The organism is Idiomarina sp. 28-8 (assembly GCF_000320945.2).
Taxonomy (GTDB): domain Bacteria; phylum Pseudomonadota; class Gammaproteobacteria; order Enterobacterales; family Alteromonadaceae; genus Idiomarina; species Idiomarina loihiensis.
Genome location: NZ_DF266790.1, coordinates 77109 through 134246, shown reverse-complemented (window position 1 = coordinate 134246; position 57138 = coordinate 77109). Strand labels below are relative to the sequence as shown.

Below are 57138 nucleotides of genomic sequence, written 5' to 3'. Positions count from 1 at the left end.
CAAAGTCCAGTTTAATGATGTCAGCGCAATACGCGAAGCCATAAAAGAGTGTGAGATACACAAAGACTATGTCAGCCGTAACGCATTACGCGATATTCTCGACTCGCAGGAAGAGCATCTCGACTGGATTGAAACTCAAATTGATTTGATATCGCGCCTGGGTAACGAGGTCTATTTGCAAACAAAAATTCAAGGAGCTGAATAATGCGCAGAGATAACAATGTCGTTGAGCAACTAAATCGCCTGCTGGCCTTTGAACTCACGTCAATTGACCAGTACACCTCACATTCGCGTCAGTACGAAGACATGGGTTTAATGAAGCTTTATCAGCGCATTAACCATGAAATTGACGACGAGCGCGGTCATGCAGACTTGCTCATTCGCAGAATTTTATTTCTGGAAGGCAAACCCAACATGAGCAATCGCGAACCTCATACCATAGGTTCGGATGTCCGGGAGATGCTGGAAAACGATCTACAGCTTGAGCACAACAACGCCAAAACGCTGCGTGAAGTCATTGAATACTGCGAAGAAGTAGATGATTACGTTACCCGCGAAATGCTGGTCGGTATTTTAAAAGATACCGAAGAAGACCACGCGTACTGGCTACAGATACAACTGAACTTAATGGACCGACTGGGTGAGCAGCTGTATTTACAAAGCATGATGTAATCCAGTCCCCTCTTTCTGCAGACACAAAAAAACCGCCTCAAGGGCGGTTTCTTTTGTATCTGGCGGAGAGAGAGGGATTAACTCGGGCCCTCCCTGGCCCTCGCCCTTCGGGCAGCGCTGAAGCGCTGTTCAAAACGGCTTTCCTGCCGTTTTGTCGAACCGGTAGGGTTCTCATCTAGTCCTCCCTTTCTGCAGACACAAAAAAACCGCCTCAAGGGCGGTTTCTTTTGTATCTGGCGGAGAGAGAGGGATTCGAACCCTCGATACGTTGCCGTATACACACTTTCCAGGCGTGCTCCTTCAGCCACTCGGACACCTCTCCAGAACGGCCGCTATGGTAGGGGTTTTAGCCGTTCTAATCAAGGGGTTTAAGCAATTTTAAAGCGTTTCATGCCATTATTTAACCGTTTTGCCAGTTCGTTAAGCTCGCGACTGGCTTCACTAATTTGCTCTGAGCCCGCTGCCGTTTGCTCAGCGGCCTGAGTAATGGATGTGAAGTTTTGGTTTATCTCTTCTGCTACGGCGGTTTGTTCTTCCGCTGCAGTCGCAATTTGCGCGTTCATGTCGCTCATTTTTGCAACCGAGCTATTCACCGCATGTAGAGACTTACCGGCGGAGCGCGCCTGTTCAACACTTTCTGCAGCCTTTTCTCTGCCTTTTTCCATAACGGTAACAGCGTCGTTGGCACTCACTCGCATGGTTTCAATTAAGCTTTGAATATTACGGGTAGAGTCCTGAGTTCGGTTCGCTAACGCACGCACTTCATCAGCAACCACAGAGAAGCCACGGCCATGCTCGCCGGCACGGGCAGCCTCAATTGCGGCATTCAACGCCAGTAAATTAGTCTGGTCAGCAATGCCTTCTATTACTTCCAGTACTTTATGAATTTCTGCGGTGTTATCAGATAACTGACCAATAACTTTTGATGCACCTTCAACCTGATTTGCCAGCTCTTCAATAGAACGTATGGTCGCTTCAACTTCACGGCTACCATCAACTGTCTCTTTATCAGTGTCGTCCGCCAGCTGAGCCGCCTGCTCTGTATGCTGAGCCACTTCCCGCACCGTCTGAGCCATCTGATGAATTGCCGTTGCACCCTGAGTGGTCTGCTCTTGCTGCTGAACCACTAATTGCTGGTTATCATTCGCTGTTTCAGAAAGCTCATTTGATGAGTTCAGAATCGTATCTGCCGAATCATTAACGTCTTGTAGAATCTCTCTAAGTTGACGAGCCATGCGGTTAACGTCCGCCATCATGCTATCTTCATAGCGTGTTCGGGTTGAAACCGTTAAGTCACCATCAGCAATGCGCTGCAATACTTCAGCCGCCTCTTCGGGCTCGCCGCCTATGGTGTGAGTCAGCTTAACCACTATCCGCCAGGCAGCTATACCACCCGTAATAATAGCGAAAGCAGTCACCCACCACATTAAAGTGGCAAAGTTTTCACTACGATCCATAACGCCTTCGGTACCTGACGCTATATTCTGCTCCTGATAATCGATGAAGGTATTAATGCGATTCAGCCACTCCGCATAAACCGGAGACAGTTCATTCAGTACGTATTCCTGCGCCTGTTGTCGTTGATCTGAACTCAGTAAACGCTCAGTTTCCTCGGCGGCGGCCAGTCCTCGCGCCTGCACGTCTTCAATAGCTGCCAATAATTCACGTTCTTTACTGCTAACCAAAGTGCTGTCAGAAAAAATAGCACTCATGCCCTTATCTGCTGTATTGTAATTCGCCTTTAAATCATCAATTAGCTCACGCAGCGGAGGACGATCAGCGGCATCATCCACAAGTACTAAATCGCGAAGAGCAATAGCCCGGTCATGGACACTGCCACGATAATTAATAGCAAAGCGTTGTTTTTCACTTCCTACTTCATTCACTCTAGTTAGTGTTTTATCTATTTCGCCAACCTGGTACGTACCGACAATTGTCGTTATAACAAGTAACAGTAGAATAAAGGCAAACCCCGCGTACAATCGATTTGCTATAGTCATTTAATGCTCCAGAATGCGATGAACTATTCATCTATGTAATTGAACGATTATACTAATTAGGCTTAAAGATGGATCAAAAAAATTGATATATTGATGACGGTATAATCGGAATGTTCAATTATTGTTTGATAAGCCAACGGAAGATTCTGAGCTGGCTGGGTACGTAGAAAAGGTACTCAGGATGCCACTGCACGCCAATAATGGTTTGTTCGGTCTGCCCTTCAGAAGCTTGTAGAAAACCATCGAGATCCCACCCCACAGCATGCATACCAACGCCGGTTTGCTTTACAATTTGCGAATGCAGGCTGTTAACTCGCAGTTTTTGTTTTTTACAAATTTTCGCCAACTGACTCCGGGGTTCAATAAACACTTGTTTGGTTGGCAATAACCCGGGTCTGTTATAGGTTAGCTGTCGTAGCTCCCGAATATTCTGATTCAGTTCACCGCCCAGTACCACATTAATCAATTGCGAGCCACGACAAATACCTAATAGAGGCTTTTTTTCTTCCAGAGCCCAACGTATCCAGGCAATTTCAAGCTCATCTCTGTCGGGGTCGTATTCGCCGTCACGTTCCGGTGGTTGATTGTACTCAGATGGGCTAATGTCATCGCCGCCGCCAATAATAACGGCGTCAATGCCTTCGTGATCACAGCGGTGTCTGACACTTGCACGAACAGGGGTTGCCCCAAGACACTTAAGAATAAGCCAGGTACACCACCAGGAAGGCGACCACCGTCTGGCGCTTCCGGTTACAACCACTCGCGGTCTTTGAGCCATTGCTGCAACCTTTCCTTCCAGTCTTTTTCTGAAACCCCTATTAGCGGGCGTTCAGCATCAGTGAACGCTTGCTTCCAGTACTCTAAAGCCTGTTCGTCGTTCGCCAGAGCATCCACTATCCACCAAATTTTCCATGGTTCGGTTAAATCCCAGTCTGGGTGTTCAAGCTGACAATTCGGTAAACGATAATGAAATGTCGGGCGGGCTTTAATCTTATTATCTTCCACCGCTTTCATAATTTTTTCTTCATTCAGAAAAGCAAACAGCGGCAACATATCCAGCGCCCGGTTACGGGTGGCATTATGTTCCAGATAATCATTAATTAGTTGCTCCCGGCTTACCTCCTGCTGAGAAACCAGCAAGCGAATGTAGGTTTCAGGATATTTATCAATATAAGGACTCAGCTTTCGTGTTGTATCAACCCGGTGAGCCTCTACCAGCCACCATTGCAACAAAGAAAATGCCTGCAAATAACGCAGCAGGGCATTTGGCTCTAACGACGGTACCTCGGGGTTAATGTGCACACCATAAGCCGCAATCCAGGACTCATCAGTGCCCTTCGCACCGGCTTCCCGTAAAGCATCGGTCACAGGAATTAACCGCTCACACTGCTCAAGAGTCAATGGCGGGCAAACAATTTCGATAGGTACCAGGTTCTCAGCTATGCTGCCTAACTCGCGCACCCAGGCAGAATTGTCTCCGCCTTCTGCTTTCGCTTTTCGCTTTAAATAGTCCCAGTCTATCTCAACTGTAAATGAACCTAGTTCATCCACTTCAACTTTTTGTTCCGCTTTAGAGACCGCAACCCGTTTCCCCGACAACTGTTGTTGCAGAACTTCGACAGTTCTCTCCAGGGTTAAACCGCTAAACTCCAGTTCGAAACCAACTCTTCGGTCTTCCCCTTCATAATTTAGCGGCTCGGTTAATGCTTTGAACAACGTTTTACTCAATAGAAAATGTCCCCGCTGGTCCCGGAAATACAACTGGGCTTTCAAAGCCATCGTTACTGACACTAGCTACACCGAAAATGTAATTATCGATCACCACATTCTCCAGTGTGTATTCGTTTACGTTAGCCACATAGCGACTGAACTGCCACTGAGGAGCACTGGTTAAACGCCAGTAAACTTTATAACCCGCAATATTTTCTTTATCTTCCTCTTGCGCCGCCCAGCGCAAGGTTGTATCCGGTTTTACTGCACCTTCTATTTCGACATTAGCCGGCGGCCTTGGTGCCCACGACATGCTAGCCATGGAAACCGCGTTCAGCGCTGTTAGTTTAGCGGCGTAGTCAAAGTCTACGCCATCGATGGTATCGCCATATTCAATGCCATCTTCCACACGAAGGTCCTGGTGCTGACGGTTATAATTTTCGTTGGTTTCCATAATGCGGATACCGGCATAGCCTAAATCATTAAAAGGTCTATGATGCCCACCACGACCAAAGCGATCTAAGCGATAAACAATCATAGTGTCTAAATTATTGATGTAACGATCAGCCACTGTATCAATGTAGCGGGCTAAGTTGCGTGAAGGAGAATCCACTTCGCCACCATAAAAACGGCGCATGGTTGCTTCGCGATCCGATTCATTCATACGGGTGCCTTCAGCAAAAATACGTGCAGTGCTGTTATCAATAACCCCGTTAATACCTTCAATATTACCAATCATGTCATTATTAAGCACAGCGGTCAGATGCCAGTCTTCTTTTTTGGCTTTTTCGGCCAGAATTTTGCCGCCAAACAGACCTTGTTCCTCGCCTGCCAGTGCCGCATAAACAATAGAACCATCAAATTCGTACTGGGTCAGCACTCGTGCCGCTTCTAACGCGCCAGCGACACCAGAGGCATTATCGTTTGCGCCCGGGGCGTCCGAGGTATAATCCATGACATCACTAACTCGCGAGTCGATGTCCCCGGACATCATCACATAACGATTAGGGTCTGTTTTGCCACGCTGAACCGCAATCACACTTTTCACTTCCACAGGGTCAGGTATGCGCTCTTCTCCCGAAATCGTGTCGCTGACGTACATCACTTCAAGGCAACCACCACAGGCTTCGGATATGCGCTCAAATTCAGCATAAATCCAGCGCCGCGCAGCACCAATGCCTCGCGTATCAGATTCCGTTTCAGATAAGGTATGGCGCGTGCCGAAATCCACCAGCGTCTGAATATCGCTTTCAATGCGATCAGCCTGCATGGCACCGGCTATTTCATGTAACTTTTCCTGCTCTTTATAGTCAATGCTATCCTGAGCGATAGCACTCAGCGGAGTGGCTAAACCAACACTTACCGCCAGTAATGAACTTGTCCACGATTTGAACATAATTGAATACCTGTTAATTAATGAGCTTGTTTCGATTATGAGGTATACAGCGGAGGATGGAAAGCCGCGCACAGGAGCAGCAGACAACAACCTTTATGGCTGCTCCGTTAGTTGTGCAAGCCCACTTAGAGTCTGAGTCACGTCTGTCAGGGTTATGACGCCGCGCAGTTGTTTAAAACTGGATTCCAGCTCTTTAGCCCGATGCGGTAAGTAGCGTTGAATATAAGACAAGTCTGTCATCAACTCGGCTGATATTTGATTCTGACAGGGCTGCCCTGCTACCAGCAGCGCAAGAAAGTTATCATCCTCGTCAAGAAAACGAATGTATTCTGCCGCCTCTTCAAAGCTGTCGTACTCGCTGATTTCTCGCCCCATAACGCCGTCTTTCTGAGTGGCCTGAGTAACTCTTAACAGTAATATACGCGGCGACAAACTGCTGTTCTCCGACACCCGACGCAATGACTTTCTTAGTTCTGAGCTCAGGCGCCGTCCGCCAAGTAAGCGTGCGTTGTTTGCTAACCAAAATTCAGTGTCATCAAACAATTTCGGTAAACCTTCAGAAATAGACATTAATGCGGCCAGTTGAGGCTCCCAGTCAACGCCGTTTTTATACAAAAACAAGGCGCTGGATAAAGCGTAACGAAACATATTCTGCTCTGCTGACGCTTCAGGACTAAGCAGTTTACAACTCAGTGCTTTAGCTCCTTTGGTCTGGTAGTCCTGTAGTACCGATAATTTCAGCTTCTCATTGGAATGTTCGCGCCAAAGAGGTGTTTTTATCGCATTCAATTCGCCGTAGCTTAACTCATCGTCTTTGCTGTAAGTGAGCGTCAGTTGATAACACCTTGCCCCGTAACCCGCCGCACGCAATGCGTTTAGCGTAGCAATTAAGCTTTTTTCTTTTTGTATAGCCTGCAGCGGCAGTAAGTACTCACGCCAGACTTTATTTATGGGCAAGCTAATACGAAACAAGGTAACTTGTCGGCGTGTTGGTTTTCTGGATTCTTGCAACTCATTTACCACAGATTGAACCCATGGTTGCTCAATAAGCTCCGCAATAAGATCTCTCTGGTGTTGCTGCCAGCTGTTCAACAGGGTTTGATTTGAGTTTGTCTGAACTAAAGCGCAGCTCGCTGAGCCAGCTTTTAGAATAATAGGCACAGCCTGAACGGCATCAAACCAGTAGCTTTCATGCCCCCGGGCTGTAACCCTCTGGGCTAAATGCTCAACATTAACTTTATAGCGACGCCGGGACTTGCTCAACATAGCCGCTAAAAACCGGCCTAGTTCGTCATCGCCAGCTTCATCCATGCGCCTTAAGCGTAAGTAAAGACAAAAGTCTTTTTCTTTGAGCCCAACTACCCGGTATTCATATTCCTGGGTTGCGTCAAACACAAAGTCGTCGCTAAGTCCTGAAAAGTAAACCTTTACGCGTGCATACTTCAAGCCGGTTAGCTGGGGATCAAAACCTAGCTTTAACTGCAGTCCATTATTAGAGATGTCCACAGTCATAGCGCTGAATTCCTGGCCATCGGCCAGCTCCATGGTCACAGCGCTGACCAGGTTAATCCGTTGCTCACAACGTTGGTACTCACGCCCGGCCACGAAACTGGCAAGCGCCTTCTCTTGTTCCTGCTGGGCTAAGGCTTTGTCTTCCGCTAACTGCTGATGCTGTGTTTTTAACGCTAATATTTGCTGTTTCGTGTCGTTTGTAAAAACGCCCTTATACAGTCGTAAGCCGTCTTCAAATAATCGTTTCGCAGCTAAATCAAAATAATGTACGCGCCCCTGAAAAGGGTAGGGTTCAATTTCGGACTGGATTTTCTTTCGAAGATCTATAACACCCAAAGCTGGTTTCGCTAACTCGGTAATGCGCATCCGCGCCTGCAGCCTCTCGGGCCCGCTAAGATGTTTTGTTTTACGTTTAAACAGAGACTCAAATTGAGAGCGGTGATAATCTGTTTTAAGCTCATCAATCAGACTTTCTATTGAAGGGTCACTGCTCATAATGGGCTATTGTTCAGTATCTATATTAAGTTCAACATTTCTTTTACATTAACGCCAAGAGGATCTTCATGCAAACGCTTTTACTCGGTTACGGCGATATTGCAGACCGCGTTGCGCAACGGCTGAGCGGGCAAAACGAGCAAGTCACCGGAGTTTGCAGAACCCCGGAGAGCAAGCCGGTACGCCAGGGGGTCAATTTAGTTGCAGCAGACTTAAACAGTGAACAAGAGCTTTACCAACTGTTCCAGAATAAATGGGATAATGTTGTCATTACCCTGACTCCTGCAAAAGGCGCAGAAGATAGCTATCATCAGGGCTATGTCGTTCCCTGTCGTCACCTGCAACAGGTACTGTCGCAGCAAAGGCATCAGCCTAATATTATTTACGTTTCCAGCACCGGCGTTTACGCACAACGCGACGGCGAGTGGATTGATGAAAACAGTGCAACCGAGCCTACGTCAGACTCCGGTAAAGCTCTATTACAGGCTGAATCCATTATCAATGCCTTACCGGGGCAAACCTCAATTCTTCGTTGCAGTGGTATTTACGGCGAGGGACGTGATTTTTTATTGCGTCAATTAACTCAGGGCAATGTCCAGCTTCGTGACAGCTGGACTAACCGCATACATCAGGACGATGTCGCTGGCTTTATTGTGCATTTACTTACCCAGGTTAATCAGCCCAAACCTGTTTATTTAGTTAATGACGATGAACCGGTCAAACAATACCAAGTTTACCAGTGGCTGGCTGAGCAGCTTGGAATTGAGCTGGCAGGAAACATTAATAAGAAAGTTGGTCCCAGAGGCTCTAAACGCTGTATGAACAAGGGTTTGAAAGACAGTGGTTACCAACTTCAGTATGCGAATTTTCGCGAAGGTTATGCGCCGGTTATTAAACAATGGCAGCGCTGATTGCGCTGCTCATAACTTATACGGCGTCGAAATAATCCATCATTCCCTCGGCGGCGTTGCGTCCTTCTGCTATCGCCGTCACGACCAGATCGGCGCCGCGCACCATATCGCCACCGGCAAATATTTTCGGGTTGCTGGTTTGCATCGCAAACTCCGTGTCGCCAGTGGCCAGCACAGTGCCCCAGTTGCTTAGCTCCACTTTATGTTGTTGTAACCATTCTGGCGGGCTGGGCTGATAGCCAAAAGCAATAATCACCGCCGTTGCAGGCATTATGAATTCTGAATCCGGCACAGGTTGTGGACGTCTGCGGCCATCCGCGTCCGCCGGGCCAAGTTCAGTACGCATCATTTTCACGCCGCTGACCTTACCCGAATTGTCTGTGACTACTTCCAGCGGCTGCAGGTTAAACTCAAAAGACACGCCCTCTTCGCGAGCATTCTGCACTTCTTTGCGCGACCCTGGCATATTACCTTCGTCGCGGCGATAAGCGCAGACAACCGAACTCGCTCCCTGCCTGATTGAGGTTCTGACGCAGTCCATCGCAGTATCGCCACCACCAAGCACAACCACGGTCTCGTCTTTCACATCAATAAGTGGATACTGAGACATAGGCTCATGAGCCATAAGCTTTTGTGTATTGCCAATGAGAAACGGCAAGGCAGGATAAACTCCATCTGCATCCAGGCCTTTTAGTTTTCCATCCAGCGCTTTATAAGTCCCCAGAGCTAAGAATACCGCATCATAATTGGCTTCCAGCTCAGCAAAACTGATGTCTTTACCCACTTCGACACCCAGCTTAAACTCAATACCCATGTCGGTGAATATTTCACGACGCAACGTCATGACCGCTTTATCCAGCTTAAATGGCGGAATGCCGTAGGTTAGCAGGCCTCCAATTTCCGGGTAACGATCGTAAACGACAGCTTTGACACCATTACGCGTCAATACGTCGGCACAGGCAAGACCTGCAGGCCCGGCTCCAATGACAGCAACCCGTTCCTGACGCTGAGTCACACCGCTTAAATCTGGCCGCCACCCCTGTTTAAAGGCTTCGTCGACCATTTGCTTTTCAATACTGCCAATAGTTACTGCGCCGAAACCGTCATTCAGCGTACAGGCTCCTTCACACAAACGATCCTGCGGACAGACCCGGCCACAAACCTCAGGCAGACTGTTGGTTTTATGCATCAGTTCAGCGGCTTCAATAACCCGCCCTTCATTGGCCAGCTCCAGCCACTGAGGAATATAGTTGTGAACCGGGCATTGCCACTCACAATAAGGGTTTCCGCAGTCCAGGCAACGATCTGCCTGGCCTTTTAGCTGCACGTCAGGCATTGGATCATAAACTTCTTTAAACTCAATGCGGCGCTCTTCAACCGGACGTTTCGGCGGATCAATGCGCTGCACGTCCAAAAACTGATAAATATTCTTGTTCATTACATCACCTGCACACGTAATTCTGCGGTTGACCGCGCCCGATGCCCTAAAAGCTCTTTCACATCTGCCGCTTTTGGTTTGACGATATAAAAGCTGTCCACTATTTGCTCGAAGTTGTTTAGCAACTCGCGCGAATAGTGACTTCCCGTTGCTTCGTGATGCTCATGAATTAAACCGCGCAAGTGCTCCTGAATAATCGGGGTATCCACTGCTACCGCTTCAACCAACTCGTGGTTAAGCCGACGGTGCAAATCACCGTCGCTGTCTCTTAAATAAGCAAAACCACCGGTCATGCCCGCACCAAAATTGATGCCGCACTCCCCCAGTACCACCACAATTCCACCGGTCATATATTCACAGCCATGGTCACCAATACCCTCTACCACAGCTGTCGCGCCGGAGTTACGCACCGCGAAACGTTCGCCGGTACAACCGGCAGCATAAAGTTTTCCGCCAGTCGCGCCATACAGACAGGTATTGCCCATAATGACTGCTTCGTGCGTGTTATAACGAAAGCCTGCTGGCGGCTTAATAGTAATTTCACCACCGGCCATACCTTTCCCAACGTAGTCGTTGGCGTCTCCGGTCAGATGAAGCTTTAAGCCTCCGGCATTCCATGCACCAAAGCTTTGTCCGGCGGTACCGATGAAACCTAAAGTAATTGGCGCAACCGCCATTCCCTGATTTCCATGCTGGCTGGCAATGTAACCCGATACACTTGCAGCAACCGAACGGTCGTAATTACGGATAGTCAAAGACCAATGACCTCCGCTCCGCTTATCGATAGACTCCTTGCACAACTCCAGCAATCGCTGGTTCAGCTTGCCCTGATCAAACGGCGGGTTCTTCTCGGTGCAATATAAAGAATGCTCTGAACGTACCTCGGCTGACTGCAACAAGGCATTTAACTGCAACTGCTGCTGGCGTTTGGTTTCACCTGTCAGCCGTTCCAGTAGGTCAACCCGGCCAATAGCGTCGGTTAACTTTTCCAGCCCCAATTGAGCGAGAATGTCACGCACCTCTTCCGCCATAAACTCAAACAGTTTCACCACGCGTTCCGGCAAGCCGGAGAAATGTTCCCGCCGCAGGGTTTCATCCTGAGTGGCTACGCCTGTTGCACAGTTGTTCAAATGACAAATGCGTAAATACTTACAGCCCAGAGCAATCATAGGGGCGGTGCCAAAACCAAAGCTCTCAGCGCCCAAAATAGCCGCCTTCACAATATCCATACCGGTTTTTAAGCCGCCATCAACCTGCAACCGAATTTTATGGCGCAGATTATTAGCAACCAATGCTTCGTGCACCTCAACCAGACCAAGCTCCCACGGCGAGCCCGCGTATTTTACCGAGGTCATGGGGCTGGCACCGGTTCCGCCATCGTAGCCGGACACAGTAATTAAATCGGCGTACGCTTTAGCAACCCCCGTAGCAATGGTGCCAATGCCAGGCGTAGAAACCAGCTTGACTGAAACCAAGGCTTTAGGGTTCACCTGCTTTAAGTCAAAAATCAGCTGAGCTAAGTCTTCAATGGAATAAATGTCGTGATGCGGCGGCGGCGATATCAGGGTAGTACCAGCAACTGCATAGCGCAGTTGGGCAATTTCCGCTGTGACTTTTTCGCCGGGCAACTGGCCGCCCTCACCGGGTTTGGCTCCTTGCGCAACTTTTATCTGTATAATATCTGCATTAACCAGATAATGAGGCGTGACGCCAAAACGTCCCGAGGCCACTTGCTTAATTCGCGAGTTTTTTGCGTTGTTAAAGCGTTTCGGATCTTCTCCGCCCTCACCTGAGTTTGAATGCCCGCCAATAGTATTCATAGCAATAGCTAAGGCTTCGTGAGCTTCGGCACTTAACGCGCCTATCGACATAGCTGCGGTATCAAAACGCTGAAACAGAAGCTCTTTAGCTTCTACTTTTTCTTTTTTAATTTTTGCCTTTTCAGGCAATTTGATGCTGAGCAAGTCACGCAGGTGAGTCACCGGCCTCTCGTTAACAAACTTAGCGTAAACGTCGTAATCTCGCTGCTCGCCTGTTGCCACCGCGCGTTGTAGCGACGTCACAACATCCGGGTTATAAGCGTGATACTCCCCTCCATGCACATATTTCAGTAAGCCGCCCTGAGCCAGTTTTTTTCGTGTTAGCCAGGCGCGGTGAAAGCTCTGCTGAAGATCCTGCTGTATATCATCAAATCCGGTACCATCAATGCGTGCTGGTACGTTCTCAAAGCATAGACGGCGCACATCTTCGTTCAGCCCAACCGCCTCAAACAAGGAGGAGCCCCGGTAACCTGCTACGGTCGCAATACCCATTTTCGAGAGTATTTTCAGTAAACCTTTATTCAGACCTTTACGATAATTAAGCAACGCTTCTTTTATATCCAGTGTGACTTTGCCCCGGGCCACCAGTTGTTCCACAGTTTCATACGCAAGGTAGGGATAAACAGCTGTAGCACCTAAGCCTATTAAGACTGCCATATGGTGTGGATCACGTGCGGAAGCGGTTTCAATAATAATGTTTGAATCACAGCGAAGATCATTTGCAACCAACGCTTGCTGCACTGCACCAACGGCCATGGCTGCCGGTACCGTCAGTTGTTCCCGCTGTAAATCCCGGTCACTAAGAACCAGAATAACCGTTTGTTCATCCTTAACCGCGTGTTTTGCCTGCTCAACCAGACTCTCAATGGCTTGTTCCAGGTTTTGCTGCTTCGGTTCAAAACCCAGCGATAAAGTGGTTGCCCGGTAATGCTGTTCATCAAGTTCCCGTAGCTGTTTTAAATCGGTGTACATCAGGATAGGTGATTCAAATACTACCCGGTCGGCATCGCCCGATGCCTCGTTAAATACATTATGCTCACGGCCTATGATAGTGGAAAGCGACATAACATGACGTTCACGAATCGGGTCAATAGCCGGGTTAGTCACCTGCGCAAACTGCTGGCGGAAATAGTCGTAAAGCAAACGCGGCTGCTTTGAAAGCACGGCGGTCGGTGTATCGTCCCCCATAGAACCCACAGCTTCCTGACCATCTTTCGCCAGAACACTGATAATTTGCTGTATTTCTTCTTCGGAATACAAATACGCTTTGTGAAAAACCAGCATGGTCTCGTCGTCATACAAACGTTTACCCAGCTTGTCGGCGTGGCTGCGTTCAAACGGTATCAAGTGGCGACGATGTTGTTCCAGCCATTGTTTATAAGGGTGACGCTGCTTGAGTTCTTCTTCAATTTGGTCGTTATACCAAATTTTGCCGGTATAAGTATCCACCGCCATCATTTGTCCCGGCCCTAAGCGGCCTTTTTCAATCACTTCCTGCTCGTCGTAATCCCAGATACCCACTTCGGAGGCAATGGTCAGAATACCCGAACGGGTCAAAACATACCGCGCCGGACGCAGACCATTTCTATCCAGACTACAGGCCACATGCCGACCGTTACTCATAACCACGCCGGCAGGTCCATCCCAGGGCTCCATATGCAGGGAGTTAAACTCGTAAAAGGCCCGCATTTCGTCCGACATGGTGGCATCGCCCTGCCATGCCGGCGGGATAAGCAAGCGCATGGCCCGGAATAAATCCATGCCACCGGCCAGTAACAGCTCCAGCATATTGTCTAACGACGCAGAATCGGAGCCTGACAGTCCCACCAGTGGCTTTGCGTCCTGTAAGTCAGGCAGTAAGGGCGTCTGGAATTTATAAGCTCTTGCCTGCGTCCACTGACGATTCCCACGTATAGTATTAATTTCACCGTTGTGGGCAAGGAACCGGAACGGCTGAGCCAGCGGCCAGCGCGGTTCTGTATTGGTAGAGAAGCGTTGATGGAAAACACAAATCGAGGTTTTCATTTCTGCATCGGCTAAATCGGAGTAATAAGCCGGCAGGTCAGCTGCCATCATCAGGCCTTTATAAACTAAAACCAGACTCGACAACGAGGAAATATAAAGCTCATCCTGATTAGGCATCAACTTTTCGATGCGTCTCCGCGCCATATACAAGCGTCTTTCTAAATCTTTTTTACGCCAGCCCGGAGGCGCCGACACCAGAACCTGCTCAATAACCGGCTCAGAGGTTTTAGCGCCTTCACCCAGTACTTGGTTGTTGACCGGAACTTTACGCCAGCCAGTGACCGCTAAAGTCTCTCGTTGAAGCTCTTGCTCAATAAGGTGGCGGGCGGACTCGCGCTTATCCTTATCCCGACTAAAAAATACCATACCGACAGCGAATTTCTTACTGAGCTGCCAACCTTGAGTTTCTGCGTACTGGCGGAAAAACTGCTCGGGCATTTGCAGTAGCAGTCCGCAGCCATCTCCGGTTTTACCGTCGGCGCCAATACCACCACGATGTTGCATACGGTCCAGCGCTTTTACTGCGGTAGAAATTAAACCTTGCTGAGCTTCGCCATTAATATCAGCGATAAGGCCGAAGCCGCAGTTATCACGGACATCAGCTGGATCATAAAGTCCCATGCTTATACCACTCGAATAATTATTCAATAAAGCTAGATTACCATGCAGGCATCAGCTTCGGTAGGCACTGGGGCTATTATTGTTACAAATATGTTGTATAGACAAAAAGTAAAAAGGCTCCCGAAGGAGCCTTTTAAATCACTTTAAAGTCGCTGCAAATTCCAGCATTCGGTCTAGCGGCACCATGGCTTTTTTGCCCAGAGCTTCATCGACATGAATCTCATGTGTCTCACCACCGTTCTTCAGTGCTTCTTCTATCGCTTGTAAGCCGTTCATTGCCATCCAGGGACAATGCGCACAACTGCGACACGTTGCACCATTACCAGCAGTGGGGGCTTCAATAAAGGTCTTATTCGGTTGCAACTGTTGCATTTTATAAAAAATGCCTTTGTCGGTTGCCACTATAAAGGTTTCATTTGGCAATTCCTGACTCGCCTTAATAAGCTGCGAGGTAGAACCGACAGCATCAGCCATCGCGACAATATTCTCCGGTGACTCAGGGTGCACAAGAATAGCCGCCTCAGGATGAAGTTTTTTCATATCCTGAAGGGCTTTCGCTTTAAACTCATCATGCACGACACAAGCGCCCTGCCACAGCAGCATATCAGCTCCGGTTTCCCGTGCAATATAGCCGCCTAAATGCTTATCTGGTGCCCAAAGAATTTTTTCCCCTTTGGCATCCAGATGATCAACAAGCTCAAGCGCCATACTGGACGTTACTACCCAGTCCGCACGAGCTTTTACCGCTGCCGAAGTATTCGCATAGACGACAACGGTCCGGTCAGGATGTTGATCACAAAACTCAGCAAATTTTTCTGGTGGACAACCAAGATCAAGAGAGCACTCGGCTTTCAATGTTGGCATCAGTACTTGCTTATGAGGCGTAAGAATTTTAGCTGTCTCGCCCATAAAGCGAACACCTGCAACAATCAGTTTCTTTGCCGGATGGTCGCGACCAAATCGAGCCATTTCTAAAGAATCGGCCACGCAGCCACCGGTTGCTTCGGCTAACGCCTGAATATCCGGGTCTGTGTAGTAGTGAGCCACCAATACAGCGTCTTCATCAAGCAGAAGCTGCTTAATACGATTAATAGTTTCAGCCTTTTCTTCCGCACTTAACGGTTTAGGCTTTGGCGGAAAAGTATAATCAAGGCTATCCAGAGTTTGAATCTCGGTCATGATACTACGGCTTGTTTTCCAAGTGTTCTTAATAAGTGAGGACTATTATAGCGGAATTCAAGGGACGCTAATAGCTAAGTCAGTATCACCCTTAGGTCATCTGTATGGCTACGTGGTTTTCGTAATGAGTTTTCAGGGAAGTGGTGGGTTGTGCAGGATTCGAACCTGCGACCAATTGATTAAAAGTCAACTGCTCTACCAACTGAGCTAACAACCCAAATTCTGGTAAATATTTTTATCGGCGACGTGGTGGGTTGTGCAGGATTCGAACCTGCGACCAATTGATTAAAAGTCAACTGCTCTACCAACTGAGCTAACAACCCAACGCCAATAATATTGCCCGTTTCTGCTTGGCAACGGCGGCATAGTTTACTGAAATAGTGCGCGTATGCAACTGAAAATTGAAAAAAACTGTGCGACTGCTTAATTCACGAACACATGTTGCCCAGTTGTTACTGATTTAGGCGTTGTTTTGCCAAATTAGCTTCGGTACTTTCCGGGTATTCTTCAATCACTTGATCGTAATATGCTTTTGCATCTGCCGATTTATCTTGCTCACTGGCAATAGCACCAAGCTTTAATAAACAGTCACCACGTTTATTACTATCCGGGTAGTCATTAACAACAGTTTCAAATTGCTGTTTTGCTTCGTCGTATTGACGTTTAGCAAAAAACAACTGACCTAACCAGTAGTGAGCGTTAGGAGAGTAAGTTGAGTTTGGAAAGTTCTTAAGAAAGGACTCAAATGCAGGTATAGCTTCATCGTAACGCTTATCTTCAAGGACCAAAGCTATCGCCTTGTCATAAGCATCATTCTCGCTAAGATTTGGAGAATAGCTGCTATTGCCTGTTTGTGTCGGTACCTGTTCCAGGTCATTGTAATCATCGCCCGTACTTCCACTCTGGCTATTGCTCGACTTCAAATTACTGAAGCGACGATCAATTTCCTGATACAGCTCGCGCTGGCGTTCCAACAATTGCTCCAGACGATATTCATGCTCTTCGGTTATACCTCTTAATTCAGCAACATCTTGCTGCAAAGAGCCTAACTGATTAAGCATTTCAAGCTGAGCGCCGGAACGAGCTTCGAGCATGCGCTCGATTTGTTCCAGTCGTTGCTCAACGTCACCTGAAGACGACAGCCCGGAAACAGGTGCCTGGGCCATAACAACCCCAGGCACACACAAACATACAGCTAACAGCGTTTTTCTCATTACTATCCGTTACTTTTAAATTAGTAAACTAAAACAGCGCGACGGTTTTTCGAGTATGCGCGTTCGTTTGATTCATTTACCATTGGCTTCTCTTCGCCGTATGAAACAGTCGAGGTTTGAGAATCCTGAACACCTAAGTTGTGCAAGTAGCTCTCAACCGCTTTAGCACGACGCTCACCTAACGCGATGTTGTATTCAGGTGTACCGCGCTCGTCGGTATGACCTTCAATAACAACTTTCACAGATGGGTTCTTAACTAAGTAATCAGCGTGTGCTGATAACAAGTCTGTGTATTCTGACTGAACGTTAGATTTATCAAAAGCGAAGTAAACGATGTGTTCTTTACGTAACGCTTCCATTTTCTCTTTACGTTGTTCTTCAGCCGATTTTTGGCGTTCTGCTGCACCGACTTCAACGCCTGAGTCTTGCTCAGCTTGTTGATTGGTTTCCTGACCTGCGCCCATACCTGAATCAGTTTCCTGGTTTGAGCTACAAGCGGCCAGAGTTGCCATTGGTACAACGATTGCCAGAGCTTTTAAAAGTTTATTAAGCTGCATCCTTTTCGTCCTTATCGTTTTTATCGAACAATTCAACCATTCAGGCTTTTGTTTTACATAAATGGCGACCAAGCCGGTGACTTAACTTCACCATCGGTTGCCGGTAATCGTGCTTTAAAACGTCCATCAATAGAAACCAAAGCCAGCACTTGCTTATTATTGTGCGTGGTACTGTAAATAATCATACTGCCATTTGGCGCCACGCTAGGCGACTCATCTAATGCCGTTTTCGTTAAAACTTGCATATTTCCACGTGGAAACTCTTGCTTAGCTATATGATAGTTACCCCGTGTACGGTTCACTAAAATCATATCTTCGCCAGACGGTAATAAGGTACCACCTAAATTCTGTTCACCATCAAAGGTTAACCGACGAACCTGACCTGATGATAAATTTACGCTATATAGTTGCGGTCTGCCACCTCTTTCTGAGGTAAACACTAAAGATTCACCATCTGGTGTCCAATTCGGCTCTGTATCAATCGTACGATTACGAGTAACACGTTGCAAGTCCTTAGTTTTAATATCAAAGACATAAAGCTCAGGATTTCCATCCTTAGATAAAACCATAGCTAACTTTTTACCATCTGGCGAGAAAACCGGACTACCATTTATCCTCGGGAAGGACGTAAGCTTCTCACGGCGGGTGGTATAAATATCCTGCATGAATATTTCTGCCGTTTTATTCTCGAAACTAACGTAAGCCAATTTATTACCATCTGGAGACCAGGCCGGAGACATCAGTGGCTCTGGTGAACGTAACAATATTTTCTCGTTCGCTCCGTCATAATCGGCAACCGCAAGTTTATAGGGATAACGGTCATCGTGGTTTACCGTGACATAAGCGATTTTTGTCATGAAAGCACCACGCTCGCCGGTTAATGCTTCATACGCCACGTCAGAAATTCGGTGTGCATAAGAGCGAAATTGATCACCATCAATAACACTGGAGCGTGAATCAAGAACATGGTCATTACTCTGCACCAACTCACCGTTGCGTAACATCTGCGAGTTACCACCGGTAATTTGTCCCCGGAGCACATCAATAATTTCAAACTTAACCATATAGCGGTCGACTGAATACGGTTCTATTGAGCCAACCAAAATGGCTTCTACGCCCATTTTTGCCCAGGCCGAATAATCGATCTCATCATCAGCAGCCGGACGTTGCGGCATAGCAGTTGTGGGAATCGGATTAAATTTACCGCTACGCATAAGATCTGCAGCAATAACATCGGTAATTTCGCTTGGCGCCTCTCCTTCACCTTTCCACTGAAAAGGCACAACAGCAATCGGCCGCGCGGTATCAATACCTTCCGTGATGACGATTTCCAGTACCCCGGCACGCGCAAAAACGGTTAGCGCAACAAAGAGTAAAATGCTTTTAATTAATAGATTTTTCATCGGTCACCTTGTTACAACTGCGGTTTTACAGTCAGTTTAATTGTACTCATTTGTTCGTAAATTTCCGGATCTTCAGAAACCGGCAGCGTTGTAGCTTTTAATACGGCATTTTGAGCTGAACGACAAACGTTCGCATCGCCACTGCCGGTGTCTACTGACTTAACGAATCCGCTTGGAGCTACTCGTATGGTTAACTCACATGACTTGCCACGCATTGAGTCATCAACATTCCAGTTTCGCTGAATAGTTTGCTGAATAAGCGCCTGATACTTTTCAACTTCACTCAATACCTGCTGACGGCGAGCTGCCTGCCGGCGTGCACGCTCTTCTTCCATTTCTTTTTGCAGCTGAGCTTCTCGTTCCGCAGCTTTACGTTCCGCTTCTTCACGCTTACGGCGTTCTTCTTCGCGTTTTCTACGCTCCTCTTCAGCACGCCGCTCGGCTTCTTCGGCTTCGCGTTTACGGCGTTCTGCTTCTTTCGCTGCCGCCTCGGCTTTAGCCCGTTCTTCAGCTAAACGTTCCGCCTCTCTTTTCTCTTGCTGAGCTTGCTTACGTGCTTCTTCGGCTTGCTGCTTTTCAAGCTCCTGCTGACGTTCAATTTCTTTCTTGCGCTGTTCTTCTCTTTCACGCGATTTCCGCGCTTCCGCAGCTCGTCGTTCAAGTTGTTCGATACGGCGTTGTTCAGCCGCCTCTTGCTCCGCTTTCTTTTGACGAATTTTATCCGCCTGTTGCTGAACTTTGGATTTATCAACGGTGACCGCGCTAACAATCTCTTCTGACATATCCAGTTCGCTCTGATCTAAATTCACCTCCATCGCCTCTGGCGTTGAGGGGGTAAATTCAAAGCTAATCAGCAACACGCCCGCAATTGCAGCGTGTATGACAATCGAATATATCAGCGGTAAGGTTAAGCTATCTGATTTTGCCACAACTAATTATCCGACGAATCTGTCATTAAACCGACTGAGGGCACACCCGCTCTTTGCAGTAACACCATCAGTTGCACAATTTGATTATAAGACACCGCTCCATCACCATTGACCATAACCGGAGTATCTGGTTCAACTTGCAGGTGAGCGGCAACCAGAGTTGCGAGTTCATCAGCCTGCATGGGCGTATCCTGAGTATCTCCCTGATTTAAATAGTAACGCCCTTCAGCATCAACCGATGCAACCAAAGGTGGTTTACTCTCTTCAGAAAGAGGCTCGGCCGTTGCTTTCGGTAAGTCCACTTTAACCCCCTGGGTGATTAAAGGGGCTGTTACCATAAAGATGATCAGCAGAACCAGCATCACGTCGATGTAAGGTACTACGTTAATTTCCGCAACCGGCTTACGACGCTTGCGCGGCATTACCATCATACCGTTTCGCCCTCTACTTTACTTTTGCCTGCCTGAGCTGACGACTGTCGCTGTAAAATCGAGATAAATTCATCAATAAAGTTCATGTATTGATTATCAACTTTTTCCACGCTGGTGGTGAATCGGTTGTAAGCAATAACGGCCGGTATCGCTGCGAAAAGACCCATCGCAGTTGCAATCAGTGCTTCGGCGATACCCGGTGCAACCATAGCCAGCGTAGCCTGTTGCACGGCACCTAAAGCGATAAAAGCATTCATTATTCCCCATACCGTTCCAAACAAACCAATATAAGGGCTTATAGAACCAATAGTGGCCAAAATACCTAAGTTGTTATCCAGCTTTTCGGTTTCTCTAGCGTGCGCCACGCGCATTGCACGAAAGGCGCCTTCAAGCATAGTTTGCGTATTTGTTGTTGAGTGGTTACGCAGCCGGGCATACTCTTTAAAGCCAGCGTGAAACAGTAACTCCATTCCCCGCGCATTCTTGGCGCGAGCAGAAATTTCCTGATAAAGGCGTGCAAGATCGACGCCTGACCAGAATCTATCTTCAAACTTTAGCGCGTCATTTCGAGCCTGCTTCAACACTTTTTTGCGCTGAAAAATTAACACCCAGCCCCATACCGACATCGCCAGTAACATAACCATCACCAGCTTGACCAAGAAACTGGCTTGCATGAATAAATCAATAAACGATAGTTCTGCTTCCACGCTTTAAACCCCTGACTGAATACGCGATATTATCGGTTCCGGAATAGCGACAGCTTTCATCGCCTGATTATCAACACAGGCTGCTAACACTGTTGCCTGGCAATGCACACTGCCATCCTTCGCCAAAACTTGTTGTTCGAAAGCCAAAGAGGCTTTCTTAATCTTTGTAACTTTGACAGTAACTCTTAGTTCAGCATTAAACTTAGCCGCCTGCCGTAAATCCAGTTCTACCTTGCGAACCACAAAGGCTATATTGTGAGCTAACCAGGTATCCTGTTCAATCCCTAATGATCTTAACCACTCGGTTCGTGCTCTTTCAATGAACTTGAGATAATTAGCATAATAAACAATACCACCTGCATCCGTGTCTTCGTAGTAAACCCGGATAGGCCATTCAAATTCATAATGAGACATTACCACCTCAAGTAAAGTTCCGAAAAGTTACCTTTGTGTAATATTTTGTAAAGAAGCCCTTAAAACCACAACTGATTACTTTGTCAGCAGACTTTTTTTTATAACAGGACGAAAAGAACAAAATATCAAAACTATGATTTTTAGAGCTTTTTCTTTTTTGTTACAAATATGTTGCGCTTTTTTTGTACAAAGAACACAACTTCCAGATTAGTTATTATAATGCGAACATCTAATTTTTCTTGTTTGATCAGAATCAGATTAACTTTATAATACCCAGCATATCAAAGACGAAGAGATTGGTTGTCACTTTTTCTGAGATTGTTTATTCAGCAATAGTTCCCTGGATTTAACTTCCTTCTTGTTGTTCTGTTTGCCCGCACATTGTGCGGGCTTTTTTTTACCTATTTTTCGGGCTTTAAGCCAAAATGCTGATAAGCTCTGGGAGTCGCTATACGTCCTCGCGGCGTGCGTTGTAAAAAGCCCTGCTGAATCAAATAAGGTTCCAGAACATCCTCAATGGTATCTTTTTCTTCGCCTATGGCTGCTGCCAGGTTATCTAACCCCACAGGCCCACCCATGAACTTTTCCATAATGGCTAATAACAGCTTCCGGTCCATATAATCAAAACCAGCCTGATCAACATCCACCATGGTCAACGCTGCATTGGCTGTTGCTTCGTCAACGTCGCCATTGCCTCTGACTTCGGCGTAGTCGCGTACCCGACGCAATAAACGGTTAGCTATACGTGGCGTTCCTCTTGAGCGGCGTGCTATTTCCCGGGCTCCACCGTCAAGCATCCGGACATTCATAAAGTGAGCCGACCGCGCCACAATGTCGGTTAATTCGTTAACATCGTAAAATTCAAGACGCTGCACAATACCAAAGCGGTCACGTAGCGGTGACGTCAGCGCGCCAGCACGGGTGGTGGCTCCAATAAGAGTAAAAGGTGGTAAGTCTAATTTAATCGAACGCGCGGCCGGACCCTCACCAATCATAATATCCAGTTGATAGTCTTCCATAGCCGGATAAAGAATTTCTTCGACAACCGGGCTCAAACGATGAATTTCATCAATAAATAAAACATCGTGTGCTTCAAGGTTAGTCAGCAATGCCGCTAAGTCACCGGCTTTTTCCAGAACCGGACCGGAAGTTGTTTTAATACTCACATCCAGCTCATTCGCCACAATGTTCGCCAGCGTCGTTTTACCCAACCCCGGAGGACCAAAAATTAAAAGATGATCCAGGGCTTCCTGACGTTTGCGCGCGGCCTCAATGAAAATTCCCATCTGTTCAACGACATGCTTCTGCCCAGTATAATCCGCCAGAGTTTTAGGCCGTATGGCACGATCAACAGCCTCATCTTCACCCTGTACGTCGGGTTCAATGAGCCGTTGAGTTGGTATTTGATCGGCTTCTATCATGGGGTTTCCTTACGACAGCTGTTTTAGTGCCAGTCGAATCAAGGTCTCACTGTTATGTTCTGCAGAGTACACTTTTTGCAAGGCTTTTTCAGCTTGATTTTCTTTATAGCCAAGTGACTGCAAGGCGCTAATAGCATCTGTTCTTGCATCGGCCGGATGCTCTCCCGCATCCATACCCTGACTATCCAACGGTGCCCGGTCAGTAAATGGCGTAGACGGCTGCCAGTCCTTGAGACGGTCACGCATTTCAATCACCAGGCGTTCTGCGGTCTTTTTGCCTACACCCGGTAATTTTACCAAACGAGTAACGTCGTTTTGATTCACCGCCATGACAAACTCATCTGCTGACATGCCGGATAAAATAGCCAAAGCCAGTTTCGGGCCAACTCCCTGAGTTTTCAGTAGTAGTCGGAACAGCGAACGTTCTGAAGCAGAAATAAAACCATACAATAGTTGCGCATCTTCGCGCACCACAAAATGCGTGATTAACTTAATGGTTTCCCCTATCGGCGGCAATTGATAGAAGCAGGTCATTGGCAACTGAATTTCATAACCAATGCCCTGTACATCTAATACCACTTCCGGCGGTTGCTTGCTGGTAAGTACGCCCTGAATATGACCTATCACTTTTTTACTCCATTAACGCAAACGCCCGCGCACAGTTTTACGCGCGGCGCCTGCCATTTTAATCAGGTTTTGTGAACTGTGAGCATGACATAAGGCAACAGCAAGTGCATCTGCGGCATCTTCCTGAGGGCAACGCTGCAAATTCAGTAAAGCCATCACCATATGCTGAACCTGAGACTTTTCTGCCCCGCCGTTACCCACCACAGATTGTTTAATTTGGCGCGCTGAATATTCTGCTACCGGAAGCTCTGCACACGCCGCAGCCACAATCGCCGCTCCACGCGCCTGCCCAAGCTTTAAGGCAGAATCCGGGTTCTTTGCCATAAACACTTGCTCTATTGCAAATTCGTTTGGCTTAAACTGAGTAATGAGTTCACTGACGCTGTCATGAATGCGACGCAGTTTTTCCGCCAGGGTCAAAGGCTCTTTAGTGGTACCAATAACCTTTATACAGCCACTACCAAGGTAATTCAGTTGCCGTCCGCGCTGCTCTATAACGCCGTAGCCGGTCAGTCTCGAACCCGGGTCGATACCCAGAATAATCGCCACTTAGTCGTCCAGTCGCGCAATGATCTCATCAGAGATATCGGCATTGTGATAAACGTTTTGCACGTCATCTAAGTCTTCCAGCGCATCCAGCAGTTTTAAAAAGGTTCGTGCGGATTCCTCGTCCAAATCAACGCGGGTATCAGGCACCTGAGTCACTTCAGCGTTGCTGGCCTCGAGTCCTTTAGCATCCAGAGCATCTTTAACGGCACCAAAGTTCTCCGGCGATGTAATGACATCGATACTCCCTTCATCATAAGCAAGAATATCTTCCGCGCCGGCTTCAAGCGCCGGTTCCATAACCTGCTCTTCGGTCACACCGTCAGCATAGCTAATAACGCCCTTCTTATTAAATAAGTAGGCGACAGAGCCGTCGGTACCTAAGTTACCACCTAACTTACTGAACGCGTGGCGAACATCTGACACCGTCCGGTTGCGGTTATCGGTCATGCATTCCAGCAACACGGCCACGCCATTGGGGCCATAACCTTCATAAGTCAGCTCATCAACATTATCGCCTTCGAGATCACCCGAGCCGCGTTTGACCGCAGTATCTATGGTGTCGCGCTTCATATTATTGGATAAGGCTTTATCGATAGCCGCACGTAAACGCGGGTTGGTTTCAGGGTCTCCACCACCTTCGCGGGCAGAGACCGTTATTTCACGAATTAACTTGGTAAAGATTTTGCCGCGCTTAGCGTCCTGCGCGGCTTTCCGGTGCTTAATATTAGACCATTTGGAATGACCAGCCATTTTTCACCTCTGTTGATTACTCGTCTTCCTTCACAATACTTTTTACGCCCAGCTCTTGCAATGCTGCCGGGTTCGCTGCACCCGGCGCGTCGGTCAGAACACAAGCCGCAGTGGTTGTTTTCGGGAAGGCAATAACGTCACGAATGGAGCTTGCGCCAACCATTAACATTACCAGGCGGTCTAAACCAAAAGCTAAACCTGCATGTGGTGGCGTGCCGTACTTCAATGCTTCCAGCAGGAAGCCAAATTTTTCCTGCGCTTCGTCTTTTTCAATACCTAAAACTTCAAACACCGCCTGCTGCATTGCGTTTTCGTGGATACGAACCGAGCCACCACCTAACTCAACACCATTCAACACCATATCGTAGGCGTTTGAAATAGCGGCTGCCGGGTTGGCTTTTAACTCCTCCGGAGTCACATTGACCGGCGCGGTGAATGGGTGGTGTAACGCAGCCAGGCTTCCATCGTCTGCAACTTCAAACATAGGGAAGTCAACAACCCATAGCGGCTTCCATTCGTTACTGACCAGTTCAAAGTCTTTACCTAACTTCAGGCGTAAAGCACCCAGAGCTTCAGCAACAACGTTCGCTTTATCGGCACCAAAGAACAGGATATCGCCAGTTTGCGCTTCAGTGCGCTCTAATAATGGCTCAATCACTTCGTCCGGCAGGAACTTAAGAACAGGTGACTGCAAGCCTTCCCGCCCTGCACTGCGGTCGTTTACTTTAATCCAGGCCAAACCTTTAGCGCCATAAATGCCGACAAATTGTGTGTATTCGTCAATCATCTTGCGTGAAACGTTTTCAGCCTGCCCCGGTAAACGGATAGCAGCAACACGGCCTTCTTCGTCATTCGCCGGGCCTGAAAATACTTTGAACTCAACATCTTTTAAGACGTCGGCAACATCTACCAACTCCAACGGGTTACGCAGGTCTGGCTTGTCACTACCAAAGCGGCGCATGGCTTCGTGCCAGGTCATGCTAGGGAATTCACCCAGGTCCACATCAAGTAGTTGCTTGAAGAGGTCACGAGCCATTTGCTCGGTAATTTGCATGACCTGCTCAGCCGTCATGAAAGAAGTTTCAATATCGATTTGAGTGAATTCAGGTTGACGATCAGCACGTAAGTCTTCGTCGCGGAAGCACTTAACAATTTGGTAGTAACGGTCAAAGCCCGACATCATAAGCAGCTGTTTAAAGAGCTGAGGACTTTGTGGCAGCGCGAAAAAACGACCTTTGTGGGTACGGCTTGGCACCAGATAGTCCCGCGCGCCTTCCGGTGTTGCGCGGGTCAACATTGGCGTTTCAATATCAAGAAAACCGCTGTCATCCAGAAAACGACGTACTGCGCTGGTTACTTTAGCGCGAAACTGAAGTTTTTCGTTCATTTGCGGACGACGTAAATCAAGGTAGCGATAACGCAAGCGGGCTTCTTCGCTCACTTGCTGATTGAAGTCGATTGGAAGCGGTTCAGAACGGCTCAAGATTTCTAAGTCGGTTGCCAGCAGTTCAACTTCGCCGGTCGTCATGTTTTTATTCACCTGACTTTCCGGGCGACGGTTAACTTTACCGCTTAAGCGCACGCAGAATTCCTGGCGCAGGCTGTTCGCTGTATCAAATAACGCTTTTTGATCGGGGTCAAAAACAACCTGCAACAACCCTTCCCGGTCGCGCAAATCGATAAAAATCAAGCCGCCTAAGTCACGACGTTTATTAACCCAACCACATAGCGTGACTTCTTGTCCCGCCAATTCAGCATTTATTTGTCCACAGTAATGAGTTCGCATGCGCGTTTATCCTGCTAGCTGTTGCAATGAATGTTTTACGAAGCGCAACATTATAGCGGACTGACGCCGAATGTCATCCGTCGTCGCCGGCCAGACGCACATCATTTTTGCCAGCGGCTTTTGCCCGGTACATGGCTTTGTCCGCAGAGCGCAGCAGCTCCTCTGCGTTTACCCCATGTTTTGGGTAAATAGCAATACCAATAGATACGCTAATTTCTAGCGATTTCTTTTTAATTTTATATGGCTTTGCTAACTGCACCACCAGCTTGCGGGATACCGCTAGTGCGGAGCCAACGTTATTTGCTGTCGGCAATATAATTACAAACTCGTCGCCGCCATGACGACAGACAGTGTCTGAACGGCGCAACAGGCTGCCCATTCTGTGAGCTGCATGTATTAAAAGCTCATCACCATAATTGTGACCATGGTCGTCATTTATTTTTTTAAAACCATCTAAATCAAGAAACAGAACGGCAAAGGGCTTCCCCGCTCTTTCATTCTGACTCAAGACTTGTTCCAGGCGATCCTGCATTAAATTTCGATTAGGTAGTCCTGTCAGTTCGTCGTGGGTCGCAATATGCCGGATTCGTCTCTCCGCAGCCTTACGTAACTTAATTTCTTTTCTTAGTCGACTGTTCCATATAACGAAACCAACAATAATAAGTAGCACGATAGAGCCAGCTTTGGCCAGAACTCCAAGTAACTCCTCGTTACTCCAGCCTCGCTCCAACTCAAATCCATACCACTTATTTTTAAGCTTATTGCGTTCACTAACCGTAACTGAATCAATACCACGATTCAGCGCCGTGACTAAAGGCTGCCAGTCATCTCGTACGGCAAGGTATAAAGCTTCGCCTTCAGCCTTATCAATAACGGATAAACTAGAGCCGGGAACCGGGCGTATCTGCAACTCATTAACCAATACAGGCAAGCTGTCGACATAATAATCAATAACGCCATTTCTCAATAAGTTCATCCCCTCCCGAATATTATTAACCGGTAAGGTATGTATACTGCTGAGTTGTGACAATTCAGGTTCAATACTATAACCTTTTACTACACCAACTTTGCTATTATTCAATTGCTCTAACGCAACGCTACCATCACTTTTTCGCATATTATCCAGCGAAACAACCGCCCATGGCATAGACCAGTAGCTTTGGGTGAAATCCATAAACTGGTTACGTTCAACCGAATAAGAAACGCTGGTTAAGACATCAATATCTTTATTCTTTAACGCATCAAGGCATTGCTGCCAATGACCACAAGGCTTCCAGACAACATCAATAGATAACCCCCGGGTAAATTGATTCACTAAGTCGACGTCCAGTCCTTTAGCTTTGTCTCCCTCTATAGAAACTAAAGGTTCCAGTTGCTCAGGCACACCTACACGTATCTTGTCATAGTCTTCAAGCCAGCCTTCCGGCTGACTTGCGTAACTACAAGATAAAAAGGCAGAATAAACAGCAAAAATAACACTTGCTATACCCAAAGCTCGTTTCAATGTTTTACCCTCCACTGCGATAGCGCGGATTTTAGTCGAATATTGCCTGTGCGTCAGTAGCTTTTATCGGTAAAATGCCTATTAATCTTAATTCTTTATCGAAGAAAAGTAGCTTCTATGACGCAACATGACACGATATTTTCCAAGCCTTTGCCCAGCATCTCCGACTTCTGTTTTGACCAGCAGGTTGTCGAAGTATTTCCTGACATGATTAACCGGTCGGTTCCGGGCTACTCCAGTATCCTACAGACGTTGCCACAAATTGTTAGCCGCTATGTTCAGGCTAATAGTCATTTGTACGATTTGGGTTGTTCATTGGGCGCAGCGACGCTTGCTATGCGTAAAGGGTGCGAGCAGACAGAAAACTGCAAAATTATTGGAATAGACAACTCTCAACCCATGATAGAACGCGCGCAACTGCATCTGGATGGCTTTAAAAGCCAGATTCCGGTTGAGCTTCACTGTCAGGATCTAGCCGACACCGAAATTAAAAATGCGTCAGTGGTGGTGCTAAATTTCACTTTGCAATTTATTAGCCAGGATAAAAGAGACGCCGTTATACAGAACATTTTCAATGGTATGAATGAAGGTGCCGCGTTATTAGTCGCGGAAAAAGTACGCCACTCGGATGAATCTATGAACGACTTGCTCATTGAACTGCACCACAATTTTAAACGAGCCAACGGTTACAGTGAACTTGAGATTAGCCAAAAACGAGCGGCAATCGAAAACGTGATGAAAGTTGATACATTGCAGGCTCATCAACAGCGTTTTCAAAAAGCCGGCTTTCAGCACAGTTCGGTTTGGTTCCAGTGCTTTAACTTTGCCGCCATGCTGGCCGTTAAATAAGGGATATTATGGTTGATTTCAGTAAAGAACTTAGCGCACTTGTGCAAAGTCCGCACAGCCAATGGCTGGATACTCTGGCGCCTCAACTTACGGCCTTTAAGAATAACCCTCACGGGAACTTAAAACGCTGGCAGCGGGTTCTAACACAATTGCCAGACTTGACCGCAAAACACGTTAAATTGTCCGATACCGTGCAGATAGGCGAAGCAGATGAGGCCTCTGATGCCGACAGGGCTCGCTTAACCGGGCTACTCCAGCAGTTACAGCCCTGGCGTAAAGGCCCCTTTGATTTATTCGGCGTTTTTATCGATACAGAATGGCGCTCTGACTGGAAATGGCAACGCGTAGCACCACATTTAGATGACCTAAACGGCCGTCAGGTGCTGGACGTTGGCTGTGGGAGCGGGTATCACTTATGGCGGATGCTGGAAGCCGGTGCTGAACACGTTTGGGGAATTGACCCGGGCGAGCTTTTTCTTATGCAATTCAGAGCCATTAGCCAGTTAATGCCTTTGTCCTGGCAGCAACGGGCACACTTTTTCCCGGTTGGTATTGAACATATGCCGGAACTTAAAAGCTTCGATACCGTATTCAGTATGGGTGTGCTTTATCATCGTCGTTCACCTGTTGAATTTTTACAGCAACTGAAATCTTTAATCCGCCCGGGCGGTCAGTTAGTGTTAGAAACCATTGTTGTGGAAGGCAATGAAACCACCGTCATGATGCCTGGTGAGCGCTACGCGCAAATGCGTAACGTCTGGTTTTTACCCAGCGCCAGTGCGTTGTCCGTCTGGTTAGAAAGATTAGGATTCAAAGACATCTCTGTGGTTGACCATAATACTACCTCAATAGACGAACAACGGCGCACAGATTGGATGACCGGCGAGTCGTTAGCCGATTTTCTTGATCCAAATGACACAAATAAGACTATTGAAGGTTACCAGGCACCGATTCGAGCAGTGATTACCGCTCGGGTTTAGCCCCACCGGAGTGGAATCAAGATGAGTGTTTACCGACCGAAATCGACCATTGAGCAATGGCGTATCCTGCAGGCAGTTGTTGACTGTGGCGGTTACGCGCATGCGGCTGAAGCACTGAACAAAAGCCAGTCGTCGCTTAACCATGCGGTTGCCAAACTGCAACAAGTGGTAGGTGTACAGTTATTGGAAGTCAGAGGCCGAAAAGCTCACCTAACCGCGGCGGGTGAAGTTTTGCTTCGCCGCTCTCGTCAGTTAACCAATCTGACCGAAGAAATAGAGCAGCTGGCGGATAACCTCGAGCAAGGCTGGGAGCCGGAAGTTAAACTTGCGTTAGAAATGGTATTTGACCGCAGTCTGCTAATTCCTGTGCTGGATGAATTCCAACAGCTTAGTCGGGGCAGTCGACTGATTATCAACGATACCGTGCTTACCGGCACCGTCGAGCAAATTCAGGAACAAACAGCTGATGTCGTTATTACGCACCATCTGCCCCGCGGCTTTATCGGAGAGCCTATAGGTCAGTACAGTATGGATTTGGTTTGTCACCCTGAACACCCGTTGGCAAAGCTGGAACAACCTATTAACCAGAACGAGCTGTCTCAATATTTGCAAATAGTCATTCAGGATACCGGCAGCCAGCCGGTAGAAGACGAAGGCTGGTTAAAAGCCGAGCAACGCTGGACGGTAAGCCACTTTGATGAAGCTCTCAGACTCATTCGTAACGGATTAGGTTTTTGCTGGTTGCCGGGCTACATCGCTCAGGAAGATTTAGATTCTGGCAGACTCGCTAAAATAGAAGTTGAGGGAAGCAGTTCGCGCAAAGGCAGTTTGTATATGGTATTACCCAAAGCAGAACTAACCGGGCCTTGTGCAAAAACTTTGTCGGAACTGATACTTAAGTACCAGTCCCGTTAAAAGACCTTTATTTCAGAGACTGAATGTAGGCTTTCATGTCGGCGCCCAAGTCCGGGTGTCGCAAAGCATGTTCAACAAATGCCTGAGCGTACCCTAATTTGTTACCACAGTCGTGGCTCTTGCCTTTCATGTAATACGCATTAACCGGTTGTTTTTCCAGCAGCATTGCCATGGCATCAGTCAACTGAATTTCATTGCCTGCACCCACCGGAGTCTTCTCTAACAGCGGCCATAAATCAGCTGAAAAGACATAGCGACCAACTACGGCCAAATCTGACGGTGCATCTTCAACTGACGGCTTTTCAACCAGTTGAGTAATACCAGCCTGTTCGCCCGGACTCAACTCCGCGCCATTAATATCGGCTATGCCATACTTATTAACGTCTTGCTGCGGCACTTTTTCGACCATGACTTGTGAATGCCCGCTTGCTTCAAAGTTTTTCACCATTTCAGCTAAGTTATCGCGATTCAGTTTACAACTGGCTTCATCAACCAGAACGTCAGGTAATACGACAGCAAAAGGCTCATCTCCGATTAATGGACGCGCGCATAGAACGGCATGCCCTAAGCCTTTTGCAACACCCTGACGAACATGCATAATTGTGGTTTTTTCAGGACAAATAGCTTTTACTTCAGCCAGTAATTGGCGCTTTACCCGCTGCTCCAGAGTCGTTTCCAGCTCAAAGCTCGTGTCAAAGTGATTTTCTATCGAGTTCTTACTTGAGTGAGTGACCAGAATGACATCGGTCAAACCTGCAGCGGCGCATTCCTCAACAATGTATTGAATAAGGGGGCGATCGACCAACGGCAACATTTCTTTCGGAATGGCTTTGGTAGCAGGTAACATCCGAGTTCCGAGCCCGGCTACTGGAATAACGACTTTTTTGACCATAACAGCTGTCCTTAAATTCTGTTCACTTCAGAAGCGCAAGTTTATAACCTTTTCCCATGTTATAATGCAACCCAATTAACAAAATTCAAATGAAAGACTGACTATGGCTTTATATTTTTCTTCGCGTCACATTCCGCAACTGTCTAACTACAGCTTTACTCAGCGAGCTATGATCTTATCCATGGCACAGGAAAAAATGCCGGTGCCACGCCGCCTCATTTGTAATATGGCAAAATTGGTGCCTATTTGTCTTATTTTCTTCTTTATTGTAGAGGTCGAAGGTTGGTGGAAAGTTCCGGCTTTACTAGCGGCAGGTATTGGTTACCCACTATTTACACAACCCATTAATTTGAATATGTCACTGCCATACCTTGATAAAGCCATCAAACAGTTTGAGGCACAGCAGTCACAATAAGCTCGGTGTTCTCGTACCCGCAATGCAACTTATGTAAATGTTCTATGCGGTGCTCACGAAAATTGGCGTGCTGCCAGATACCTAACGCCAGGTCGGGTTTTGCTCCCGGCTCTGGCTCAAATTTATCTCCAGCCTGAGCCCATAACCAACTATGCTTAGTCGTATCCACAATGCCTACCAGAGCATCAAAAGCGGTTCTCACCTGTGAATGACAAAGCTCGTGATTCAAATGCTGTAATAACAACCCGGGCGCAAGCAAAGTGTTATCGTGCCCGGACAAATGCTGGCGAATAAGCGGGTCAATAAGAGTTTTTAATACCAGTAAGGGCAGCAGATTCTGCTCAGTAGCATTTTGCGCAGCAGCCATAATGACTAAAGCTCTTCCCTCGGTTAAAGGCCGATAGTCAATCCAGACCGGAGCCTTTTCTGAGTCATTAATGGAACAATTAAATTGGTAGCCATTAAGGTTTAATGGCCCGTCCGGCAGCAACTCATCAACCAGCCGCCCAACGATAACGTCGTCCTGATACAAAATATCAATATGTGCGTCCAGCTCCCATACATCGTGCAGGTAAGTTTCTTCCAACTGGTAACGTTGCAGGCAATTCTCGATAGCGTTTTCAATCACACTAAGGTTTTGCACAGGTTTAACCAAATAATCCCAGGCACCAAGGCGAACAGCCTCACGGATATCGGACATCTTTTCAGACGCGGAGATGACAATAATTGGAATTTGGGTACAAACTTTAAGCAGTTGCTCGATGACTTCAAGGCCATCAATGTCCGGTAGTTTTAAATCGCAGAGCACAATGTCCGGGCATTCTTCCTGACAAAGCTTAATACCTTGCTTACCATTATCTGCACAACACACATCATAACCGCTATTTACCAGATACTGTCTGACGACAGACTGAAATACCGGATCGTCTTCAATTAATGCGATGTGTGCTCGGGGCATTGTCACTTCTTAGTTATGACTCATGCCCTAAGCATTGTTCAGGAATGGCTAATCGTCAATAAGACTCATCGACTCATTCGTCGTAATCATCGAAGTCTTCGTCGAAGTCATCGTCAAAGTCATCGTCAAAGTCATCAAAGTTTTCTTCTTCAATCGGCGGGTTACCATCAAACACTTGATCCTGCCAGCGCTGATAATAAACGTCTTTAACAAAAGAGTAAGGGTCGAGAGAGTTTTCCAGTACTTGCTCCTGATCACGCAGGCGCAAGCGTGTTTCCAGACCTTTTATTGCGTAACGAGCAACGTCTACCGGCCAGCTCAGCAGTGGGTACGGAAAATACTGACCGTCGGCATAGTCACCACCCCGGTCTACCACAACGGTTGGGCCTAAAAGCGGCAACATTAAATAAGGGCCTTCAGGCACGCCCCATACCGCTAATGTCTGACCAAAGCTTTCTTCACGTCTGGTGAGACCCATTGGGGTTGCTACATCAAACAGACCGACCAGGCCAACCGTCGAGTTAACCACAAATCGTCCCAGTGAAATACCGGCATCGGCCACTTTCCATTGCAACAGATTGTTTACAAAAGACGAGGGCTCATCGAGGTTCTCTACGGCATTGTATAACGATGAACGAATTGGCTGAGGAATATATTCGTAAGTTTCAGCGGCTGGTTTTAGCACCGCTTTATCAACATCCCGGTTAAATTCCCACATATCACGGTTAAAATCTTCAAACGGGTCACGTGGATCGGCATAAGGGTCTTCAGGTGTCGATGAACACCCAACCATAAACAGGGAAAGTAGTATTAAAAAACCATATTTTTTCATTCGTCAATCCGGGTCGATAAAGTCAAAGTTAATTCAGTTGATCCGTCAGCTTGTATAGCGACAGTCTCAGCTTCCAGATCACCCACCTGGCGATCGATTTTCTCATCTTGCGAAATACGCGCATGCACCAACCACTCGTCGAGGTCACTCAACTTGTAGTCCGGTAACATAGCATTATTATTCGATAAGGTTACCGTAATGGGGAACTCACTGACAGGCTGGCGTACAACCGCGGCCGGCATGGGCTGTTCAGAACCTGTGACATAAACAAAAACTGTACCGTCAGCAGGTAAATGATAGCGCATATTGTCACTTATTTCGACAGTAACCTGTAATTGAATCTCAGCATTTTCCTGCTGGCTTTTTGCGTTTTCCAGTGCATTAACAACCGCCTGGTATCTACTGGAACTTTCCGGTAAACGCTCTTTTAATAATTGCCACGCATTAATAGCCTGCTCCCAGTCCTGACGCTCGAAGGCCACAAACCCCAGTAATGACAAGGCTTCGATATTGTCAGGTTCCTGCTGCAGTGCATGGGCTAGCATGCGAGCCGCTTTAGGCTGCCCGCCTTCTGTTCCGGACATTAATAAAAACCGGCTGTAACTGACTAAGGTGTTTACTCTGTCAGGCTCAAGCTCCAGGGCTTTTTGAAAAGCTTCATCGGCGTCTTCAGCGGCTCCCAGATCAACCATTAATCCAGCATAAATCCACCAGGCAACTGCGTCATCTGGTTCCCGCATCAGCTTTTGCCGTAAACCCAACGCAAAGGTATTTAAGTCTTCGCGGCTGGCCTGCTGGTTCTGTTGCTGCAAAAGGGTTTTTCCTAACTCCGGCAACTGTTTGCGCGCATCTTCCGCCTGCAGTTGCAACTGCCAGCTACCAAAAGCCCAGTAAAGCCCTGCTGACATCACCACCAATAATACAATTGGCACAATAAGCGGGGCCCGACGCCAGGTAACGCTTTCTTCAACGTCCTGACTGTCATTCAGAAAGGTCTTATCCAGCTCCTGCTTTGCATGCTGATAATCTTCTTCCGGCAGCCCATGTTGAGAGCGCTCATCTTCAAGCTCTGAAAGGCGTTGTTCATACCAGCGCTGATTCTCATCCTGACGTCTCTGATAACGGCGCTGCTTTCCTGTAGCCAGAAATACGAATACCACAGCAACGAGCAACATCAACACCATTAGTAACCATAAACTACTCATCGCCCGACTTCCTCAATTGCTGTAAACGTTCACGTTCTTCTGGTGTTAATTCAACTGCCGCTTTTTTCTTGCGGGTTAAGCCAATGGCAACGCCAATACCAATAACAACAATCAGCAAAGGCCCCCACCAAAGAACACTGGTGACCGTTGTAAAAGGTGGCTGGTAATGCACAAAATCACCATAACGGGCGACCATAAACTGGATAATTTCTTCCCGTGACTTGCCCTCTTTTAGCATCTGATAGCTACGGTCCCGCATATCTTCAGCTAAAGGCGCATTAGAGTCAGCAATATTTTGATTCTGACACTTAGGGCAACGCAGCTCTTTGGTCAGCTGTTGGTAGGTTGCACGCTGTTGTTCATTATCAAACTGATAACTGTTTTCATTTTCTGCCGACGCTGCAGAAATCAATACAAACACAGCGGCAACAGTCACTAGCAATGAGCGGATCATTCGGCCTCCTCCAGCAATTGCTGGTATATGCCTTGCAGTTTATTTGACCAGTTGCGTTCATTCACGTCACCCACATGGCGGTAACGTATTACCCCTTTATGGTCAATAAAATAAGTTTCTGGTGCGCCATAAACACCAAATTCAAACGCAACCTCGCCTTTCGGGTCGAATAAATTAACGATATAGGGGTCACCCAGCGTATTCAGCCAGTTAACGGCCTTTTCCCGGGAGTCGTCTTTATAATTGAGACCCACAATAGGCACATCTCTTGATGCTAACTCATTGAGAAACTCGTGCTCGGCGCGGCAGGTAGGACACCAGGTCGCCCATACGTTAAGCAGCAGCGGGCCCTCGTGTAACACCGACTGGTCGTAAGTTACCTCGGTTTCGTACAAATCGCGTGCCTTAAACTGGGGTACGGGCTCATTTATCAGTGCTGAATCCAGCTCGGTCGGATCGCTGCCAAGGCCTTTAAGTAAAAAGACCACCAAACCAGCGAATAAAATCAGCGGACCAAATAGGATCAACCAACGAAACTTAGTCATTGGTTATCTCCTTTTTACCGCGCTTCCGATACCGTTTGTCGGCCAATGCCATGGCACCACCTATTGCCATAATAATAGCACCCAGCCAAATCCAGCGGACAAAAGGCTTGATATAGAAACGAATGGCCCAGGTTTCATCATCCAGCGGCTCGCCCATAGCAATATAGATATCGCGCAGTAAGCTCGCATCCAGTCCTACTTCCGTCATACTGGTGCGTTGTACCCGGTAAAAACGTTTATCGCTGGTTAATTGCGTTACTTTCTGCCCGTCCTTGTAAACCGTAAATAATCCCTCGTCGGCATCGTAGTTAGGTCCTTCCCGATGCTGCAGGCTTTCGAACGCCACTTTATAACCGATAACTTCAACCGATTGCCCCGGAGCAAGCGCAATATCACGTTCCTGTTCATAATTTGAAACCAGCGTAATACCAATGAGCGTTACCGCAAAACCTAAATGCCCCAGAACCATTCCCCAGTGGCTACCCGATATTTTGGTCAGCCCGGCCCAGCCCTGTTTCTGTTGTTTTACTGTTTGCTGCACTTCGGTCAATGTAGCCAGAGCCACCCAAAATGCCAGAAACAGAGCGATAACCACTAATGCAGGTAATTCGTCTGCCCAAATCTTAGGAAGGGTGTAAGCCAGAATCAGCGCCAAAGAAAGTGCTAAGGCCAGTGGTTTCAGAAGTGGTTTCATAGCTTGTCTGCGCCAACGCATTAAAGGACCAAGGCCCAGCATTAATGCAAACGGGATAACCAGCCAGCTATAAATTCCATTGAAGAAGGGTTCACCAATAGAAATGGTACCCAGACCGATCTCTTTATGAACCAGAGGTAACATGGTTCCCAGGAACACAACCACCATGGCAGCCATTAATAAGACATTGTTACCCAGCAGCATAACTTCTCGTGACAGCAGTTCATAACGGCTGTAACTTTGCATTTTGCCTGCACGCAGGCCATACAAAATAAGCGAGCCACCGACAACCAGCCCCAGCAGTATCAGAATAAACAAGCCGCGGGTTGGGTCGGATGCAAACGCGTGCACCGAAACCAAAACACCAGAACGCACCAAAAAGGTGCCCAGCAAGCTTAAACTGAAAGCTGATATAGCCAGCAATACTGTCCAGGACTTAAAACTGCCCCGTTTTTCGGTTACGGCAAGGGAATGCAGTAATGCCGTTCCTACCAGCCATGGCATAAAGCTCGCGTTTTCAACCGGGTCCCAGAACCACCAGCCACCCCAGCCAAGTTCGTAATATGCCCACCAGCTACCAATGGCTATACCCAGGGTCAGGAAAATCCATGCAGCGAGAGTCCAGGGCCGCGACCAGCGTGCCCAGGCAGCATCAAGCTTGCCGGACAATAAAGCAGCAATGGCAAAAGCGAAAGCGACGGAGAACCCTACGTAGCCCATATACAGCAACGGCGGATGAATGATCATGCCGGGATCTTGTAGTAGTGGATTAAGGTCGCGCCCGTCCACCGGTATTAACGGCAAGCTCCGGTCAAACGGATTCGAAACCGTTAGCATAAACAAATAGAAGCCAATACTGACCAGGCCCAGAATAGCAAGTACTCGGGCTATCATCGGCAATGGCATTGAGCGGGAGAATATCGCGACTGCCGCTATCCAACCTGCCTGCATTAGCATCCATAGAAGAAAAGAGCCTTCATGTGAGCCCCAGACAGCCGTCACTCTATACGCAACTGGCAGCTGAGTATTCGAGTTTGCCGCAACATAAGCGATACTAAAGTCGTTGCTGACAAAGCCCCAGACTAATAAAGCAAAAGCAATAGCAGTAAAGAAAAACTGCCCGTAAGCAAACGGCCGGGCTAATGCCATCATGCCGCCGTTGCCTTTTGCCGCACCCCATAAAGGATAAACCGCCAGTAGTACAGAAAAAGCCAGCGCAATGGCTATGGCAAGATGTCCTGCTTCAGCAATCATTGCCCTTCACCTTCTTCAACTGTATTTGGGTTTACATGTTTGATGCCTTTCATCTGCTCTGCCAATTCCGGCGGCATATATTCTTCGTCGTGCTTAGCCAGAACTTCACTGGCTTTTAACACGGTAGGCTCAATCAGTTCACCCTGAGCGACAATGCCTTGCCCCTCGCGGAATAAGTCCGGCAAAATCCCCTGATATAACACGGTAACTTCAGGCCCGATATCTGTGACTTTAAAAGAAACTTCCAGAGTTTCTCTGTTGCGCTCTACTGAACCTTCAACCACCATGCCGCCAACTCGCATTCGCTGGCCAACCTGAGGCTTTTGTTTATCCTTGCCCTTACCTTCAACCAGCTCAGTGGGGGTATAAAACAGATCGATACTTTGGCTTAAAGCATACAACATCAGTCCCGTTGCTACCGAAACCCCAATCACTAAAATAGCGACCCAGGTTAAGCGTTGTTTACGTCTTGGGTTCATTACCGTCTCCTACTGCTGCACGGTTGGCTGTGCGTCTGGCTAAGCGCTGTTGACGCTGTTGTAACTGCCGGCTTTTCTTAACCAACTGTCGTTTTGCCAATAAAGTTTCTAACGCAACTCCGGCAAGAACAACAAAACTCAAAAAGAATGACAACCAAACATAAAGTCCGTAACCACCCATAGCGACGAAGTCAGTAAAACTATCAAAAGCCATTAGTCTTGCTCCAGCCGTTGCTGTGCCCAGGGGCGGTGTAATTCGTGTCTTAGTATCTCATTTTTTAACCGCATCATCACTAAGGATACGGTTAAAAACGCAAAGCCGACCAGACAGATTAATAACGGAATTAACATACTGGCCGCTATCGAAGGTCGTTCAAACTTGGTAATGGTCGCGCCCTGATGCAGAGTGTTCCACCATTCCACCGAAAAATGGATGATGGGCAAATTGATAACCCCCACTAAAGATAAAATAGCCGCGGCCTTGGCACCGGTTCTGGCGTCATCGAAAGCAAAATACAAAGCCATAACGCCGACATAAAGAAATAGCAAAATCAGTTCAGAAGTCAGCCTTGCATCCCACACCCACCAGGTGCCCCACATGGGTTTGCCCCAAATAGCCCCGGTTAATAAGGCAACAATGGTTAGTGCCGCCCCGACAGGCGCAATTGCCGGAATAGCCCACTCTGCGGTCTTAATCTGCCAGATGAGTGCAATGGCTCCCATGATGGCCATACCCATATAAGCCCCCATAGAGAAAATTGCCGCCGGTACATGCAGGAAAATAATTCGGTAACTGTCACCTTGCTGATAATCTCCCGGAGCAAATGCCAGTCCCCAAATTACGCCGGTAATAAGGGTTACAAGTGTTAATGCCACAAACCATGGCAGCAGCTTTTGCAACAGATTATAAGTTGCTTCGGGTTTTGCGTACGGATGTAACCATCGCCACATATCAATTCACACTCATTCTAATGCCAGCTGCTACAGCCAGCGGAGCCAATGTTACGGTTAAAACTGAAATTGCCGCCAGTATCGCTAACTGACCATGAACTGCAAGCCCCATTGAGGCATTTTCGACTGCTGCCGTGGCAAATATCAATAAGGGAATAAAAAGCGGGATTAAAATTAAACTGACCAGCGAACTTCCACGCTGAACCTGCAGAGTTAATGCCGCACCAATAGCTCCCAACGCACTTAATGCCGGAGTTCCCAGCAACAAAGTTAGCGCCAGTGGCCACCACCCCTGTAATGGTAAACTCAACAGCAAAGCCAGAACGGGCGACAGAATAACCAGCGGTAACCCACTTAACAACCAATGCGCCATCATTTTCGCTGTAACCGTAAAGGCCAGAGGCTGCGGCAATAAACACAACTGTTCCAGGGTGCCGTCCTGAAAATCATCGCGAAACAAACGTTCAAGCCCCAGCAAGCTGGCAAGTAAAGCGGCTACCCAAATAATTCCGGGGGCAATACGAGCCAAAATATCGGGACCGGGGCCAATGCCCAGCGGAAACAACGTCACAACCATTAATAAAAAGAGCAGAGGGTTTAAGGCATCGCTACGTCGCCGTGCGGCTATTCTTAGATCCCGCTTCAGAAGAGTTAACCAGGTTTGTCTGTTCGAAAGCTGACTCATAGCACCTCGCCCCGGTATTCCAGAGACAGTTTTTCAGGCGTTAAACCTGACAAAGTCAGCGACTGATGCGAGGTGAAAATAATGGTGCCACCTGCAGCTAAATGCTCGACAAAGCGTTGCTGTAATAAAGCTATTCCCTGCACATCCAACGCGGTAAAGGGCTCGTCTAGTATCCACAACGAAGCCTGCGTCGCCCATAAACGGGTTAATGCAACTCGGCGTTGTTGGCCTGCAGACAGTCGCGTGGTTAATTCATCTTCTAAGCCCAGCAGTCCGAGCTTCTCGAGTAACTCCCAGGCATCAACGTCTTGCACCGAGGATAACTGTTGCTGCCAGTGAAAGTTCTCAAGCGCGCTTAACTCGCCTTTGACCGCGGCTTTGTGCCCAATAAACAGTAACTGCTGACAGTATTCCGACCAGTTCTGATTCAGCGGCTGACCGTCAAAAGAAACAACACCGTTGGAAGGCTCCAGCAGTCCGGTAAGAATTCGCAGTAACGACGATTTTCCGGCACCATTAGGTCCGCTAACCTGCCACAGCTGGCCCGCACTCACTGAAAAGTCGAGATTTTCAAATAATACTCGCCCGCCACGGATTGAGCTTAGCTGCTCTGCGTGCAATAGTGGGCTGTTGGTGGAAGCAACTTGTGTCATGCGGATTTTACAACCGGAACCTTACTGGTAAGCTGACGCAAATGCCCAAGATTCTACCATAAAAATTAGGTAAAGCGCATGGCTGATATTAAGCAACTGTTACAACAAATGATGGCTTCTCCGGAACGAACTTTAGCTCGTGCCGAGCAGCAGCAATTGTCCAGTCTAATGCGTATTTTCAGCGGCTCCGCCTCTGGTGGCAATTCAGCCGCAGCCACAACTCAGGCTCCGCAACAGGGCAATCTTTCGACACCTTCGATAAATGCGGGCCCGCTGAATCAGGCAAATACAACCCGGTTACTCGCCCAATTATTGGTCCAGATCAGTTTACCGGTAACTTTTGAGCCCGCAAAAGGCCAGCAACCAGCTCGTATTCAGGGCAACAACTGGCAATGGCCTAACCCACCCAAAAATATTCAGCCGCCATTAACGGCGACAACGAAATTGCAGCTGACAATAACTCAACCTGATCCCAAACAACCGATAGTTCGTGTAGCTCTTAGCACTGGTGCAACGAAGCCAGTGGCTGTGGCAGAGGTGCCGGTAACCCAACTGCCGCCCAAATTGATTAAAGCCTTTGTTGAGCAAGGTCGGGTTGCTACGGTGCAACCGACACCGCAACAGCCGATCACAGCAAAGCCAGGTACCCAGTCAGTTAACCCGCCAGTGAATCAACCAAACACCGCTGCCCAGCCCTCACCAACGCAAAAAGTGTCGATACCAACGGCTACCGGGTTAGCAATAAAACAGGCTCAGCAAATAACACCCAAACAATTTCAACAGGCATTGCAGAACTTTATACCGCAAAGCCTGCGGCCTTCGCCCTCATCGACAGGCACGGTTGAAAGCGTTCAGCAGCCAACGGCGCGATTATCAGCAGAAGCAGCAAGAGAAGCCTTGCAGTCGCCACCTAAGGCCTTACAACAGCTTTTAGTCAGAGTACTTCAGCAAATGCCAACACCGGATGCCATGCAACGCCCCCAGGCATTGCAGAGCTGGGTCAGCGACTGGTTTGCGGCACGCCCGGTCAGCGCTCAACCCAGCCAGCAAATGGGAGGTTTAGGGCAAATGCTAATGACGCTGCTGGGGCTGGCAATGCAGCAGCATCCGGAAACGACCAGCAATAGTTCAGCAGCGAGAACCTCACCAAATCAGTTTACTCAGGCCTTTATTCAGCAGGTGCTTAACCCTGGCCCCGAAAATGCAGGCGAAGTGCGCGAGCGCATTAATTCCCTGTTGCAACAATTACCGCAGCAACAGTTGCAGCGACTATTACAGCTCTTTACCGGTATTCTTAACTCAGCGCAGAGCAGTCAGGCAAGGTTACAGGACTCTCCTCCTCAACAACCGGAATATTACATTCTGTTACCCGCTGATACGCAGAAGCCACAGCAGCATGAACTGCTTATTCGCAGTGAACGCGAAAGTAACAATAAAGGAGAGGGTGAACGCACCTTATGGTTATTTACCCTACGCTTTGAACTGGAAAGTACCGGACCTTTGCTGGTTAAAGGTCGCTACCACCCACAAGGGTCATCGGTTGACTTCTATACCGAAACGAAAGCGGCGCAAAAGGTGGTTGAGAGTAATGTCGAAAAGCTTGAAAAAAGGCTTGCCGAACTGGAGGTTAACAGCGTTAAGCTTCGGGTTCAGCAAGGTAAAATTCCGGACAACCTGGCGCAGCAGCATAGCGGTATTATTCGGGTGACAGTATGAGTGACAAGAAAGAAAAACAAGCGATAGGTTTGTCTTACGACGGTTTTAATGCGCCCAAAGTCATAGCCCGGGGGTTTGACGAACTTGCTGAAGAAATTATTGCCGTTGCAAAAGAGCATGGCGTTTTAGTCCATGAAGATCCTTTGCTGTCCGATTCGCTTGCCAAACTGAATGTCGGCGATGAAATTCCACGCGAGCTGTACATTATTATTGCAGAAATTATCGCTTTCGCGTACTTACTGGATGGCAAATTCCCAAGACAATGGGAGGAGGGTTAAACCGGTTTATGCGCCTTTTTTATGCAACGAGGTTAATAACTCAGCCTCAGCCTGAGGCAAATCACATTCCTGCATCAGTTCTTCAACACTGGCTCCACTCGCCACTAACTTAGCTGCGCGCTGATAAAGCTTACTACCCGGATCCTGCTCCGCAACTTCTTGCAACCTTTGCTGTAACTGCTGTTGCTCCTCGTTTAGCTGCGCAACTTGCTGTTGCAACTGAGCAACCACTTGCTGCTGAGCAAAATCTTTCTTCGAGGGTGCTTCAGAGGGTTGCTGTTTGAACTGATCACGTAAGGATAACACTTCACTGGCAGTTTCGGTCAGCATGAGCAAGCGCTGCTGCTGACGTTCAATGAGTTCGGCTTGCCGCCGCGAGGTAATAACCACCGCGACTAAAGCAATAAGCGCCAGCCCAAGAGCCAGCGCTGAAATAGCAAATAACCAGTTCGTCATCATTTAGCTCAGACGGGAAATTTCATCCCACTCTTCATCGGTGAGCATTTTATCCAGGTCAACCAGAATCAAGAGTTCATCATCTCGGTTACTTACCCCCTGAATAAAGCGGGCACTCTCGTCAGTACCCACATTCGGAGCGCTATCAATTTCAGAGGTTTTCAGGTAAACCACCTCGGCAACACTATCGACCAGTATGCCAATAACCTGCTGTTCAGACTCAATGATCACAATACGTGAATTGTCAGTGACTTCGGTCGTCTGCAAGCCAAAGCGAAGGCGCGTATCAATAACTGTAACCACGTTACCGCGCAAATTGATAATACCTAGTACGTAACTGGGTGCGCCGGGTACGGGAGCAATTTCGCTGTAGCGCAGCACTTCCTGAACCTGCATTACATTGATACCGTAAGTTTCCTGTTCCAGCTGGAAAGTTACCCACTGCAGAACTTCGTCATTCCCATCAACGTCAGTTTCATTCTTGATAGCGCGATTGTCTTTACTCATCTCTTACTCCGCCATGCGTTATTAATCTTGCTGGATATGTCCCAGACCTTTATCCAGAAGTGTAATCAATGCGTTAACATCCAGCAATGCACACATTCTGTCACGGACAACCCCGGCAAGCCAGGGTCGCTTATTATTTGATTCCTTACGCCACTGAATCGATTGCGGCTGCAAAGGTTCACTGGTCACTAATTCTTCACACAACAGTCCCCATGGGCTGTCATTCAAAGTAATTAGATACTGATAATCTAAACTCTCTTCCAGCTCCGGCGTACATTTTTCCGGCATGACCCAACGAGCCGTATCAACCACCTGCAGTTTATTGTCACGCTCGGTCATAATACCGCGGAACCACTTAGGTTTTCCCATCAGCGGACTAATTTTGCCCAGTTGATGGATGCCCCCTAAGCTTTTTAGCGGCACGGCCAGAGTTAAACCTGCCACTTTAAAAAATAATGCCTGAAAGTCCTGTTCCATATACTCTGACATCGCATCGGGAAGTGGCTCCGCTGGAGGTTCAGAAACCTCAACAACTTCAGTCTCCACTTCTGTTTCGGTGTCAGTATGTACTTCCGTATCAATGTCTGTCTCAGTGGTTGTCAGGTCAACAGCTTCTGTTTCAACTTCTGTTTCCGTAACCGTTTCAACCTCTGGTTCTTTATAGCTATCGTCCGCTTTTGCAGAAACTAAAGGTAATAAATCCTGTTCACGGTTTAAGCTAACCGTTTCTTCCTCAGCAACCGCCTGAATTTTCGGTGCCGCTTGCTCTAACAGCCGTTTAACCGGTTCATTGTCAAACTCAACCGTTTCTTCCTCAAGCAGTAAAGCGTTGAGGTATTCTGCCATAGCGGCTTCACTGTTATCGCGTTTAGTCGTCATAAATCAACGCTCTTCCAGCTGCTTCAAATTAGTTAATAATGACTGGTAAGCCAACACCCCTCGCGATTTCGGTGCATAAGCAGAAGGCGTGAGCTGCTCATTAGAGGCATCGCGGAATTTCGTATCTATTGGGATCATGCCATTCCAGACCGAGCGACCATAACGTGCAATGAGCTTCTTATACGTTTGCAAAGACGCATTGGTTCGCTTGTCATAAAGTGTCGGGATAATCGTATAAGCGTAATTCTCACCGCGAGACTTATGTATTAGTGTTAAGGTTCGCATCATGCGCTCTAACCCTTTTAGCGCTAAAAACTCAGTTTGAACCGGAATCAATACTCTCTGGCAACAGGCAAGTGCATTGACCATAAGAACGCCCAGCACCGGCGGCACATCAATAAGGACATAGTCGAAATCATCAGCGACCATTGCCAGGCCACGTTTTAAGACCAGCCCCATGCCGTCCTGAGTACCAAGTTTACGGTCCAGCGTAGCCAGTGCCATAGTGGCAGGCATAACACTCAGATGCTTAAACTGGGTAGACAAAATACTGCGGCGCATCAAATCAGCAGTTACAGCTTTACCAGCACTGAAGACATCAAAGGAACCGGACTCCAGCGACTCCGAATCAATGCCAAAATAATAGGTTAATGACGCATGGGGATCAGTATCAATACAAAGGACTCGCTTACCCTGTTCAGCCAATAGGCCTGCCAGCGCAACGGTTGTGGTGGTCTTGCCGACCCCGCCTTTTTGATTAGCTACCGTCCATACGATCATTCACTCATCCTGCTATAAGCCGCTGTAACCGACTTCTTTCATAATAGCCTTGGCCATTCCTTCGAGGCTGATACTGCGGGTTGAAATGCCCGCCTGGGCAACCGCCTGTGGCATTCCGTATACAACGCAGCTAGCCTGATCCTGAGCCCAGATAGTCGCGCCCTGGTCTTTCAGCATACGTGAGCCATCACGCCCGTCTGCTCCCATGCCGGTTAAAATCACGCCCAGCACTTTGCCCATATAGGTTTTCGATAAGCTGGCAAAGGTTAAATCGACACTCGGCTTATAAGTAATGCGCCCGCTAGTGTCATCTTTTATTCTTAGTCTTGCGCTACCCGGGCGGCCTTCAACCATCATCTGTTTGCCACCTGGCGCTAAATACGCGGTTCCGGCTTTTAGCACATCACCGTCTTCGGCTTCTTTAACATGCACCTGACACAGACCATCCAGACGCTGTGAAAAGGCCTTGGTAAAAGCCGCAGGCATGTGTTGGACCATAACAATAGGGTAAGGAAAATTGCCGGGCAATTGAGTGAGTATTTTTTGCAATGCGACAGGGCCGCCGGTTGAAGTTCCTATCGCCAGTAATTGATAAGCCCGGTTTATTGTTAATGCGCCAGCCGATGTCGCTGTCCGCGCATCACTTTCACGCTGACTTTGCAGTTCATTATTGCGTTGCCGGATACGATCCAGCGCCGTAGCCGGTTCTGACGGACGTTCGGACTGCTTCGCAACAGGCGGCGGTGTTGATGGCCGCGCAGACGTTCGACTTACCGGCTGCCTCGCAATCGCTAAAACGCGATCCTGCAGAGTTTTGACTGCCTCGTCGCGGTTACGGGCGATATCTTCAAATTTCTTCGGCAGAAAGTCCGCGGCTCCCGCCTCGAGTGCGTTCAGCGTTGCTGTCGCCCCCTCATGAGTCAGCGAGCTGAACATCAAAATAGGACAAGGATTGCTGCTCATAATGGCTTTAACCGCATCAATACCGTTCATTACCGGCATCTCAATGTCCATGGTAATAACGTCCGGCTTAAGGGTCCGGCTTTGCTCTACCGCTTCTTCGCCATTATTCGCACTACCAATCACTTTAATGTTGGTATTGTCTTCTAAAATCTCAGTTACCCGGCGCCTGAAAAACGCCGAGTCGTCTACCACGAGAACTTTTACAGTCATGAACGGTTTGTCCCGTTATCTTTTGGCGTAATACTTAAGCATGCTGGGCACATCAACTATCAGAGCAATACCACCATCGCTGGTAATTGTTGCTCCGGCCATTCCTGGCGTACCCTGCAGTAACTTATCTAAGGGTTTTATAACCACTTCTTCCTGACCAATCAGTGCGTTCACCACAAAGCCAACTTGTTGGTTACCAATTTGCACAACCACTACATGGCCTTGTTCTTTACGACTTGAACCATCATGGTTACGGACTAGCCATTTTTCCAGGAAGAACAACGGAATCGCCCGGTTACGTACAATGAGAGTCAACTGACCGTCTACGGTATTGGTGCGCTTCATATCCAGGTCGATAATTTCGCTGACAACAGCAAGCGGCAAAGCAAAAGTCTGATCTTTTACGGCCACCATCAGCGTCGGCAATATTGCCAGAGTCAGTGGCACTTTAATCAAGAGCTCAGTACCTTTACCTAACTCTGAATTAATTTTAACGCTACCGTTGAGCTGACTGATTTTGGTCTTAACCACATCCATGCCAACACCACGACCGGAAATATCCGAAACTTGTTCTTTGGTCGAGAAACCTGCCGCGAAAATCAAGTTATAAGCATCTTCATCGCTTAACCGTGCAGCGGAGTCTGCGTCCATAATGCCTTTTTTAACGGCAATACCTCTCAGTTTTTCAGCGTCCATACCGGCACCATCGTCTTTAATCGACAGCATAATATGGTCGCCTTCCTGAGACGCCGATAAAGTAACGGTTCCTGAGCGCGACTTACCATTTGCTTCACGCTCATCCGGCATTTCGATACCATGGTCAACAGAGTTACGAACCAAATGCACCAAAGGATCGGCCAACGCCTCAACTAAGTTCTTATCTAAATCGGTTTCTTCACCGTACATCTCAAGATTAATTTCTTTCTTCAGGCTACGAGCCAGGTCACGGACAACCCGGGGGAAACGACCGAACACTTTCTTAATTGGCTGCATCCGGGTTTTCATCACTGCGCCCTGCAAGTCACCAGTGACAACATCCAGGTTGGAAATAGCTTTGCCCATTTCAGCACTGTCTGACTCGTCAGAATTACTCAGGCTCAACAGACGGTTTCTGACCAGTACCAGCTCACCGACCATATTCATAATTTCGTCTAAGCGCTTGGTATCAACCCGCACAGTAGTTTCAACTGGAGCAGGCGCTGGTGCAGCTGGCTTTTTATCTGCAGACTGAGCCGCTGCTGGTTTCGCTTTAGGCTCTGATTTCGGCTCTGGCTTAGCTTCTGGCTTAGATGCTGGCTTTGCCGCAGGTTTTGGCTGCGCTTTGGGTTCAGTTTTTTCCGGCGCAGGCTCGTTAGCCGACTTATCACCTTTCGGTGTCGGTGCTTTGCCACTGCCATGCAACTCGTCCAGCAAGGATTCAAATTCGTCGTCTGTAATCTCGTCGTCTTTTGCGGGCTCTTTCTGCTTTTCTTGTTTTTTCTCAGCACTTTGAGGCGCTTTCCCGCTACCATGAAGTTCATCCAGTAATGACTCAAATTCATCATCTGAAATTTCATCACTGTCTTCATTTACCTTGGGTTTGGACGCCGCTGGCTTATCTTCTTTTCCGGGACCTTTGCCTTCACCATGCAACTCGTCCAGCAAAGCTTCAAACTCATCGTCCTGAATTTCGTCAATGCTCTCGCTGCTGCTTTCTTCAGCTGCAGGTTCTGGTTCCGGAGCTGTTTCCGCGGCAGGTTCGTCTTTTGGAACCTCTATAGGTTCTTCGTCCTCAGACTCTGGTTCACTTAACTTATGCAATAATTCCAGTAACTCGGGTGAAGCTGCTTCAGGATCTTCTTTAGCGCGCACCTGCGCAAACTGAGTATTGATAGTATCCAAAGACTGAAGAATCACGTCCATCAAGTCGGAAGTGACAGTACGTTGACCATTACGCAGGGTATCGAATACGTTTTCCGCACCATGACAGGTATCAACCAGAGCTCCCAACGACAGGAACCCGGCACCACCTTTAACCGTATGAAAGCCACGGAAAATAGCATTTAACAGGTCTTTGTTTTGCGGATCATTTTCCAGTTCAACTAGCTGTTCAGACAGTTGCTCGAGGATCTCTCCAGCCTCGATCAAAAAATCCTGCAGAATGTCTTCGTCCATATCAAAGCTCATGCGACTGATGCTCCTAGAAACCTAAACTGGACAACAAATCGTCCACTTCGTCTTGTCCGCCAACCACGTCATCGCGTTGATCAGCATCGATAATTGGGCCTTCGGCATGGGCTGCATCTTTCTTAGGCGCAGACCCTGCTTTTTCCGCGTTACGACGTTCTTCTTCTTTACCAAATATCTTCAGCAATTCAATCAAGTTCTTTTCAACGTCTTCGACCAATTGAATAACCCGACGAATAACTTGCCCGGTAATATCCTGAAAATCTTGCGCCATAAGCACTTCAGTCATTAACCCATGCACTTGAGGCATATTTTCACCACAGCGCTTAAGTACGTCATCGACCTCATGACATAAAGACTTGAATTCATTTAACTGAATATCGTTGCTCATTAACCGGTTCCAGGCCGGCATCACTTTCTCGACACGATGATGCATATCGTCTGCGAGTGGCAGACAGGCTTCTACAGCATCCATGGTGCGGTTCGCGGCGTCTTCAGTTTTTTCAATGACATACAGCAGACGATTTTGCGCGTCCGGAAGATCATCCTGCGTCATTTGCACAATGCGAGGGTCAACCTGAAAGTCCTGGAGCGCTTCGTGGAGGTCTCTTGTTAACTGGCCTACAGAGGTAAACAACTTGTCATTACGACGGTTGTAAACATCTTCCAGTAATTGGTTAGCCTGCTGCTGTTTCCCGTCTTCCAGCAAGGCTACTAATTCCTTGGCTTGCTCCAGAGAAATATCATGGGCGTTATCAGACATAGTCGTTCGCCCTTTAGCTGATTCGTTCGAAAATCTTGTCGAGCTTTTCTTTCAACGTTACGGCTGTAAATGGTTTTACAATGTAACCATTTACTCCAGCTTGAGCTGCCATAATGATCTGCTCTCGTTTGGCTTCCGCCGTTACCATTAACACCGGTAAATGAGCCAGATTATCGTCTTTGCGAATTTCACGCAGCAAGTCGATTCCCTGCATACCCGGCATATTCCAGTCGGTTACGACAAAGTCGAAATCACCGTTCTGCAACATGGGCAATGCGGTATTACCGTCATCGGCTTCCTGTATATTGGTAAAGCCAAGATCACGAAGTAAGTTCTTAATGATTCGTCTCATTGTAGAAAAGTCGTCCACAACGAGAATTTTCATATTTTTATCCAAAGCACCCTCCACTGAGGCTCTCGATTACAACCAAAGTTTATTCAACCCAATTTTGCATTCGCGACTTCAGTCGCAACATTGCCTGACTGTGAATTTGACTGACTCGTGATTCACTCACGCTCAGCACTTCACCTATCTCTTTTAAATTCAATTCTTCGTCATAATACAACGAAAGCACCAAAGCTTCACGTTCTGGTAACGAAGATATTGTCGAAACCAACGCTTTATGAAACGCAGCATTTTCAACATCTCTTTGTGGTTCATAAGCTGAACCCGTTACCTGCTCTGGCATGATAGCATCTTCTGATACACCAAGATCTTCAATACCAACAATTCGTCCCGTGCTGACATCCCGCAAAATATGATGATATTCATCCATACCCATATTCAGCTTTGCGGCCACTTCCGTGTCTTTTGCATCGCGTCCGGTTTCATTTTCAACCTGACGAATGGCTTCCAGTACGCGTCGATGATTACGATGAACCGAGCGCGGAGCCCAGTCACCACGACGAATTTCGTCCAACATAGCACCACGAATGCGAATGCCGGCAAAGGTTTCGAAACTGGCGCCTTTACTGTTATCAAAGTTACGCGCAGCTTCTAATAAGCCAATCATGCCTGCCTGGATCAAATCATCCACTTGCACACTGGCTGGAAGTCTAGCCATCATATGGTGTGCAATACGCTTAACCAGCCCGGTATGCTGTTCAATAATAGCATTTCGATTGTCAGCAGTGGCGGCATAAACGGCAGCTTTATTCATTGGCAACATCCCGCTTACTCTCGTTATCGGCAGAAGTTATCAATTGTTCAAGAAAAAATTCTAAATGCCCGCCGGCTTGAGCCGGAACAGGCCAGTCAATGGCTTTCTTAGCCAAAGCTTTTATCGCTAAAGAAGCCGGCGATTTTGGGTAAGCCAGTACCATAGGTTGTTGTTTTCTAACAGCTAAACGCAAGTTGTCATCAAAAGGTATAATCGCGGCAAGCTCTAAAGCAACGTCTAAAAACCGATCGGTTACTTTAGTTAATTTATTGAACAATACTTGTCCGTCGCGCAGATTTCGTACCATATTGGCAACCACCTTGAATTTAAACAGGCCCTGCTCCCGGCTCAATACTTTTATCAGTGCATATGCATCAGTAATTGATGTGGGTTCATCACAAACCACTAATAAAACATCCTGTGATGCTCTGGCAAAGCTGACAACGGTATTACCAATACCCGCTGCAGTATCGACAATTAATACGTCATAGTTCCCCTGAAGCTGGCTGAAGGCTCTAATTAACCCGGCGTGTTCAGATTCGCTCAAGTCCACCATAGAGCGCGTTCCCGATGTTGCCGGAACAATTTTGATTCCCGCCGGGCCTTCAATCAGAATATCCTCTAACTCGCACTGCCCACTCAACACATGAGACAGGTTGCGCTCAACCCGCAGGCCTAACATAACATCGACGTTAGCCAGACCTAAGTCGGCATCCAGCACTAATACTCGTTTGCCCTGCTTTGCCATTGCGATAGCCATATTCAGCGACACGTTGGTTTTCCCAACGCCGCCTTTACCACCAGTTACCGCAATAACTTTTACTTTCGATTGTTTCATTCTTCGCAGACCGCTTGCTTGATCCATCGGGCGTATCTCTTTTCTGACTAGATTGATAACAGCTTCATATTATATTGACTCATTCAGCGAGAAAACGCCTCATTCCAGTACGATTTTGGCACGTCTGACACTGAGGAACAAATGCTTTTATCAAGCAGGCGCTCGGCCTCGGCAACCATAAAGTTCGCATCCGCTACCCGAATGTCTTCAGGCACTTGCTGGCCATTTGTTAAATAACCAACCGGTAAGCCATGTTCTATAGCTACGCTGATACTCTCACCTAAACTTAAGCATTCGTCCAACTTAGTGAAAATACAGCCAGACAAAGGCAGTGCTTTAAATTGCTTAACAGCATCCATCAGCACCTGGCTTTGTGATGTTGCAGACAACACCAGGTAAGGACGAATCCGCAATCGTGAATTCTGAATAAGCTGGCTTAACTGTTCGTTCAAACGCTTGTCGCGTTGACCCATGCCTGCCGTATCAATCAAAATAAGACTTTTTTGACGTAGCGCAAGTAATGCATCTGCCAGTTCCTGTGCATTTTTTGCCACTTTGACCGGACACCCTATGATACGACCATAGGTTTGTAATTGTTCACTGGCACCAATACGAAAGGTGTCGGTGGTAATTAAAGCCACTTTATCGGCACCATGGCGTTGCGCATAACGAGCGGCTAACTTCGCAATGGTCGTGGTTTTACCGACACCGGTAGGGCCGACTAAAGCAACCGCTCCACCGCGCGTCAAAATGTCGTCAGAGGTCGTATTCAACTGACCTTCTAATAAATGTAGAGTCTGTTCCCAGGCTTCGTCATCTGATCCGCCTTCAGGAATAAAACAGGCAATCTGATCGGCAACTCGCTCGCTCAAACCCATATCCATTAACCGGTTCATCAGCATAGAGCGGGTTGGTTCTTCACGATCCATTTCTTGTTTCATCAAACCACTTAACTGGTGTTCCAGCAATTGGCGAATACCATTGACCTGAGAGCGCAGTTCAGCAATAGCCTGGGAGTCGTCTGCTGCTGGTGCGTTTATTTGTTCAGGAAAAATATCGTCGCTGAGTTGAGAAGCGTTAAATTCTTGTGGCTCGGCTTTCGGCTCTGGCCGTTGTGCCGGTTCAGTAGTCGCTTGCGCAGCAGTGCGCTGTGCGGGCTGTGCAACCTGTGCCTGACGTTGCAACAGCTCTTGCAAAGACTCAGCCGGCACTTCCGGTGTCTTTGACGCAGCCGGCTCATTTGGGGCCTGCTCAGCCATTGGCTGTGCCTGTTGCGCATCGGGGTCAATGGCTGCAACCAGCTCAATACCACCGTTTACTTTCTTATTGGACAGGATAATCGCATCCGGACCTAAGGTTTCTTTAACCTGTTGCAATCCACGGCGCATATCTTCGGCAAAAAAGCGTTTAATCTTCACAAGCGACTCCCGTTACTCTTGTGTGGCGGTTTGTTCACCACCGTTTTGTTGTCCACCAATTGAGCTGACAATGCGAATTTGTTTATCATCCGGTACTTCCTGATAGGACAACACGCGCATACCATCGGTAGCGTGACGCGCAAATCGCGCCATGGTTGACCGCAGAAGCCCGGAGGTCAGCAGTACTGAAGGTTCACCATTCATTTCCTGCTGCTGATGCACTTCGCGTAATGACTGTTGCAGGCGTTCGGCCAAACCAGGTTCGATTCCGGCGCCTTGCTGATTTCCGTCATTACCAGCCATTTGCAATGATTGATGCAACATCTGTTCCAACTCTGGTGCCAAAGTTATGACAGGCAATTCCGCCGCCCCTTCAGCAATGTCCTGAACAATTAACCGGCGCAGTGAAATTCTGACTGCAGCCGTCAGTACTTCTGGGTCCTGGCTACGTCCTGCATACTCAACCAAAGTTTGTACAATGGTGCGCATGTCACGGATCGCGATGCCTTCGTCCAGTAAGTTCTGCAGTACTTTCACAAAGTTGCCCAGTGACAATAGATCCGGAATCAGCCCCTCAACCAGCTTAGGATGAGTACGCCCCAGACGATCCAGCAATTCTTGTGCTTCTTCGTGGCCCAGCAGCTGAGATGCATGGTTGGTTACAATCTGACTTAAGTGAGTAGCGACTACAGTTGCAGCGTCAACCACGGTATAACCCAGAGTTTGAGCGTGCTCGCGTTGCTCAGGACGGATCCAGACAGCATCCAGGCCAAAGGCCGGATCTTTTGTCTTCTCACCGTCCAGCTCACCGAATACCTGACCCGGGTTAATCGCCATCTCCCAGTCATGACGAATTTCAGCTTCACCCATGGTCACACCCATAAGAGTAATGCGGTAACTGTTGGGGCCTAAATCGAGGTTGTCCCGAATATGTACGGCCGGAACAAGAAAACCAAACTCCTGAGATTGCTTCTTACGTACACCTTTAATGCGTGACAGCAATTCACCGCCCTGCTGCTTATCCACCAAAGGAATTAAGCGATAACCAACTTCCAGACCTATAGTGTCAACGTGGCGTACGTCATCCCAGCTGAGCTCTTTTTGTTGCGCCTGCTGAACTTGCTGCTCCTGTTCTTTTTCAACCAGTTCGCCTTCTTCAGTCTTGGTTTTCTTAAGTTTAAAGTAAGCCGCGCCGGCTAACACCGCAGACATGCTTAAAAAGGCAAAATGCGGCATACCGGGAATAACCCCCATGGCAAACAATACCGCGCTGGTAATGACCAAAACCTTAGGGTTATCGAGCAATTGCAGAACAACTGCATCGCCCATGTCCTGGCTGTTATTTTCACGAGTAATGATAATGGCTGTCGCAACTGACAGTAACAATGACGGAATTTGTGCTACCAGGCCATCACCAATGGTTAACAGCGTATAAACTTCCACTGCCTCATTGAAGGTCAGACCGTACTGGATCATACCAATGAGCAGACCACCGATAATGTTAATAAAGAGAATAAGGATACCGGCTATGGCATCCCCTTTTACGAACTTACTGGCACCATCCATGGAGCCGTAGAAGTCAGCCTCACGGGTTACATCGCTGCGTCGTGCTTTGGCTTCTTCCTGGTTAATTAGGCCCGCGTTAAGGTCAGCGTCAATGGCCATTTGTTTACCAGGCATAGCGTCAAGGGTGAAGCGAGCGGTTACTTCTGAAATACGGCCGGCACCTTTGGTGATAACCACAAAGTTGATAATAACCAGGATGGCGAACACCACCAGGCCGACAGTGTAGTTACCACCTATGACCACGCTACCAAAAGCTTCAATAACAGAGCCTGCAGCACCTGGCCCGTTATGCCCTTCTAATAAAACAATACGCGTAGAGGCAACGTTAAGGCTTAAGCGTAGTACCGTAGCAATAAGCAAAACGGTAGGAAAAGCGGCGAAATCCAGCGGACGTTGGGTATAAACCGCCACCAGCATAACTACCAGTGACAAAGTAATTGAAAATGAAAAGAGAACATCCAGCACCACAGCCGGAATTGGCAAAACAATCATCGCCAGAATGGCCATAATGGCCAACGGCGTTCCAAAACCTTTGATCAGATGCGCATTGTTCTGCGTGAAATTTCTAAAATTTACTAACTTTTCGGCACCGCCCGCCATACGTCTTCCTGTTGCGTCAAAAAGTTGAACCTGCGGTGTTTTATTCAAGAATCGAGCCAGCTTTCGTTTTATTCGGAGGTTATCTTACATTCGCTTCAGTTGGGGCTTACAGACAAAGCTTAAACAACTTCTATACTCGTTGCTCTTCTTCAAAATAATGTGTTTTTATGCGCGGTTACTCTCTTATGGAATTGGTCGTGGCATTGGCTGTCAGTGCGGTGCTTGGTGCTTCTGCCCTGCCAATATTTACTCAACAGACAGAGTCTTTGTTGCTTCAAAAAGAGGCCAGCCGCTGGCTGTCTTATTTGCAGCTGGTAAAAGCCAGGTCCATAGCGAATAAGGAATCTGTTGAAATCGACTTAATTACATTTAGCCGTAACTCGCAAACCTCAGGTATTCAAACCGAATACACTTACAGTTCTTCCGCGTCGCTTACTTTTTATGGAGAGTCATCTGCCGCGACACCCGGGCATATCAAACTAATAGGTAAAAGCCGACATATAAAAGTCATCATCAGCAGTGTCGCTCGTATTCGTTTGTGCTTAAGTGAAGGTGACTCACTTCCGGGAATCCCCCCATGTTAATAGTTTCTGAGCGCGGCAGTAGTTTAGTAGAAGTTCTTATAGCTTCGGCTATTGGCGCAATAATTGTTCTGGCAGCACAGCAGCAAATGCAATGGCAAACAGGAGTGCAACACCGTAAGCTAATACAGGTCAATTTACTATTAAGTGCTCAGTCAGTCGCAAATCAGTTTTTTGAAACCTTAAAAAATACCGCCGCAACGCAAATTTCAAACCCTCAGAGCAATTGCTATTTGTTTCCTCAGCAAAATGGAGGCTCGGTCGGCTTCAGGGTCAGGAATGAACAGCTACAGCATAACTCAATGACTCTCGATTGCGCCGGGTATGGCTGGCAATCCCTAACCGATAAGTCTCAATTCAAAGTCACGCAATTTACTGCTGACTCTTACGCTCCGGAATCTGGTAGTGGGCTATCAAAACTCGTTGTAACTTTTACCGTTACTCACAATGCTCAGGCACATGTTTTCAAACGAACAATCACTCCTCTGGTTAACTAAATGGAGCTTACTATGAACGCGAAAGGATTCGCTCTGATACTCACCTTAGTAACACTTATAAGTTTGAGCTCGGCCAGTTTAGCTGCACTGCTTTTCTACGCGCAAATGACAGAGGCTCAGCAACATCATCAATGGCTACAACTTTCTCAACAACTTCAGCAAGATTTCGAAGCAGAGCGCAGGGCTTATGAACTGTCACAAGAATAAAGGCTTTTCTCTGGTTGAAGTGTTGGTCGGAGCTGCACTAGTAGCTCTTTGGTCCGTCAGTAGCCTGCGGCTTTTACAGGTTGGATTATCGGCGATTGACCATGCCCACACAAAAGCAAAGGCTGTGGAGGTTTTGATGACTTATTTAAGTGAGGCTCAACAAACGTGGACTCAAGGCAATAATCCAAAACTATCAAAGGAAACAGGGCAGCTTCATTTAACAGCAGAGTTAACCCCTATAGATCAGTTCAACGCGACCATCGAGGTAACCGTTTACTGGGGAAATGATAACGAGCTCGCCCAGACATTCTGGCTTTCCCGATAACCAGTTTAACCTACCGGGTGCGGCCTTAGCTCTGGTGGAATTGAAAAGGTAATATTCTCTTCGCGCCCGCTTAGTTCTACTGCGGTTTTACCGCCCCATTCCTGTAGCTTAGCAATCACTTCTTTGACCAGAACTTCAGGTGCAGAAGCGCCAGCGGTGACTGCGACCTTCTCATGCCCTTCTAACCAGGCTTTATCAATACAGCTGGCGTCATCAATTAGGTATGCCGGGGTTCCCATTTTCTCGGAAAGCTCGCGTAAGCGGTTTGAGTTTGAGCTGTTGCGCGCGCCCACCACCAACATGACATCAGCGTCGCTGGCTAATTCGCGTACCGCATCCTGACGGTTTTGAGTGGCATAGCATATATCGTCTTTGCGTGGCCCGTTTATCTCTGGG

General features: G+C 47.7%; 58 protein-coding genes, 3 tRNA genes and 1 pseudogene (1 of these 62 cut by a window edge). 13 read left to right on the top strand and 49 right to left on the bottom strand.

The genetic code is table 11. The features are described 5' to 3' along the window. Both bfr (RJ32_RS05435) and bfr (RJ32_RS05430) read left to right on the top strand, forming a co-directional pair. Window positions 1-205 carry the 3' portion of a bacterioferritin gene (bfr, locus tag RJ32_RS05435; protein ID WP_034819886.1) on the top strand. The gene continues 272 nt to the left of window position 1, outside the view, so only the last 205 of its 477 coding nucleotides appear in the window; its start codon lies beyond the left edge, outside the window; its stop codon occupies window positions 203-205. Beyond that, window positions 205-672 carry a bacterioferritin gene (gene bfr, locus RJ32_RS05430; RefSeq protein ID WP_034819883.1) on the top strand — a complete coding sequence of 156 codons (468 nt, stop codon included), beginning with the start codon at window positions 205-207 and terminating at the stop codon, window positions 670-672. The genes bfr (RJ32_RS05435) and bfr (RJ32_RS05430) overlap by 1 nt, the downstream gene beginning before the upstream one ends. 234 nt (window positions 673-906) lie before the next feature. On the opposite strand, the gene RJ32_RS05425 is transcribed toward bfr (RJ32_RS05430), so the two are convergent. From RJ32_RS05425 to RJ32_RS05400, 6 genes are all read right to left on the bottom strand, one after another. Beyond that, window positions 907-994: transfer RNA gene (locus RJ32_RS05425), tRNA-Ser, on the bottom strand. Between the two features lie 46 nt (window positions 995-1040). Continuing rightward, a complete protein-coding gene (locus RJ32_RS05420) occupies window positions 1041-2672 on the bottom strand; it encodes a methyl-accepting chemotaxis protein (RefSeq protein WP_034819878.1) in 1632 nt (543 codons plus the stop codon). A 118-nt stretch (window positions 2673-2790) separates the two neighbouring features. After that, window positions 2791-3450, bottom strand: a complete 660-nt coding sequence (locus RJ32_RS05415; RefSeq protein ID WP_034819876.1) for a gamma-glutamyl-gamma-aminobutyrate hydrolase family protein — start codon at window positions 3448-3450, stop codon at window positions 2791-2793. Further along, complete coding sequence (locus RJ32_RS05410; protein ID WP_034819874.1) at window positions 3423-4400, bottom strand: amidoligase family protein; 978 nt, start codon at window positions 4398-4400, stop codon at window positions 3423-3425. Before RJ32_RS05410 ends, RJ32_RS05415 begins: the two co-directional genes overlap by 28 nt. Then, the gene (locus RJ32_RS05405) at window positions 4393-5778 is read right to left on the bottom strand and encodes a M28 family metallopeptidase (RefSeq protein WP_034819872.1); all 1386 of its coding nucleotides are present in this window, start codon (window positions 5776-5778) and stop codon (window positions 4393-4395) included. The genes RJ32_RS05410 and RJ32_RS05405 overlap by 8 nt, the downstream gene beginning before the upstream one ends. 93 nt (window positions 5779-5871) lie before the next feature. After that, the gene (locus tag RJ32_RS05400) at window positions 5872-7785 is read right to left on the bottom strand and encodes a PilZ domain-containing protein (RefSeq protein WP_034819870.1); all 1914 of its coding nucleotides are present in this window, start codon (window positions 7783-7785) and stop codon (window positions 5872-5874) included. A gap of 68 nt (window positions 7786-7853) precedes the next feature. Between RJ32_RS05400 and RJ32_RS05395 the strand changes: the two genes are divergently transcribed. Further along, window positions 7854-8696: an SDR family oxidoreductase gene (locus tag RJ32_RS05395; protein WP_034819868.1), complete on the top strand. Its 843-nt coding sequence runs from the start codon at window positions 7854-7856 to the stop codon at window positions 8694-8696. A gap of 16 nt (window positions 8697-8712) precedes the next feature. Here the strand turns inward: RJ32_RS05395 and RJ32_RS05390 are convergent, their stop codons facing one another. From RJ32_RS05390 to RJ32_RS05305, 18 genes are all read right to left on the bottom strand, one after another. Further along, window positions 8713-10134 carry an FAD-dependent oxidoreductase gene (locus RJ32_RS05390; RefSeq protein WP_034819866.1) on the bottom strand — a complete coding sequence of 474 codons (1422 nt, stop codon included), beginning with the start codon at window positions 10132-10134 and terminating at the stop codon, window positions 8713-8715. Then, window positions 10134-14600, bottom strand: coding sequence for a glutamate synthase large subunit (gene gltB, locus RJ32_RS05385; RefSeq protein WP_034819864.1), 4467 nt, complete (start codon window positions 14598-14600; stop codon window positions 10134-10136). Before gltB ends, RJ32_RS05390 begins: the two co-directional genes overlap by 1 nt. 138 nt (window positions 14601-14738) lie before the next feature. Continuing rightward, window positions 14739-15779 (bottom strand): quinolinate synthase NadA, encoded by a 1041-nt coding sequence (gene nadA / locus RJ32_RS05380; RefSeq protein WP_034819861.1) that lies wholly within the window; start codon window positions 15777-15779, stop codon window positions 14739-14741. A gap of 141 nt (window positions 15780-15920) precedes the next feature. Then, window positions 15921-15996 (bottom strand) — tRNA-Lys (locus RJ32_RS05375). Window positions 15997-16026: 30 nt separating this feature from the next. After that, window positions 16027-16102, bottom strand: a tRNA-Lys gene (locus tag RJ32_RS05370). Between the two features lie 129 nt (window positions 16103-16231). Next, window positions 16232-16945, bottom strand: coding sequence for a tol-pal system protein YbgF (ybgF, locus tag RJ32_RS05365; RefSeq protein WP_235598922.1), 714 nt, complete (start codon window positions 16943-16945; stop codon window positions 16232-16234). A gap of 68 nt (window positions 16946-17013) precedes the next feature. Further along, window positions 17014-17550, bottom strand: a complete 537-nt coding sequence (gene pal / locus RJ32_RS05360) for a peptidoglycan-associated lipoprotein Pal (RefSeq protein ID WP_034819855.1) — start codon at window positions 17548-17550, stop codon at window positions 17014-17016. Window positions 17551-17603: 53 nt separating this feature from the next. Further along, window positions 17604-18953, bottom strand: coding sequence for a Tol-Pal system beta propeller repeat protein TolB (gene tolB, locus RJ32_RS05355; protein WP_034819852.1), 1350 nt, complete (start codon window positions 18951-18953; stop codon window positions 17604-17606). Between the two features lie 11 nt (window positions 18954-18964). Then, window positions 18965-19882, bottom strand: a complete 918-nt coding sequence (gene tolA / locus RJ32_RS05350; RefSeq protein WP_235598921.1) for a cell envelope integrity protein TolA — start codon at window positions 19880-19882, stop codon at window positions 18965-18967. 2 nt (window positions 19883-19884) lie between these two features. Next, the gene (gene tolR, locus RJ32_RS05345) at window positions 19885-20313 is read right to left on the bottom strand and encodes a protein TolR (RefSeq protein WP_034819849.1); all 429 of its coding nucleotides are present in this window, start codon (window positions 20311-20313) and stop codon (window positions 19885-19887) included. Then, on the bottom strand, window positions 20310-21020 hold the full coding sequence (gene tolQ / locus RJ32_RS05340) for a protein TolQ (RefSeq protein WP_034819846.1): 711 nt from the start codon (window positions 21018-21020) through the stop codon (window positions 20310-20312). The genes tolR and tolQ overlap by 4 nt, the downstream gene beginning before the upstream one ends. Before the next feature lie 3 nt (window positions 21021-21023). Then, window positions 21024-21434, bottom strand: a complete 411-nt coding sequence (gene ybgC, locus RJ32_RS05335) for a tol-pal system-associated acyl-CoA thioesterase (RefSeq protein ID WP_034819843.1) — start codon at window positions 21432-21434, stop codon at window positions 21024-21026. 401 nt (window positions 21435-21835) lie between these two features. After that, window positions 21836-22855 (bottom strand): Holliday junction branch migration DNA helicase RuvB, encoded by a 1020-nt coding sequence (gene ruvB / locus RJ32_RS05330; RefSeq protein ID WP_034819840.1) that lies wholly within the window; start codon window positions 22853-22855, stop codon window positions 21836-21838. Between the two features lie 9 nt (window positions 22856-22864). Further along, window positions 22865-23482, bottom strand: a complete 618-nt coding sequence (gene ruvA, locus RJ32_RS05325; protein ID WP_034819837.1) for a Holliday junction branch migration protein RuvA — start codon at window positions 23480-23482, stop codon at window positions 22865-22867. A gap of 12 nt (window positions 23483-23494) precedes the next feature. Continuing rightward, a complete protein-coding gene (ruvC, locus tag RJ32_RS05320) occupies window positions 23495-24031 on the bottom strand; it encodes a crossover junction endodeoxyribonuclease RuvC (protein ID WP_011234338.1) in 537 nt (178 codons plus the stop codon). Then, window positions 24032-24781 (bottom strand): YebC/PmpR family DNA-binding transcriptional regulator, encoded by a 750-nt coding sequence (locus RJ32_RS05315; protein WP_034819834.1) that lies wholly within the window; start codon window positions 24779-24781, stop codon window positions 24032-24034. A 16-nt stretch (window positions 24782-24797) separates the two neighbouring features. Then, entirely contained in the window at window positions 24798-26567 is a 1770-nt protein-coding gene (aspS, locus tag RJ32_RS05310) for an aspartate--tRNA ligase (protein ID WP_034819831.1), read from the bottom strand. Between the two features lie 73 nt (window positions 26568-26640). Next, window positions 26641-28071: a diguanylate cyclase domain-containing protein gene (locus RJ32_RS05305; protein ID WP_034819982.1), complete on the bottom strand. Its 1431-nt coding sequence runs from the start codon at window positions 28069-28071 to the stop codon at window positions 26641-26643. A 117-nt stretch (window positions 28072-28188) separates the two neighbouring features. Between RJ32_RS05305 and cmoA the strand changes: the two genes are divergently transcribed. Genes cmoA through RJ32_RS05290 form a run of 3 tightly spaced genes read left to right on the top strand, consistent with a single transcriptional unit; the run spans window position 28189 to window position 30815 of the window. Then, entirely contained in the window at window positions 28189-28920 is a 732-nt protein-coding gene (gene cmoA, locus RJ32_RS05300; RefSeq protein WP_034819829.1) for a carboxy-S-adenosyl-L-methionine synthase CmoA, read from the top strand. Between the two features lie 8 nt (window positions 28921-28928). Further along, a complete protein-coding gene (gene cmoB, locus RJ32_RS05295; RefSeq protein ID WP_034819825.1) occupies window positions 28929-29900 on the top strand; it encodes a tRNA 5-methoxyuridine(34)/uridine 5-oxyacetic acid(34) synthase CmoB in 972 nt (323 codons plus the stop codon). Window positions 29901-29921: 21 nt separating this feature from the next. After that, window positions 29922-30815, top strand: coding sequence for a LysR family transcriptional regulator (locus tag RJ32_RS05290; RefSeq protein WP_034819822.1), 894 nt, complete (start codon window positions 29922-29924; stop codon window positions 30813-30815). A 7-nt stretch (window positions 30816-30822) separates the two neighbouring features. Here RJ32_RS05290 and galU read toward each other — a convergent pair whose 3' ends face one another. Beyond that, entirely contained in the window at window positions 30823-31707 is an 885-nt protein-coding gene (gene galU / locus RJ32_RS05285; protein ID WP_034819819.1) for a UTP--glucose-1-phosphate uridylyltransferase GalU, read from the bottom strand. Between the two features lie 103 nt (window positions 31708-31810). On the opposite strand from galU, the gene RJ32_RS05280 reads away from it, so the two are divergent. Beyond that, window positions 31811-32122 carry a DUF6170 family protein gene (locus RJ32_RS05280; RefSeq protein WP_011234346.1) on the top strand — a complete coding sequence of 104 codons (312 nt, stop codon included), beginning with the start codon at window positions 31811-31813 and terminating at the stop codon, window positions 32120-32122. Here RJ32_RS05280 and RJ32_RS05275 read toward each other — a convergent pair. The 11 genes from RJ32_RS05275 to ccmA form a co-directional block, all read right to left on the bottom strand. Beyond that, window positions 32091-33080: a response regulator gene (locus RJ32_RS05275; protein WP_034819816.1), complete on the bottom strand. Its 990-nt coding sequence runs from the start codon at window positions 33078-33080 to the stop codon at window positions 32091-32093. The genes RJ32_RS05280 and RJ32_RS05275 overlap by 32 nt on opposite strands. Window positions 33081-33153: 73 nt before the next feature. Further along, window positions 33154-33912 (bottom strand): VacJ family lipoprotein, encoded by a 759-nt coding sequence (locus RJ32_RS05270; protein ID WP_034819813.1) that lies wholly within the window; start codon window positions 33910-33912, stop codon window positions 33154-33156. Continuing rightward, window positions 33909-35117, bottom strand: a complete 1209-nt coding sequence (gene ccmI, locus RJ32_RS05265) for a c-type cytochrome biogenesis protein CcmI (protein WP_034819811.1) — start codon at window positions 35115-35117, stop codon at window positions 33909-33911. Before ccmI ends, RJ32_RS05270 begins: the two co-directional genes overlap by 4 nt. Next, window positions 35110-35571: a cytochrome c-type biogenesis protein gene (locus RJ32_RS05260; RefSeq protein ID WP_034819809.1), complete on the bottom strand. Its 462-nt coding sequence runs from the start codon at window positions 35569-35571 to the stop codon at window positions 35110-35112. Before RJ32_RS05260 ends, ccmI begins: the two co-directional genes overlap by 8 nt. Then, the gene (locus RJ32_RS05255; RefSeq protein WP_034819807.1) at window positions 35568-36116 is read right to left on the bottom strand and encodes a DsbE family thiol:disulfide interchange protein; all 549 of its coding nucleotides are present in this window, start codon (window positions 36114-36116) and stop codon (window positions 35568-35570) included. The genes RJ32_RS05260 and RJ32_RS05255 overlap by 4 nt, the downstream gene beginning before the upstream one ends. Then, a complete protein-coding gene (locus tag RJ32_RS05250) occupies window positions 36109-38064 on the bottom strand; it encodes a heme lyase CcmF/NrfE family subunit (RefSeq protein ID WP_034819805.1) in 1956 nt (651 codons plus the stop codon). The genes RJ32_RS05255 and RJ32_RS05250 overlap by 8 nt, the downstream gene beginning before the upstream one ends. Then, the gene (ccmE, locus tag RJ32_RS05245) at window positions 38061-38543 is read right to left on the bottom strand and encodes a cytochrome c maturation protein CcmE (protein WP_034819803.1); all 483 of its coding nucleotides are present in this window, start codon (window positions 38541-38543) and stop codon (window positions 38061-38063) included. Before ccmE ends, RJ32_RS05250 begins: the two co-directional genes overlap by 4 nt. Then, window positions 38527-38757 (bottom strand): heme exporter protein CcmD, encoded by a 231-nt coding sequence (gene ccmD / locus RJ32_RS05240; RefSeq protein WP_011234354.1) that lies wholly within the window; start codon window positions 38755-38757, stop codon window positions 38527-38529. The genes ccmE and ccmD overlap by 17 nt, the downstream gene beginning before the upstream one ends. Beyond that, the gene (locus RJ32_RS05235) at window positions 38757-39494 is read right to left on the bottom strand and encodes a heme ABC transporter permease (RefSeq protein WP_034819801.1); all 738 of its coding nucleotides are present in this window, start codon (window positions 39492-39494) and stop codon (window positions 38757-38759) included. The genes ccmD and RJ32_RS05235 overlap by 1 nt, the downstream gene beginning before the upstream one ends. 1 nt (window position 39495) lies before the next feature. Then, window positions 39496-40179: a heme exporter protein CcmB gene (ccmB, locus tag RJ32_RS05230; protein WP_034819798.1), complete on the bottom strand. Its 684-nt coding sequence runs from the start codon at window positions 40177-40179 to the stop codon at window positions 39496-39498. After that, window positions 40176-40832: a cytochrome c biogenesis heme-transporting ATPase CcmA gene (ccmA, locus tag RJ32_RS05225; RefSeq protein WP_034819795.1), complete on the bottom strand. Its 657-nt coding sequence runs from the start codon at window positions 40830-40832 to the stop codon at window positions 40176-40178. The genes ccmB and ccmA overlap by 4 nt, the downstream gene beginning before the upstream one ends. A 78-nt stretch (window positions 40833-40910) precedes the next feature. On the opposite strand from ccmA, the gene RJ32_RS05220 reads away from it, so the two are divergent. Continuing rightward, a complete protein-coding gene (locus RJ32_RS05220) occupies window positions 40911-42548 on the top strand; it encodes a flagellar hook-length control protein FliK (RefSeq protein WP_034819793.1) in 1638 nt (545 codons plus the stop codon). Continuing rightward, window positions 42545-42826, top strand: coding sequence for an EscU/YscU/HrcU family type III secretion system export apparatus switch protein (locus RJ32_RS05215; RefSeq protein ID WP_011234359.1), 282 nt, complete (start codon window positions 42545-42547; stop codon window positions 42824-42826). Before RJ32_RS05220 ends, RJ32_RS05215 begins: the two co-directional genes overlap by 4 nt. A 6-nt stretch (window positions 42827-42832) precedes the next feature. Here the strand turns inward: RJ32_RS05215 and RJ32_RS05210 are convergent, their stop codons facing one another. The 12 genes from RJ32_RS05210 to flhA are packed head-to-tail and all read right to left on the bottom strand — an operon-like array spanning window position 42833 to window position 55132. Next, complete coding sequence (locus RJ32_RS05210; protein ID WP_034819790.1) at window positions 42833-43285, bottom strand: DUF2802 domain-containing protein; 453 nt, start codon at window positions 43283-43285, stop codon at window positions 42833-42835. After that, on the bottom strand, window positions 43286-43789 hold the full coding sequence (locus tag RJ32_RS05205) for a chemotaxis protein CheW (protein WP_011234361.1): 504 nt from the start codon (window positions 43787-43789) through the stop codon (window positions 43286-43288). Between the two features lie 21 nt (window positions 43790-43810). Next, the gene (locus RJ32_RS05200) at window positions 43811-44668 is read right to left on the bottom strand and encodes a chemotaxis protein CheW (RefSeq protein ID WP_034819788.1); all 858 of its coding nucleotides are present in this window, start codon (window positions 44666-44668) and stop codon (window positions 43811-43813) included. A 3-nt stretch (window positions 44669-44671) separates the two neighbouring features. Then, on the bottom strand, window positions 44672-45448 hold the full coding sequence (locus tag RJ32_RS05195; protein ID WP_034819785.1) for a ParA family protein: 777 nt from the start codon (window positions 45446-45448) through the stop codon (window positions 44672-44674). A 12-nt stretch (window positions 45449-45460) separates the two neighbouring features. Next, on the bottom strand, window positions 45461-46621 hold the full coding sequence (locus RJ32_RS05190; RefSeq protein ID WP_034819783.1) for a chemotaxis response regulator protein-glutamate methylesterase: 1161 nt from the start codon (window positions 46619-46621) through the stop codon (window positions 45461-45463). A 15-nt stretch (window positions 46622-46636) separates the two neighbouring features. After that, window positions 46637-48787, bottom strand: a complete 2151-nt coding sequence (locus tag RJ32_RS05185) for a chemotaxis protein CheA (RefSeq protein ID WP_034819780.1) — start codon at window positions 48785-48787, stop codon at window positions 46637-46639. A gap of 13 nt (window positions 48788-48800) precedes the next feature. Further along, a complete protein-coding gene (locus RJ32_RS05180) occupies window positions 48801-49550 on the bottom strand; it encodes a protein phosphatase CheZ (RefSeq protein ID WP_034819778.1) in 750 nt (249 codons plus the stop codon). Window positions 49551-49563: 13 nt separating this feature from the next. After that, window positions 49564-49947, bottom strand: a complete 384-nt coding sequence (cheY, locus tag RJ32_RS05175; RefSeq protein WP_016341317.1) for a chemotaxis response regulator CheY — start codon at window positions 49945-49947, stop codon at window positions 49564-49566. A gap of 37 nt (window positions 49948-49984) precedes the next feature. After that, complete coding sequence (locus RJ32_RS05170; protein WP_034819776.1) at window positions 49985-50710, bottom strand: RNA polymerase sigma factor FliA; 726 nt, start codon at window positions 50708-50710, stop codon at window positions 49985-49987. Further along, entirely contained in the window at window positions 50703-51575 is an 873-nt protein-coding gene (locus RJ32_RS05165; RefSeq protein ID WP_011234369.1) for a MinD/ParA family protein, read from the bottom strand. The genes RJ32_RS05170 and RJ32_RS05165 overlap by 8 nt, the downstream gene beginning before the upstream one ends. Before the next feature lie 56 nt (window positions 51576-51631). After that, window positions 51632-52966, bottom strand: a complete 1335-nt coding sequence (gene flhF, locus RJ32_RS05160; protein WP_034819773.1) for a flagellar biosynthesis protein FlhF — start codon at window positions 52964-52966, stop codon at window positions 51632-51634. 12 nt (window positions 52967-52978) lie between these two features. Then, window positions 52979-55132 (bottom strand): flagellar biosynthesis protein FlhA, encoded by a 2154-nt coding sequence (flhA, locus tag RJ32_RS05155; RefSeq protein ID WP_011234371.1) that lies wholly within the window; start codon window positions 55130-55132, stop codon window positions 52979-52981. Window positions 55133-55299: 167 nt separating this feature from the next. Between flhA and RJ32_RS05150 the strand changes: the two genes are divergently transcribed. From RJ32_RS05150 to RJ32_RS05135, 4 genes are read left to right on the top strand one after another with little or no spacing between them, the layout of a single operon-like run. After that, the gene (locus RJ32_RS05150; RefSeq protein ID WP_235598920.1) at window positions 55300-55716 is read left to right on the top strand and encodes a prepilin-type N-terminal cleavage/methylation domain-containing protein; all 417 of its coding nucleotides are present in this window, start codon (window positions 55300-55302) and stop codon (window positions 55714-55716) included. Then, a complete protein-coding gene (locus tag RJ32_RS05145; RefSeq protein ID WP_034819771.1) occupies window positions 55710-56210 on the top strand; it encodes a prepilin-type N-terminal cleavage/methylation domain-containing protein in 501 nt (166 codons plus the stop codon). The genes RJ32_RS05150 and RJ32_RS05145 overlap by 7 nt, the downstream gene beginning before the upstream one ends. A 12-nt stretch (window positions 56211-56222) precedes the next feature. Beyond that, complete coding sequence (locus RJ32_RS05140; RefSeq protein WP_034819768.1) at window positions 56223-56417, top strand: hypothetical protein; 195 nt, start codon at window positions 56223-56225, stop codon at window positions 56415-56417. Continuing rightward, window positions 56398-56742: a type II secretion system protein J gene (locus RJ32_RS05135; protein WP_034819765.1), complete on the top strand. Its 345-nt coding sequence runs from the start codon at window positions 56398-56400 to the stop codon at window positions 56740-56742. The genes RJ32_RS05140 and RJ32_RS05135 overlap by 20 nt, the downstream gene beginning before the upstream one ends. Window positions 56743-56747: 5 nt before the next feature. Here RJ32_RS05135 and ispH read toward each other — a convergent pair. After that, window positions 56748-57138 (bottom strand): annotated as a pseudogene (gene ispH / locus RJ32_RS15210) (4-hydroxy-3-methylbut-2-enyl diphosphate reductase); the annotation flags it as partial.

Coding starts and splice junctions, on each gene's coding strand:
- pal (WP_034819855.1), bottom strand. CDS start 17,550: ATGCAGCTTAATAAACTTTTAAAAGCTCTGGCAATCGTTGTACCAATG.
- RJ32_RS05195 (WP_034819785.1), bottom strand. CDS start 45,448: ATGATCGTATGGACGGTAGCTAATCAAAAAGGCGGGGTCGGCAAGACC.
- RJ32_RS05290 (WP_034819822.1), top strand. CDS start 29,922: ATGAGTGTTTACCGACCGAAATCGACCATTGAGCAATGGCGTATCCTG.
- RJ32_RS05395 (WP_034819868.1), top strand. CDS start 7,854: ATGCAAACGCTTTTACTCGGTTACGGCGATATTGCAGACCGCGTTGCG.
- ybgC (WP_034819843.1), bottom strand. CDS start 21,434: ATGTCTCATTATGAATTTGAATGGCCTATCCGGGTTTACTACGAAGAC.
- nadA (WP_034819861.1), bottom strand. CDS start 15,779: ATGACCGAGATTCAAACTCTGGATAGCCTTGATTATACTTTTCCGCCA.
- RJ32_RS05235 (WP_034819801.1), bottom strand. CDS start 39,494: ATGTGGCGATGGTTACATCCGTACGCAAAACCCGAAGCAACTTATAAT.
- RJ32_RS05170 (WP_034819776.1), bottom strand. CDS start 50,710: ATGAATAAAGCTGCCGTTTATGCCGCCACTGCTGACAATCGAAATGCT.
- ccmI (WP_034819811.1), bottom strand. CDS start 35,117: ATGAGTAGTTTATGGTTACTAATGGTGTTGATGTTGCTCGTTGCTGTG.
- RJ32_RS05185 (WP_034819780.1), bottom strand. CDS start 48,787: ATGAGCTTTGATATGGACGAAGACATTCTGCAGGATTTTTTGATCGAG.
- RJ32_RS05315 (WP_034819834.1), bottom strand. CDS start 24,781: ATGGCTGGTCATTCCAAATGGTCTAATATTAAGCACCGGAAAGCCGCG.
- RJ32_RS05220 (WP_034819793.1), top strand. CDS start 40,911: ATGGCTGATATTAAGCAACTGTTACAACAAATGATGGCTTCTCCGGAA.
- ccmB (WP_034819798.1), bottom strand. CDS start 40,179: ATGAGTCAGCTTTCGAACAGACAAACCTGGTTAACTCTTCTGAAGCGG.
- tolR (WP_034819849.1), bottom strand. CDS start 20,313: ATGATGGTAATGCCGCGCAAGCGTCGTAAGCCGGTTGCGGAAATTAAC.
- RJ32_RS05205 (WP_011234361.1), bottom strand. CDS start 43,789: ATGAGTAAAGACAATCGCGCTATCAAGAATGAAACTGACGTTGATGGG.
- RJ32_RS05210 (WP_034819790.1), bottom strand. CDS start 43,285: ATGATGACGAACTGGTTATTTGCTATTTCAGCGCTGGCTCTTGGGCTG.
- RJ32_RS05250 (WP_034819805.1), bottom strand. CDS start 38,064: ATGATTGCTGAAGCAGGACATCTTGCCATAGCCATTGCGCTGGCTTTT.
- RJ32_RS05150 (WP_235598920.1), top strand. CDS start 55,300: ATGCGCGGTTACTCTCTTATGGAATTGGTCGTGGCATTGGCTGTCAGT.
- RJ32_RS05275 (WP_034819816.1), bottom strand. CDS start 33,080: ATGCCCCGAGCACACATCGCATTAATTGAAGACGATCCGGTATTTCAG.
- RJ32_RS05270 (WP_034819813.1), bottom strand. CDS start 33,912: ATGAAAAAATATGGTTTTTTAATACTACTTTCCCTGTTTATGGTTGGG.
- galU (WP_034819819.1), bottom strand. CDS start 31,707: ATGGTCAAAAAAGTCGTTATTCCAGTAGCCGGGCTCGGAACTCGGATG.
- RJ32_RS05145 (WP_034819771.1), top strand. CDS start 55,710: ATGTTAATAGTTTCTGAGCGCGGCAGTAGTTTAGTAGAAGTTCTTATA.
- aspS (WP_034819831.1), bottom strand. CDS start 26,567: ATGCGAACTCATTACTGTGGACAAATAAATGCTGAATTGGCGGGACAA.
- RJ32_RS05390 (WP_034819866.1), bottom strand. CDS start 10,134: ATGAACAAGAATATTTATCAGTTTTTGGACGTGCAGCGCATTGATCCG.
- RJ32_RS05190 (WP_034819783.1), bottom strand. CDS start 46,621: ATGACTGTAAAAGTTCTCGTGGTAGACGACTCGGCGTTTTTCAGGCGC.
- bfr (WP_034819883.1), top strand. CDS start 205: ATGCGCAGAGATAACAATGTCGTTGAGCAACTAAATCGCCTGCTGGCC.
- RJ32_RS05165 (WP_011234369.1), bottom strand. CDS start 51,575: ATGGATCAAGCAAGCGGTCTGCGAAGAATGAAACAATCGAAAGTAAAA.
- RJ32_RS05140 (WP_034819768.1), top strand. CDS start 56,223: ATGAACGCGAAAGGATTCGCTCTGATACTCACCTTAGTAACACTTATA.
- ccmE (WP_034819803.1), bottom strand. CDS start 38,543: ATGAACCCAAGACGTAAACAACGCTTAACCTGGGTCGCTATTTTAGTG.
- ccmD (WP_011234354.1), bottom strand. CDS start 38,757: ATGGCTTTTGATAGTTTTACTGACTTCGTCGCTATGGGTGGTTACGGA.
- RJ32_RS05280 (WP_011234346.1), top strand. CDS start 31,811: ATGGCTTTATATTTTTCTTCGCGTCACATTCCGCAACTGTCTAACTAC.
- tolB (WP_034819852.1), bottom strand. CDS start 18,953: ATGAAAAATCTATTAATTAAAAGCATTTTACTCTTTGTTGCGCTAACC.
- RJ32_RS05200 (WP_034819788.1), bottom strand. CDS start 44,668: ATGACGACTAAACGCGATAACAGTGAAGCCGCTATGGCAGAATACCTC.
- RJ32_RS05180 (WP_034819778.1), bottom strand. CDS start 49,550: ATGTCTGATAACGCCCATGATATTTCTCTGGAGCAAGCCAAGGAATTA.
- ruvB (WP_034819840.1), bottom strand. CDS start 22,855: ATGATAGAAGCCGATCAAATACCAACTCAACGGCTCATTGAACCCGAC.
- RJ32_RS05400 (WP_034819870.1), bottom strand. CDS start 7,785: ATGAGCAGTGACCCTTCAATAGAAAGTCTGATTGATGAGCTTAAAACA.
- ccmA (WP_034819795.1), bottom strand. CDS start 40,832: ATGACACAAGTTGCTTCCACCAACAGCCCACTATTGCACGCAGAGCAG.
- RJ32_RS05420 (WP_034819878.1), bottom strand. CDS start 2,672: ATGACTATAGCAAATCGATTGTACGCGGGGTTTGCCTTTATTCTACTG.
- RJ32_RS05260 (WP_034819809.1), bottom strand. CDS start 35,571: ATGATCCGCTCATTGCTAGTGACTGTTGCCGCTGTGTTTGTATTGATT.
- RJ32_RS05405 (WP_034819872.1), bottom strand. CDS start 5,778: ATGTTCAAATCGTGGACAAGTTCATTACTGGCGGTAAGTGTTGGTTTA.
- cmoA (WP_034819829.1), top strand. CDS start 28,189: ATGACGCAACATGACACGATATTTTCCAAGCCTTTGCCCAGCATCTCC.
- RJ32_RS05415 (WP_034819876.1), bottom strand. CDS start 3,450: ATGGCTCAAAGACCGCGAGTGGTTGTAACCGGAAGCGCCAGACGGTGG.
- RJ32_RS05215 (WP_011234359.1), top strand. CDS start 42,545: ATGAGTGACAAGAAAGAAAAACAAGCGATAGGTTTGTCTTACGACGGT.
- ybgF (WP_235598922.1), bottom strand. CDS start 16,945: ATGGCCCAGGCACCTGTTTCCGGGCTGTCGTCTTCAGGTGACGTTGAG.
- cmoB (WP_034819825.1), top strand. CDS start 28,929: ATGGTTGATTTCAGTAAAGAACTTAGCGCACTTGTGCAAAGTCCGCAC.
- gltB (WP_034819864.1), bottom strand. CDS start 14,600: ATGGGACTTTATGATCCAGCTGATGTCCGTGATAACTGCGGCTTCGGC.
- flhA (WP_011234371.1), bottom strand. CDS start 55,132: ATGGCGGGCGGTGCCGAAAAGTTAGTAAATTTTAGAAATTTCACGCAG.
- RJ32_RS05255 (WP_034819807.1), bottom strand. CDS start 36,116: ATGACTAAGTTTCGTTGGTTGATCCTATTTGGTCCGCTGATTTTATTC.
- RJ32_RS05135 (WP_034819765.1), top strand. CDS start 56,398: ATGAACTGTCACAAGAATAAAGGCTTTTCTCTGGTTGAAGTGTTGGTC.